Below are 54,478 nucleotides of genomic sequence, written 5' to 3'. Positions count from 1 at the left end.
CGTGCTGCGCGGCGAGCACGTCCACCGCTTCGTCGCGGACCTGCGCAACCGCGAACGCCTCGGCCTGGCCTTCCGCGGCCAGGCCCGCCTGGACGGCAAAAGGGCGACGGTCACCGAGAACTCGCGCCGGATGGTGTTCAACTACGGCCGGTCCCTGCTGCGCGGCGCGCTGGACAGCGGCAGCGCCGAGAGAATCGGCCTGGACCGCGCCTTCATCGCCGCCATGCCTGTCGGCGGCCCGGGCACGCCCCGCAGCCGCAACCCCTTCCCCGACGAAGTCGCCCGGGCACTTGCCGACGAAGCCAACCTGCAGCAGCTCGCCGACGGCTACGACCCGCACGACCGGGGCCTGCGGGACATGTGGGAGACCATCATCGTCACCGGCCGGCGCGCCAGCGAGGTCATCCAGCTCCGCCTGGACTGCGTCGGCCGCTACGGCGGGCTGCCCCTGCTCTGGCACGACCAGACCAAGGTCGGCAATCTGAACGCGGCCGTCCGCATCCCCGACCATCTCCTTCACCGGCTCGACGAACGCCGCCAAAAGACCCTGACCCACCTCGCCGACCGGCACGCCGGCCGCCCGCCCACTGCTGCCGAACGCGCTCACCTGGCCCTGTTCCCCACCCACATCCTCAACCCCGACGGCCGCCGTGCCCTGTCCTACACCTGGTTCCACACCGGCTTCCGCAGCTGGATCGCCGAACCTCGACCTCGGCGGTCACTACGTCGCCCACCAGGCCCGACACACGCTGGCCACCCGGCTGCTGCGGCACGGCGCGAGCCTGACGCACATCCGTCGCTACCTCGGCCAGGTCTCCGACCGCATGGCCGAGCACTACGTCCACCTGACCCAGTCGGACCTGGACAACGTCCTCCAGCACGTCTGGGTCGCCGGACCCGGTACCGCTCACCCCGGCGAAATCCTCACCAGCGACACCACCCCGCTCACCCGAGAACAGGCCCAGGCCCTGGCCATCGACCTGTCGCGCCGCAGCACCCCCGCCGAGGGCGGGTTCTGCACCTTCCAGCCCGTCGTCGACGGCGGCGCCTGCCCCTGGAGCCTCGACTGCCACAACTGCGACAAGTTCGTCCTGTCCGGCGCCGACCTGCTCTACTGGCGGCGCAAACGCGAGCAGTGGCGATTGCTGGCCGAAGGCGCCCCCGATGATGCCACCGCCGACTACCTCCACCGATACTTCGAGCCCACCAACCGCGCCATCGACGGCCTGGAGAAGGCCCTGGCCAGCCTCGGTCTCCTCGACGACGCCCTCGCCCTGGACATGCGCAAACCCCAGGACTACTTCCATCGCGTGTGGTCCACCGCCTTCCGCGCCGCCGATCTCGCCGACGTGGGCGGCGACGAGCCGGATGAGTACAGCGGTACGTGCACAGCCGACAGCGACGACCCTGAACAGGAAGCTGCATGAACAGCGCCGCCGTTCCCGAACCCCGCACTGCGGCGGCCATGGCCGTCCGCCGCCGCAGGACCGAAGCCGCCCTGGAGCGCGTCCACCAGGCCATCGCACGGCTACGACGCGAGAAAGCCCAGGTCAGTGTCGCCTCCGTCGCCCGCCGAGCGGACGTCTCGCGCACCTTCCTCTACGACAACGCCGAGGCCAGAAGCACGGTCGCTGCAGCGATGACCGAGGCTGGCGAACGCCGCACCCAGATACTCTCTGACCAGGACGACAAACGCGAGGCAACCTGGCGCGAACGCGCACTGAACGCTGAGGACGCCCTCAAGGTCGCCCACACCGAGATCTTCGCGCAGCGCACCCGTATTGGCGAGCTCCTCGGCCAGGTACGCGACTTGCAGGCCGAGTGGGCCGAGGAGGACATCCAGCGGATCACCACCGAGAACACGACCCTCAAGCAGCGCATCCGCCAGCTCACCACCGAGAACCGCACCCTCGACGAGCGGCTCAAGGCCGCCCGCTCCAACCTCCGATTCCAAGACCGCCGCGTCGCCGACCTCGAAGCCCGCATCACCGACCCGGGATCAGCTACCTGACTCCTTTCCACCGAAGCCAGTGTGCCGTTGACAGCAGAAGATCCCACAAGGTGCGTCGGCAGGTCCGCTGAGTGTCGATCCTGGGTCGGAAACGGGTGACCCTGGTGGGGACTGGTCCGTGAAGACCAGTCCCCACCAAGAGGCTTCACGTGCCGTCCGGCATGCATGCCCGGCGGCGAGTACGACATCAGCCTGCGCCCGCCATCACGACCTTTCACCGCCCACCGACCGGGCCGCCGTTGACGAACTCCCACCAATGGGACAGGGGGTACGAGGGCGCTCCGTCCGGCATCCACGTGCCGCACAACAAACCCGCAGGCCGTTGAACTACCGCTGTCCAAGCGCAGTTCAACAAGCTCATGGGCGCGATCCGGGTCCTGCCCGAGGAATCCAACACCGACGTCAAGATGCGCTTCTTGCGACATCGTTACCGTCGCCCTCAGCTGGTTTGGTTACGAGAGGGACTCAGCGATAACCCGTCACGCACAGCAGCCAGATGTTGCTGTCAGGTCACTGCTGTCGATCATGGCTGGTTCACTCTCCCGTCCCCTGCGTCGGCAGCAAAACCTGCGGCGCCGAGAGTCGAACTGGCGTACGTTTAATTCCTGTTGGGAGATCTTGGCAGGGACCTGCTCGTCGGCTCCTGTCTCACGGAAGGATCACATGCGCAGTCTCAGACACACGCTCGCAATCTTGCTGACCGCGATGGCCTTAGCGCTGCTGGGGACCTCAGCCGCGCAGGCGGCGCCTCACGCCGACGCGATGACGGTCGACGCCTACGTAACGGACGCTCCGACGCAGTCCCCTGGCACCATCTTCAAACGGCTGAAGGCCGGTGAAACTCCCGAGGCTGCGGGGTTGACGCAGCGGCACAGGGCGATCAAGAGCGACACCGTCCGCAGGATCGGTCCGGCGTCCCTGCGAGGGGATGTGCCCAATGCCAGTGCAGGGACAGCCGGGAAGTCCGGCGCCCGGTTGAGCCCCACCGTGACGGACGCGCCGAAGAGGACGATGACGCTCGCGGAATGCAAGGAACATACCGCCGCTGACGCAAGCATGTGGATCGCGTCCCGCTTCGCGATGTGCGAGTCGAAGTGGTTTTCTGCCAACTGGCACCAAAACGGGAAAGTTGTTGGCTTCTCGCAGATGACGGTCAGCGCCATCGCGACGGTGTCGGCCAACTCGCGGGACATCAAGTTCGACTACTACTTCTCGGACTTCTACGCAACGGGCGTCAACGCGATCGACGAAACGCTCGTGGGCACCTCGGTGAACCACCCCACGGTTCCCGACGGTGTGACGCTGGGGCAGGGGGGCCTCAACCCGACTCCGACGACGGTGGCCGATCTCAAGGCGAACCCGCATTTTATGATATCGACCAACGCCGCGCCCGGGCAGGGCCTCGCCCCCGACGATGGCATATGGGCGGTCTGGAACATGAGGTTCGTACCCGAGTGGCCGCCGGGCTGGGTCGAGACCAACCCGCTGGCTGAGTGGAAATTCTCCTCGTTCGGGCTGCGCTGGGACAATTCCCCCTACCTTCCCAACTACAAGCCCACGGACTTGCTGCACAGCGGGGGCGCCGAATTGAGCTACGACGTCTCCCCGTTGCGCTACAGCACCGCCAGTACTGCCCCGGAACGCGCGGTAGCCTCCCACATCAACACGGCTTTCACGCAGCCGCAGAACACCCTGCCGGCCAATCCCTCGAAGCACGTGGCAGGCCAGAGCGCCAGCGACCCGCTGCACCGACTACAGAAAAGCATCAACCAGACGAACCTGAACAGATACAACGCAAACCGGCGTGAGGCCGTGAAGGTATGCACACTCGCAACCCCCTTCTACGCGTCGAAAGGGCTGGAGTGCGACGAGTACCCGTTCGCCTCAACCTATGAAGGATCGGCCCAGTCCATCTATGAGCCAACCAAGCCCAAAAACAACTTCTCGGCGCTGGCCATCGACGGCACCGAAAACGGCGCAGGCGGCAGCCAGCTTGCGTCCTACTACGCAGACAACCGGATCATCGACGGACCCAACGACGAGTTCTATGTGGTGATCATCCCCTGATAGCTATCGTCTGTTCCCGGCCTGCGACGGCCGGGAACAGACCGGCCTCGCTAGAACTCCCATTCAAGAATTCCGTCAGCGGTGAACACCGCAGCACACCCGTTGCGGGTCATGTGAGGATCATCCTCATATTCGGCGCCTTGAACTGACCCGGTCTCCAGCGCGCTCGCTACATCGGCCCACATTTCGGTCACACTGTGCCAGGTGGGCGCGCCAAAGAAGCCGTCGGCCTTGCTCCAGGTCAGGACACTCCCACGGAGCTCACCGGGCCTGTTGTCCACCACCAGCAGGTCTCCCGTCGTGTCGTCCCCGATAGGTACCAGGAGCGGATGAAATTCCCGACAAGACTCTCCGGCAATATCTACGGCATCCTCTCTGCTGGCCGGGGCTGCTGAGACGGCACGCTTGCGCTGCCACAGCATCTGCATCCGATGGATGCCGACAGGGATGTACAAGGGTGGCAGCAAAACGCCTGTGACTGGATTCGGCTCCGCCCCGTCGAAAAGCAACAGCTGATCCCTGACCGCATCGGGGAACGTCTGCCCCATCACGGACTGAGCCTCAGATATGTCGCCCATGGCCGCCGGTGCCCGGACAGTACGTGCTGTCGAGGGAGCATGCGCGTCCAGAGCCGTTCGCACACGTGCCCAGGCATCGGTGAGTGTCGTCGTCATGGTGTCATCCTGCTACCTGGCGATGATCGTGTACGCCATTCTCAGCACCTGACATGGTGCGAAGTGGCCACGTGTCGTCACTTCGACTGAGTCGTTCAATGCATAACGGGTTCGACGAGCCATGGTGGGGGGCACCCGACCCCAGGCATCCTGCGCTCCTACGAGGATGTATGCAACAAACGCCCCACGACCCCTCCACCGCCGAGCGTAGCTTCGACGTCGGCGATCGGCCCCACCGAATTGGCCATCGGTGGCGCCGACAGATGTTCGATGACGGTCTGCAGTGGCCCCTCCTGGTGGCCGTGCCCGCAGGTGGGTGTCAGTGGGGCCGCTTCGGAACGTCACCCGGTGATCTGCAACTGCCCGGGGCCAAGTGGCCAATATCGCGGGGCCGCTGAACGACGTCACAGCCAGCCGAGCGAACGGACCGAGCCACGAAGCCAGTCGGACGAGCTACAGCAACGGCCCCAACTCATCATCACGGACATGTAGCCTTAGAATCGTTGCAGTTCAGGGCCGGTTCACGAGCTCCCGCGGTCGGTAATATCGAGTACAAGCGCGGTACGGATGCCGGCGTCATCAACCAGGGCCTGTTCTACCTGGCGTGGCTGATGGACCACCGGGCCGAGTTCGAGCACCTGGTCCGCGACCGGCTCGGGGTGACGGCCGCGTCCCAGGTCCTGTGGAGCGGCCCGCGGCTGATCTGCATCGCCGGCGACTTCACCCGTTACGACGTGCATGCCGTGCGCGAGCACCGGAGGTCGATCGACCTGGTCCGCTACCGGCTCTTCGGCGACGACCTGCTCGGGCTTGAGACCGTGGCCTCCGTGAGCGGCGGCATGCCGGTGGCCCGCCGGGCAGGGCGCCAGGCGGTTGCCTGGGCGGCGGCCGATGTGGAGGGCGCGGCGATGGCGGAGTTGGCGGGTGCGGTCGACGAGGTTCTGCTCGGGCTCGGGGACGGCGTGAACCGGGTCGACCACAAGACCTACCGGGCGTACCAGCGGCTGCGGAACTTCGCCTGCCTGTGCCCGCCGCAGCGCAGCAAGCTGCTGGTCTACCTGAAGGTCGACCCGAAGGGCGTCGACCTGGTTCCGGGCTTTACCCGGGATGTGTCGGGTCTCGGGCACCACGGGACAGGTGATCTGGAGGTGCAGCTCCGTACGGTGCGGGACGTGGAGCGGGCGCAGGAGTTGTTCCGGGCGAGCTACGCGGCGGCGTGATCGGCTGCCGCTGTCTGTCTCCTGGCGGGCTGCGCTTCGTGCTGTGTCTGCGGTCGTGGGCGGTGCCTTTCGACGGGCGGGCAGGGCATGGCGGTGGACTGTCTATGGTGCGCGGGATCGCCGGTTTGGCCAACCGGCGATCCCGCGCTATGTTGCCCCGCCCTCGTGCGTCGTCGGTGGTCAGCGTGACCGGCTGGCCGCTGCACCGGCCGTGACGGGCGCAGTGGCTGGCGGGCTGGTGGTGAGGCTGGTCTTTCGTGCGCGGCCTGCGGGCTGGGCGTGGCGGGTGCCGGTGTCGTGGGCGAGCGTCTCGGCGAGGTCGGCCAGCAGTGAGCTGGGGGTGTACGGGGAGGCCGTGACGGTCCAGGTGGGGTGGTCGGTGCTGGGGCCGGACCAGAGGGTCCAGGTGGTGAGGTTGCTGTTCGGCTGGTGGGCGGCGAATGCGTCGAACCGGATGCCTGCGTCTCGGGAGGGGTTTGTCCACCGGATCCAGCGTCCGTCGACGGTGTGCTCCCAGCCGGCGTGGATGAGGAGGTGGCCGTGGCGGATGTCGTCGTGGATCTTCTGCGCCTGGTTGGAGACCTCGCGGATCTCGCTGCGGGTGCACCACGGCATCGGGTAGTCGGCTCAGGTCCATTCCTCGTTCATGGTCTCCTGGTGCCGAGGGGTGATCTCCACCGCGATGCCCTCGGCGCGCAGATGCTCGGCTGCATCCATGGCCCAGTGGGGCTCCTCGTGATCTATGCGGGCCAGGACCAGGACGTTGGTGGCGGCGACGCTCCACTCGGCAGCCTCCAGGGTCACGAGGGCGACGTGAGCCTGGCTGCCGGTCAAGACGGCCTGCACAGCGCTCGGGTGAGTGGGGTGGATATCGAGGCGGACGTGGGCGTCGATGGCGGGAGTCATGTGCGGGCCTCGTCTGTTCTGCCGGTGGCCGGGCCTTCGGGTCCGGCCACCGGAGTATGCGGGGGCTATCGGGCTGCTCGCACGGGGCGGGTGGCGTGCACGGCTGTGGTGGTGGGTGGGCCGGCGCGGGTGGTGGGCGTCGGTCGCGGTCGTGGCGGTGGGGCCGTTGTGGTGGCGTGCTGCCAGCGGGTGCGGACGGCGCTGATGTCGGCGAGGGCGCGTCGGGCGCCGACGACAAGCTGGAAGGGGGTGTTCGCCGGGTCGCCGGCGTACGCCGAGATGCGCCAGCCGGTGTGCTCGGCGGTGGTCAGGAGGGAACGCTGCAGGGCGCGCTCGCCCCAGTGCTCCACGGATGCCGCCGGTTCGGCCAGCATCCGCAGCACCTCACCAGGATCGCTTCCGTCGTCGAGGAGGCCGCGCTGCTGGGCTTCCCACAGGACGGTGACGGGGTCGACGGGCTCCTGTCGGCGGGCCAGGGAGGTCAGGCACTGCCACAGGCCGGCGTGCAGCGGCACGACGAGGTCGCCGGGGAGCAGCCACGGGACGGCGTCGATGCCGGCCGGGTAGGCGGTGGCGGTCGCGAGCAGCAGCCGTTCCTCCTCGATGGCCTCCGTGTAGTCGGGTGCAGCGGGTGGCGGCGGGGCCGCGGTGCGGGGCAGGACTCCTGCGCGTGGTGGGAAGCGGGCTGCGATGTCGTCCACGAGCGTGGCGAGCGCGTCGGTCTCGGTGAGTACCGTCTGGACGGGGTGGGGGAGGGAGGCGTCGTGGACGGTGTGCACGAGGTATTCCGCGGCTGTCTCAAGGCGGCGGCGAGCGTGTTCGGCCTCGACCATCCGGGCATAGGCGGGGGCGTGGCGGGGCCAGGGGCAGACCTGGACGAGGGCGTGCAGGTCGGAGGCGGTCAGCCCGCGCGCCTGCTGGCGTGCCGCGGTGAGTACGAGGTTGAGCCAGGTGGCGTTCTTCGCGTGCTCGGCCGGGTCGGGCGGCGGCAGGGTGCTGATCGCGGCGAACACAGCCGTGTGCGCTGCGGTGGAGAACGAGTCGGCGGTGATGCCGGTCAGGTCACCGAGGAGGCGGGGATCGAGGAGGAGGGCTCCGAGGAGGGCCTGCTCGACGTGGAACACCGGCTGCGGCGGCGCGCTGGCGTAGACGGTGTGGTCGTCTTCGGGTTCGGGGGTGTGGGGCATCAGGCGGTGAGGGTGAAGTCGTCGGGGTCGAGGTGGACGCCGAGGTGCGGGGCGAGGAGATGGCCGGCGAGCAGCGGCGGGACGGCGTTGCCGATCTGCGAGAACTGCTGGCCCTTGTTCCCGGCCCAGGGGTAGTCGGCGGGGAAGGTCTGCAGGAGTCCGGCTTCTTGGGCGGTGATCCGGATCGGCTCGGGAACGGCCGGCGCATCGGCTTCTGTGGTCGGCGGTGAGGCGGGTTCGGCGACCCAGGTGCACTCGTTTGCTCGGTGTCCGAAGAACAGGGTGCCGGCCGGTTCCTGGATGGACCGGACGGTGGCGTTGGTCTGGTTGTTGCTGCGCAGGGACCATGACCAGTGGTGGGCCTCGGTGGTGAACATTGGCGCCTGAGTGTCGGCGGCACCGTTCTTCTGTGTGCTGTGCCTGGCCGCCCGGCCGGTGCCTTCACGACGGGACTGCAGGACCGTCCTGTCCGGCCGGGGTGTCCACGTGCCGCGCTCCCGGGCGTCGGACAGCGTCTTGCGGGAGCCCGAAGGGAAGGGTTCGGGTCCGCCGCCGGGTCCGCCGCCCGCGCACACGGTGGGTACGGGCCGGTCGGTCGCCCCCCACCCCAGGGCCTGGGCCATGCTGACCCAGCGGGCGCGGCCCGGACCGAACAACGAGTCCGGCTCAGCGAGTTGGGCGTGCGTGGGCGTGGGCGGGTGCGCGGTCCGGACCCGGGAGGCCAGGAGGATGGCCCGCTTCCTGGTCTGCGGGACGCCGAAGTCGGCGGCGTTGAGGACCCCGCACCAGACCGAGAACCCCCACCCGCGCAGCACGGCCGCGTACTGCTTCCACAGCGGCAGGACGTCCGGCACCTCCTCCATCGCGACCCAGTCGGGCTCGCCCACCGAGTTCAACGCGTGCAGGTAGCGCATCGGTTCGGCGGCGAGCAGGGAGCGCTCGTCACGGCACGCGGCAAGGAGGCGCTCGCGGGTGTCGCGACCGGAGGCCAGGTCCTCGACCGCCGCGTGCACCAGCGGCTGGTCGAGCAGGCCCAGGCGCTTGCCGGCCATGCTCCACGCCTGGCACGGCGGGGAGGCAATCACACCGTGGGTGCGGCCGACGAACGGCCAGGTCGGATACCGGGCCACGTCGGTCCGGACCGTCAACTGCCCCGCCGCAGAACGGGTCTTGCACGCCCACGGGTCCCATTCCAGCCCGACGTCGCGGACGCCCAGGACGTGCAGTGCTCTGCTCCAGCCGCCCGGCCCCGCGAAGAGGTCGAGTATCACGTGGCCAGCCCGAAGCCGTCCTGCGTCAGTGCGTCGGCCTCGCCCCGGCAGGCCCAGGGCGAGCAGCCGTCCTCGACGCCGTTCTCCAGGAGGTCGGCCTCGTCCATGCTGATCTGCTGGGCGGCTCGCTCGGCTGCGGTGACGTGGTCGATCGGTGCCTGGCTCAGCGGGACGCGGGAGCGGTGAAGGAACGCCTCGCCCAGGAGCCGGCTGCCCGACGCGTTGGCACGGGCATTGCCCTGCCGGATCGCTTCGTCGAATTCGACGACGTCCGCCCACTCGGACGGAGAGGTGTCCCTGCTATGCCGCCACTGGGCATTTCGGTGAAATGGGCAAGTTATTGAGAATTGAGACAGGGCTGTGACCTTTCGATTGGGGGCGATGGACCTTGGTGATGGGCGATGAGAGCAGCAGGAGGGACGCGCCTCAGGTGCAGGCAAGGGACGTCTCCTGCGCCTTCAGTTCAGGCAGCCGGGTCGGTAGCGTGTGGTCGTGACGGAGCACTCATACGACGTGGCTGACATCGAGGTTTTGGAGTTCGACGCCGCAGTGCGCAGGCGGATGGGCATGTACTTCGGGGTCGGGCGGGGAGATTCGAGGCTGTCGGTCCACGTGCTGTGCGCCGTGGCGCGCCACGCGCTTCATCCGGCAACAAGGGTTGCTGCGGAGCACACTCTGCGCGCTGTCGTTGAGATCACTGGTGATCTCAGCTTCACCATCGTCATGGACCAGCCTCATGCTTGGGACGGCTCGGATGCCCCCGCCCTGGGTTACTTCGACTCTCTCCTGGGTTCTGAGTGGTGGCTGTTGGCGGCCGCGGCGGCGCTGTCTGAACGGGTCACGATCGAGATGTGGTCTGCAGGACGTGGCTTTGGCCAGGACCTCGTCGGTATTCGCCCACTCTCTGGTCCCAGGGAATTCGATTCGCCGAAAGGCAGCGGCACGAAGGTGGCCTTCGTCTTCGACCCGACGCATGTCGGTCCGGACTTTGTCCTCCCCACGGATCTCAAGAACCTTGACCTGCATGGCCCGCACTGCTCAGCGCCTACCGGCTCCGGACATGTGCTGATCCGGGATCTCCGCCACGGTTCGGCTGGGCAGGAAGTAATGCACCGCTAGCTGCGCTTTCGGCTGGGCGGCGTTATCCGTTGGATTGCTTTCTCTCCATCGTCCCGCACCTGTCTTTTGGTACTTCTGTGGCCACCACGCCAGAGCTCATGCGTCGGCCGGCAGTGCCCATGAGCTGGGTGAGCGGGATGAAAGCGGCGTCGGTCCCCAGTTCCGTGGGCGTGGGGCCAGCCGGGGTTGGAATGTCGGCGAGCCGTTGCGCGAGGGCCGTGACGGCGTCGGCGAACTGGCGGGCCAGGTGCTCGGGGCCGTGCCGGCTGACGGGCTCCCAGTACGTCATGACGACGGTCGGCCGCAGACGGGCGGCATGCTCGGCCGCGCGGAGGGTGCGGTCGAGGATCTGCCCGCGGCTCAGGGCGTGGCGGTAGGCCGTTTGGATGACGGGTCCGTCGAGGTGGGCGTCGTGGTGGGCAAGCCCGACTTCGAACAGGTCGGCACCCGCGTCGACGATCTGGACGAGGTGGCGCCGCTCGGCGGTGGGCGGGTGCAGGCCGGCGGGAACGAACACGCCCAGCGCGCAACGGGGTTGGGTGAGGAGGGTGCGCAGGGAATCGGAGGCGGTCAGGGAGATGGTGCCTTTCCCGGCGGTGAGACGGTGCCGGGGTCAGCGGTGCCGTCCCACTGGTGGAGTCGGGGTGGTCGCGAGGGCGGCGGTACTGAGGCTGCGACTGCGGTGCGGGACGGGCCGGTTGCTGAAGGCGGGTGCTACGCGGTCCAGGGCCCGGGCGATCTGCCCGGCCTGTTCGTGGGCGTCCTGGAGCTGCGTGGCGATGTCGGCGGGGAGCCGGTCCCATTGGGCTCGGTACTGGTAGCGCTGGATGATCTCGGCGGCGTTGCGCAGCTGTTCGGCGACCTGCCGCAGCACTGCGGTCTCCTGCTCGGGGGCAGTAGTGGTGTGCGTGGCCTGCTGGAGCGCGTCCAAGGCGGCGGGCAGCGGCTCGTCGTCTGCGGGAAGGCCGTAGAGGGTGGCGTGCAGGGCCTGGGCGTAGACCGTCACCGGCCCGCCCCGGCCGCGGTCGCGGTACTCGGCGGGGGCTTGTCGGCGGGCGTTGAAGCTGACGGTCACGTCGCGGGGAGCGGCACCGGGGTGGAGCTGGTCGGCGAGGGCGCGGGCGAGATCATGTGCGGTCGGATTGCTGGGGGACGTGGCAACTCCCATCGGGGTCGCGGCGATCACCGTTGTGAAGGTGGTCAGCGAGTGCGGCGACGGGCCGGCGGCGCGGGCAGTGGGCCGGTGGCGGCAGCGAGTTGGCGGCCCGCTGGAGGGATGTCGGCGGGTGTGGGGATGCCGAGGCCGACGCGGGCGCTGAGACCGTGGGCGTATGCGTGCGTCTCGGCGGCCGTGACAGCGCCGAGCAGTCCGCGCTCGTCCAGGCCGTCCCGCGGGCGGTACGACGAGCCGTCTGCCGTGGGAGTGAAGCCGTGCTGCTCCAGGAGGGAACGGGCGGCGGTGGTCTTGGCGGTCACGGCGACGCTGCCGTCACGGAACTGGAAGTGCAGGTCCGGATCGTCTGCCGGAGGGCCGGGGCTCCAGCGGGTCGTCCAGGAGAGGTCGATGAGGTCGTGGGTGTGGGCCAGGAGCCCGTACATGGCGATTCCGGCGCGCTCGTGCGCGTCCCGCGTGGTGCCAGGCGGCAGGAGGTAGAGCTTGCGACCGTGGTGTTCGTGGGCGAGGAAGCCGGCCTCGGTCAGCAGCCGGTCGGCGTCGCGGATGGGGCGGTTGAGGACGACGAAGGTGTGCCCGTCGTCGGTGGACCCGATGAACACATCGGGGATGTCCAGAAGTGACACGGCGATCCAAGGGGGCGGTGGTCGGCCGGTGCGGGCCGTCTACGGGAGACGGCCTCGGGCACCGCAGGCCGGAGCGGACTGGCGGGACCGCTGGTCGGGCGGCGGCAGAGGTGCGTGACGTGGGGAGGGGTAGGTGGATCAACGGGTTGCTGCGCGTGCCACGGTCGGGCGGCTCGCGGGCCGTGCGACGGTGGGCACGGTGGGCCGGGGAAGGCCGAAGGTGGCAGCCAGGCCGCGGGATCCGTCGGTGGTGAGGTGGACCCGCTCGTCGTGGTGCTGCCGTGGGCATGGCTCGCGGGTCACCAGGCCCCGGGATTCCAGGGAGCGGATGGTGCTGATGGAGACGCGGACGCCGTCGCTGCGGATGATCGGCCTGTCATCGGTGATCGTCACCGCGCCGAGCGCGACGGCACGCAGAGCGACGCCCTGAGCGGTCGACAGGGCAGGCGGCTGGTGCAGCGGGCGGGCGCCCCGGCGGCGCCGTTCGGCGACGAACAGCTCGGCGGTGGCCAGCGCGTCCGTGGTGCCCAGGGCGGTCAGGTCCCGCACGAGGGTGAGGCGGCTGCGGGCCTCATCCAGGGCTTGCCGGGAGGTCAGGAGCAGACCGTCGTCGTGGACGGGGATCCCGGCGCGGGTCACTTCGAGGATGTCCGCGGCATTCAGGAGATGGTCGGCCGCGGTGACGGTCAGCTGGGCGAGCTGCTTGACCCGCGCGTACACGGCGTGGATCGCGGGACTGTGGTACATCGGCTGCTCGTTGAGGACGTCCACGATGTGCAGCGCCGAGTCGCTCAGGTGCTGGGTGAGGGAGGTCTGGTGGTTGAGGGCGGTGGCGGGGCCGCCGGCGGTCAGCCGGATCTCGGCCAAGGCGTCGTTGTGCCGGGTGAAGTCCGCGGCGAGAGCGAGGAGGTGCTCGGCGGGGACGGTCGGGTTGGTCATCGGGGGTGGAGGGTTCCGTTCAGCGACGGGGCACGGCACGGTCGAGCTGGGCGGCGGCATGGTGCACGTGCGGGTTCACGACGGCTCCGCGGACGGGCGTGATGACCGCGGAGTCCAAGTCCTGCACGAGGTGGGGGACATCGCGGAAGGCGCGCTCGACCGGGGCAGTCGTCGAGAGATGGGCGAAGAACTGGGCGACCAGCCGTTCCGGGGTGTCCTGGGTGAAGGAGGCGTCCCAGTGGGTGCCGAAGCCGTCGTACACGTGGTGCCGGAAGCGCCACGGGGTCTCCTGCGCCGGGGCGTGCTGCAGGCGGCAGTGACCGTCGGGCGAGGTGAAGGTGCCGCTGCCTTCATGGCGCCAGTGGTTCAGTTCGGCGATCTCGGCGAGCGTGCTGGTCGTGAGCGGGATCCGGTCGGAGTGGCGGAAGTCGCCGGCCAGCTGGGGCAGCGCCTGGGTTACGGCAGCGATGGCCTCGATCGGGGTCTGCCGCGTGAACCGGGCCTCCCAGAACGGATCATGGTGAGCGACCGACCACCACTGCCCCTGTGTGTGGCGAGAGTTGAAGGTCACGAACAGGCTGCTGTCGGGGGTGTTGACGGTGATACGGCCGGTTGCACGGTCGTGTTCGTTCGGCCAGCCGAAGAGGTGGATCAGCGGGCCGATCGCGTCGGCGAGCCGGTCGATTCCGGCGCCCGCGAGATGGCGCGGTGAGACCAGGACGCGGGCGTGGGGCGCGAAGCGCGTCACCGGCGTGCGCCCTGGATTGTGGGAGGTGCGGCGGCGGCCCGTGCGGGCTGAGCCGTCGTGGCTGCGGGGCGCGGACTGCTCAGAGCCTGGCGTCCTAGCTTGGTGACGGTGATCTTCTGTCCGCGCGACAGGCGGGTGCTCATGTCCCGGCCGACGAGTCCGCGCTTGTTCAGGGCCCCGAAGGTGGCCATCGAGATGCGGGTCCCGTCCCCGGTGGCGACACGGGTCGCGCCCGGCCCCCACTGCGCACTCTCATACAGATGTCCGCCGCCGAGGGCGAGGGCCTTGAGGGCGTCGTACTGGGTGCGGGTCAGTGCGGGGGCGGAAGCTGCCTGCGGGGAGACCGTTTCCTCGCGTGCGGCGTCAAGGTCGCGGGTGATGCCGGTGGCGACGTAGTGGCATCCGGTCGCGCTCAGGTTCAGTTGGTGGGCGGCGTCGGCGAGGTGCTCAGTCATCTTCGGGATGGCCGCGGTTTGGCGAGCGGCGCGCGTGGAGGCATCGTCCGCGGGATAGCCGGGGAACGGCGCACCGTCGTAAGCGTTGACCGACAGCGCGCTGGCGAGGTCGTTGCCGGCCAAGGTGGAGGCGACTGCGACCGAGGACAGGCACTCCAGGCTGGAGCGGCTCCCGCCGACGCTGGTGTAAGCGCTGGATTCGAGCGTGCCCAGGTGGACGAGGACGGTGGCCGTCAGGTCCTGGGCCTTGAGCAGGAGCGGGCTGATCTGGCGCAGTGCGTCGGTGCCGGGGGTATAGGAGAGGTCCCGTACGCGAGCGTGCAGAGCCTCGAACTCACGTGCCAACGTGCGCAGTTGTTGTACCTGTTCTGCCAAGTCGAGCAGAGGCATGGGGTGGTGTGACTCCGGGGGATCGGTCAGCGGGTCCGGGCGGCTGACTCCGCGATGGCGGGAGCGGGCGCGGGTGTCGTGCCGGGGGCCTGGCGCTGTGCGGGCTGCTGATGGCGGCGGCCAGGGCGGTGGTGCCGGCCGCGGTGAGACGTACGCGGTCTTGGAGCGGTCCACCGATGTAGGCGGAGGGCGCGGACTTCGGCACGCGTTCGGCCAGGCCGTCCGCTTCCAGCGACCGCAGCGTGCCGATCAGCACGCGCTCGTCCCGGTAGTGGACGTACTGCCGGCCCAGGGAACTGATGGCCACGACGTTCCCGCAGCCGATCTCCCACAAGGCGGTGCGGTGGGTGGAGGTCAGCCGGTGGTGCGGAACGTTGCCGGTACTGCCGCGTCGGTGCCGTATCTCGTAGGCGAGGGTGCCGGCGCACCCCATGGCGGCCTCGGGTGCCAGGGCGGTCAGCGTGCGGGCCGTGTGGGGCCCGTGGTCCGCGGATGCGCTGCTCAGGAAGGCGAGCTGCTGGAGGCGGACCACCGCGTCCGACAATTCGTGGCTGTGGAAGAGGCGTTCGTCGGCGACCGCTTTGATCGCGATGTGGGTCGCGGCGGCGAGTTGCTCTGCGGAGCCGGCGTGGGCGTCGGGCTCCGACGCTGGCCCGGCCCGCAGAAGCCGGTCGAGCATGTCGTTGTGCTGCACGTACTGGTCCGCGAGCAGCAGCAGCCGCTCGATGGGCGTCGGCGGGGCGGCCACGTCGAACAGGAGGCCCTCGGCCGGTGGTGTCGTCATACGCGGCGCCGGGTGGCGGGGACCGGTGACGTGGCGGGGGCCTGCTGTGGGCTGTGCCGGCGGGCGTCGGCGATGAGCTGCCGGTCCTCGGCGCGCTCCGAGAACGAGGCGAGGCGGCGGGAGAGGTGCCGAGCCACGGCACGGTAGGTGGTGGCCGCTCGCTGCATCTCGTCACCTGCGCGGCGGAGTTGGTCACGGCTGGTCGCGGGGGTGGAGTCGGCGTCCTGGGACAGCAGGATCTCGGTGCGGTGGTGGATGGCGAGGTTGCACAGCGTGGCGGCCAGGGAGATCTGAGCGCAGGCGCCGGCCAGGTGCGCCAGGTTGTCGGCGCCGCCCTCCATCGCGGGGTACTGGCTGACCGACAGGTCGTGGAGCTGGCGTGTGCACTGCATCGCCAGCTCGTGCACCTGCAGGCTCAGAGGCGTGATCTCTCGGACGGGCTTGGCGATCTCGCCCTCCCGGATCCGTGTTGCCTGCGCGGACAACTCCTGCAGGGCGGGGGCCACTTCGCCGAGAAGGCGGGTGTGTTCGGTCAGGTCGACGGTGTACAGGACAACTCCGGGGGCGGGGCGGGGGTAGTACGGGAAGATGGAGGACGGTCGGCCCGTTGCCGTGCGGGAGCGGGCTCGGTCAAGGGGCTTCCCACAGCAGACGGGCGACGTGGTCGTTGCCGTGGCCGGACCGTGGGCGGGAGGGGGTGTGTCATCCGGCCCGGGGCGGGCGGCTGGCGAATGTGCCACCCGGCGTCGCGCAGTGAAGCGCCGCTCTCACCGTCCTGCGTGTAGGTGACCAGGCGCCGGTACCCGAGGGCCTTCGCCGCGCGCCACGATGCCCCGTAGAGCAGCGAGTTGGCGTTGCGGGTGCCGTCGCCGGCGGTCCGGGTGACTTCGAGGGTGGCGCCGTCGTCGAGGTGGCGGGCAACGGGCCGGCCGACGATCGCGACGGCGCGCAGGACGCCGGACTCGTCGGCGGCGCCGACGGCGAAGATCTGTCCTGCGGGCGGCGGGTGGTGGCGGTGCCAGGTCCGCACGAACTCCTTCGCCTGGCGAGAGCGGACCGGCACCAAGTGCAGCAGGGTGCCGCTCACACGGCCTTCTGGAAGTCGGACTGCGTCGGCGTGTGCTTGGCGATAGCGCGGGCAGTGATCGCCTGCGATGCGCGGGCGGACGCCGCGGACAGCGCCTCCGCGCCCGGCTCCCGATACCACGGGCGAAGGTCGAGCATGGCCGCGCGCATGCCGGTGGCGAAACACAAGGCCGTGCCCTTGGGCAGGGCACGGATCGCGTCGGCGGGCAGGATCCGCTCCTGCCGCATCGACACCGACGTGCTCTTGCCGGACTCCGAGTGCGAGGTGGACGTGGTCTCCACATCGTGGTCACCGATCAGGCGGGACAGCTTGTCGGCGAAGTCCGGGTCGTCGATCCCGGAGCCGATCACCTTGACGGTCGAGGCGGACCACATGGCGTCCATACCCGCGTCCCCCCACACCTTCTGGCCCTGACGGTAGGACTGGAGGATGGTGATCGGGATGATCCCGCGGGAACCGAGGTGGGAGTACAAGTCCGGCAAGTCGCTGATCTTGCACACGTTGGCGGCCTCGTCGAGGATCGCCAGCATCGGAGGATCGAGACGCCCGCCGGCGCGTTCGGCTTGCGCAGTCGCGGCCCGCATCACCGAGTCCGCGCACGCGGCGATCAGCGCCGAGGCGCCGCCTCCGCCGTCCTTGCTGAGCAGGAACAGCGTGTCGGTGGACGTGACGAACTGCTCCGGCCTGAATTCCGGGACGTCCTTCTGCGGGGTCACCCACGCGGCGATTTCCGTGTTCAGGAGCGCGGAGGCGTACTGCCGGGCGGTCTCGTAGATGCCGTCCCGGGTCTCGGGCGGCCCCTCCACCGTGCCCTTGAGCTGCGCGGCGACGGCGGTGAACTTGTGGTCGCGCAGGATGTCGAGGGGCGTGCGGTCGGCGGGGAAGGCGAGCCACTGCATGATGTCGGTGATCGGGCGCTCGTCGAGCGCTGCAGCCAGCAGCAGTTGGGACAGGATGTTGCTGCCGGCCTTCGACCAGAAGTCGCCCTGCTGGGACGCATCGACACTTGCGGCCAGAAAGTGTCCGGCCAACCGGTTCGCCCCGTCCAGGGTTCTCGCGCCGGCCAACGGGTTCCACCACATCGAGCGTTCGGCGTGCGCGATCTGCTGCGGGTCCATGGTCCACACCGCCCCCGCCCGGGCCCTCGCCTCGTAGGCGGTGGTGAAGGCGTCGCCGGCGGCCTTGTTCGACGTCAGCAGGACCGGGCCGGGTGCGCCGAGCATGGACGGAATGGCGAGCGAGGTGGTCTTCCCGGAACGCGGGGCCATGATCGCGACGGCGACGTCCTCGAACCCCATCCTCACATCGTGGCGGCTGCCCTGGAGGTTGCCGAGGAGGATGCCGGTGTCCTTCGCGTCGATGTGCTTGGCGTCCTTCAGGCTGGGGCGCAGGGAGCGGGCTTTGTCGGTGATCGCCTTGGCCATCAGCGGCTCGATGTCCCGGGCCTTGGCCATGTCGGTGATCTTCTTCCGTCCTCCGCTTCGGTTCTTGTGCCGGGCCCACAGGACGCCTGCCCCCGCTCCGAGGGCGAGGAGCAGGAGGACGGGGACGATGCGGGCACCGATCAGCAGGGACGTCTCGCCTGCGGTGGGCCAGACCTGCTCGGGGTGGAGCAGGGCGCTGGTCGGCTGGTAGGGGGCCCAGCTGGTGCCGGTGAGATAGGCGGTGATGTTCCCGCACAGCCAGGCCAGATGGGCGAGGGGGACGACGATGGCGAGCCCGCCGAGCAGGAAGCGCAGGACGAGGTCGTATCCGTTGGTGTTGCTGCTGGAGGAGGAAGGGGGCAAGAGCTAGATGCTTCCGGTCGCGGGAGTCGGGGGCATGGTCACTTCCGGGCCAGGGCTCGCCGGACGGGTGCGAGGACCGATGCGGGGACCAGAGGAGAAGGGGCCTTGCGGGCTGCGGTGTTGATCTCCCGGAGCGCTGTGCCGTGGGTGGCCCAGTCGTCGAGGTAGCTCCAAGATTCGGCGTGGTGTTCGGCGAGGGCGTCGTCGAAGTCCGGGGTGCCGGGCGTGGCGGTGGCGGGGAGGGCGTCGCGGGTGAGCAGCCATTGCTGGTGCAGTTCGTCGAGCCGGTCGAACGCTGTGTGCAGGAGGCCCAGCTGGTAGACCCAGCGGCTCTGGACCGTCTTCTGCGGTAGTTGGGTCAGCTGTGTCTCGGCGGTGGCCAGCAGGTGCCGGGCGCCGTAGCGGAGGGGCTCGAACGCTTCGGCGGTGTCCGCGTCGCGCTGGCTCGCGCGCAGGCCGTAGGCGTATTCGTCGTAGGGCCAGCCGTCGAGGTCGGTGTGCTCGTCGGAGTAGGTGTCCCAGGCGTCGAGGATCTTCTTGCTGTCCCGCACGTAGTGGTCGAGGTGGCGCAGCAGGACGCGGTGTGCGTGGTGGTCGAAGAGGGGGATGGGCGGGGTGTCCTTCCAGGTCAGCGGCGTGCCGGTGTCCGGGTGGCGTCTGGGGCAGGATGCGTGGAGGGTCGGCTGTGCTGGCGCCTGGCGGCGCGCGCCCTCGCCCGGATCGTGTCGAGCCGGGCGGTGTGTGCTGCGACTACCTGCTTGGGGGTGAGCGGGCTGGGCTTCTGGACGACGCTGTAGTGGGCGGTGCGATCGTGCATGCCGCGCTGCAGGGGGTTGGGGTCGGCGAGCGTGGTGACGAAGGCGTTGACGAGTGGCCGGGGTGTGCGGGCGGCGAACCGTGCCTCCCACAGGCGGGGTCCGTAGCGGCCTCGGTCGGGATCGCGCACCTGGATGTGCCAGGACACCTCGGAGTCGTCGCGTTCTTCGGCATGCCGTTCAATGCGGCACGTTCCGTCCGGCGAACTGGCCGCGCCCTGGGCGTCGATGAGCCAGCCCGCGGCGTCGAGCACGTCCAGAGGGGTGGTGTCTGCTGGGGGCGTGGGGGTGACGAGGGCGTCGGTGAGGCCGCAGATGATCTCGGCGGGGGCGAGTTCGCCGAAGTGGGCGTACCAGCCGTGTTCGTTGTCCGTGCGTTCTGCCCACAGCCGCCACCAGGCGGACATGCCGGCTCCCGGATCGAAGCCGAGGCTGTAGCGGTGGTCGGGGCTGGTGAGCACCATCTCGGGGCTGAGCGGGTCGGAGGTGCGCTGCCATCCGGCGACGGCCAGCCCGTGGGTGATGTGCCGTGCGTCGCCGGGACCGGCGAGATGGCGGGGGCTGGTGTCGAAGGGGATCTGCCAGGCGTGCTTGTCGGCGAAGGAGGCGAGCTGTCGTTCGCTCAGCGGCACAGGCAGGACTCCTGCTCGCTGGTCGGTGAACTGCCGTACAGGTAGCGGAGATCGTCCAGCACGTCGTGGAGGGTGTGCTGGTCGGCCAGTTCCCACGCGGCCGTGCGCAGCTCGGTGATCAGCAAGTCGCCCCCCGGTGTGCACAGGGTGTCCGGGTTCTCCAGTACCGCGCGGGCGAGGGCTTGTGCAGGGTCGGGACTCTCGCGCCGGTAGTCGGCGAGGTCCGCGAGCGTTTCGGGCAGGGTACGGATCGTGTCCGGGGCCAGTGCGGGCATCGGGCTCCTTAGGGTGGGACGGTCGCGGTCAGCGGCGGATGCGTGCGCCACCGGCCAGGGTGTAGGGGCGGGCGGCGGCGCTCGGCCTGGTGCCGTGGGCGCTGTTGCTGGCCCAAGCGGCGGCGCGGGCCGCCGTGATGCGGGCCTGCTGCCAGGCACTGAGCTCGGAGGGCTTCACGGACACCGACCAGGTACGGATCTGCGCGCTCATCGGCACGCGTCCGCGCGGGCGCAACACGGGGTCCGGGCTGGCGAGTTCGCTGGAGAAGGCTTGCACCAGGTGCATCGGGGTGTTCGGCGTGAAGGTGGCCGTCCAGCCGTTGCCCTGCGTGTCCTGCGCTCCGGACCACCACGTCGCCGCCCCGTCGGGGCTCTGCCGGTACTGCATCCACGCGGTGCCCTCGGGGCTCGTCGCCGTGAAGTCCTGGCCCTCGAACCGCGTCTGCCAGTCCTGCTCCAGCAACGGGGCCCAGATGTTGGGGGCGTGGGCGGCACGGGGACGGGTGAGGGCGTCGGTCATGCCCGCGAGGATCTCCACCGGGGTCTGACTGCCCAGCTGGGCGGACCACTCGCCGTTCGCCCTCTCCGCCCGGCCGTGGATGGTCCATCCGCCGGGCAGGCTGTAGGGGTCGTAGGCGACACGGACGGTGCGGCCCGGGCTCTCCATGCACAGGGGGCCGCCTGCCTTGGACTTGTCCCGCCAGCCGGAGGCGCGCAGGAACTCCGAGACGTGCCGGACATCACCGCCACCGGCCAGGGCACGGGGCTGGACGAGGTAGTGCTGCTCAGCCTGCTCGCCGGGTCCCCAGCCGTGCCACTGCTTCTTCTTCACCGGTGGCGCCGCACGACGAGCGGTGCGGGCGCCGGAGGCTTCGCCGCCGTAGTGGCGGGCTGGGCGCCGACGCGCCGGAGGGTGTCTGTGTGTTCGTCCAGGTCGAGGGTGATGTCGCTCAGTTCGTTCGAGGCACGGCCCAGGGCGAGCCACACCTCCGCGGGGAGCGCGCCGCGCTCTGCCTGGTCCTTGGCGAACACGCTGCCGGTGGCGACGAGATGGGTGACGCCGCCGAGGACTCCGTTGTCCGGGTCGAGCACGCGGGCGATGACCTGCGCGGCCTGGGGCGGGGGAAGCTGCGAGAGGTGGTCGGCGAGCTGGCCGAGCTGGCGGGCGATAGCGTCGGCCAGTTGCACCGGGTAGGGGACGGGGTGGGTCATGCTCCTCCGGGTCGGTGGGCGGTCAGGGGTGGCGCTGCCCGACGCGCTGTGTCTCGGCGAGGACGGCCTCCGGACGCCCGCCGGCCACCGGGGAGGTGCGGTCGGGGCCGGTCGGAATGCAGGCGCGCAGATAGCGGCGGAAGAGGGCCGTGGCGAGTCGGGGCTTGAGCCGGGCGCTGATCGGTGGGGGTGTGCGGGTTGCTACGGGTTTCTCCGGGTCGGGGGTGGTGAGGGGGCGGTCCCGGCGCGGTGCCGGGACCGCCCAGGCGCCACACGGGGTGCGGCGGCCGACGCCGCAGACAAAGGGGGGAACCGATTGGTCGTCAGGGCCTTGATGTAGGTCTCGACGTCCTTGCCGCATCCGCCGGCCAGGCTGGCCGTGAGGTACTCCGCGGTCAGCGGCGGCGCGATTCCGCAGGCCGGACGCGGCCCGCCGGCGGTGGTGAGGCAGTGGCCGGCCGCTGTCCAGGGCGTGCGGCGTGGTTGCGGGCGTGGAGGATGGCGCGCGCGGCCTCGCTCATGGAGTCGGCGGTGCTTCCGAGCCGCGCGAGGGGATCGGTCTTCCTGACGGGCGCGGCCTCCTGGAAGTCGTCTGCGGCGATCCAGACGCGGACGACGACTTCTCTGACGAGGGGCAGCAGTCCCTGGACGGGGGCGGCGATCTCGGTGAGGACCTCGGCCACCTCGCTGCCGGTGGTGGCAGTAGCGGCTCGCTCGGCGAGTCCCGCCAGGTAGCGCAGGGCGGCCTCGCGTTCACCGTCCGGTGCGACCAGCATGTTCAGCGCGGGGTCGAGGTGGACGCTGTGCGCGGCGGCGAGCAGAGCGTGCGAGGCGGCGGTCGCCTTCAGTCGCTGCTGCTCGAGGGGCAGGCCGTGCGGCAGTCGGTGATAGTCCCCGCGCGGTCCGGGGACGGAGAGGAAGCCGCCGGTTCGCTGGAGAATGTCCGCGGCCTGCTCGGTGCCGCCGACGGCCACGACCAGGCCGGTGCGGGGGTCCCTGGTGATGGTGACGTACTCCAGCACCCAGAAGTCGGGCTCTGCCTGCGTCACCGAGACCGGGCGGTCGTCGTGCGCGAGTTGGCGGGGACGGGCGGCGCGGTGGCGGGCGCGGCGGTGGGCGTGGTCCGGCCCGCGGGATGCTGCAGAGCGGTGCCGATGCCGAGCGCGTCCAGACGCGGGCCGATCTCGCGCAGGGTCCGGGCCTGGGCCTGGGTGTCGTCACCGCTCAGGCGGTAGATGCCGCTCTGTGGGTCATGGACGAAGCCGTGGGCTATCAGGACAGCGCTGGAGCGGTCGTCGGCGGGGGCGGTGGCGATGCTGCCGTCCGGCTGCCAGGTCAGGACGACCCGGTCCGGCTGAGAGGGCTGGATGTGGCCCAGGGCGTTTTGGCGGGCCTGGGCGAGGGCGCGGTCGTAGCGGGCGAGCAGGTCACCGGCGACCTGCTCGGCGCCCAGGAACGGGTCGTCGGCCAGGGCGATGCCGTTGGGCTCGGGGACAGCGCGGTACGCCTCGTCGGGCAGATCGGCCGGGGCGACGGCGGCGACGAGGAATCCGTCGCGCTCGTCGTGCCGGTCCAGGATGACGAGCTGCGCGCCGTCCGGCCGGCTCAGGACGGCGGCCTGCTGCAGGGGGTGCTCGGCGAGGGAGGCGGCGACCAGGTCCAGGTCCCATATGCGGTCGGCGAGTTCGGCGAGGTCGTCCTTGGCATCCGGCGCCAGGTAGGAGCTGGTCCAGGTGTCGGGGAGTTCACCGGCAAGAACGTCGGCGTAGGAGGCGAGGCGCTCGGAGGTGTCGTGGTCGTGCATGGTGTCCTTGGGCAGTTGCAGAGGGGTCAGCGGCGCAGGCGGGTGGCACTGACGGGCGGTGGCGCCGGGGCCGGCAGCGCACGCGGAGGTGGTGGGCAGGCGCACACCGCGGAGCGTTCGCTCTCGTGGTCGGGAACCTGTTCGGTACAGGCCCGGCGGCCGGGGTGAGGGGCGTACCGGTCGGCCAGCCGTGCGCGGGTGTGCGCGAGGTCGGAGCGGATGACGCGTACGTATTCGTCGGCGAGGTAGCGCAAGCGCCGGGCGGTGTAGGGATCGGAGGGGGCGCCGAGGCCGTCGAAGAACTCCGCCAGGGCGCCGAGAGCGTCCTCCAGCCCGGCCAGGACGCCGTCGTGAGGCGCGGTCAGTTCGGTGAGGATGGCGGCTGCCTCGTCAGTGTCGGTGGCTTCACGCAGACGCTCGGCGAGGCGGGAGACCGAGGCACCGAGGGCGGGATAGCGCACGGGCCGGGCATCGGAGTCGAAGATCGGGTCGCAGTCGACGTGGTATCCGGCTGCCCGCAGGCGTGCGACGGCCTTGGTGGCGAGGCGCAACTCGTCGTCCCTGGCACGCGCCGCGGGGGCCCGGTGGTAGGACTCGTGGAGGCGGTGGACGGCGACGAAGCCCGCGCGTTCAAGGATGCTGTGTGCCTCGGAGTCGCCGCCGCGGGCGAGGAGTTCGTCGGAGTGCGGGTCGCGGCGGACGTCCACGAAGCGGTCGGTACGGGGCAAAGAGACGTTTCTCCTACACAGATCGTTGGGCGTTGTGCCCGACGGCGGTCACTGGCTGCTCCGGACGTCGGCGATGTGCACGAGCTGGCCGAGGGCGGTGGTGGTGTACCAGCCGCAGTCGATCAGCTCGTCGCGGCCGGCGAACCGGGCCAGGAGCGTCTCCTCCATGGCCCGCAGGTGGATCAGGCAGTCCGGGCAGCGGCGCGCGAGGTGCACGAGGTAGCGGGGGTGGGCGGTGACGTAGGACTGGGCACCGCCGGTCGCATCCCGAAGCCGCCACCCGTCCTCGTCGGTCGGGGTGTGCCAGGACGGGGCCACCACGCGCATCGCGGCGCCCCATAGTTCCCCGCCGGCCACCCCCTTGAGGACGACGACGGTGTCACCGGCCTGGAAGTGGGCGTGGGTGACGTCCCGGTCGGGCGTGAGCGGGTCAGGCGTCGGCGCGAAAGCCGACGTGGGTGGGGGCTGGGACATGCAGTTCCTTCCACGTGAACGGTGGCGGGGTGGGAGGAACAATGGTCCGGAGGAACGCCGGTTTGGCTAACCGGCGGTCTGCGGCTATGTTGCCCGCCGTCAGCGGAACGGGTTCTCCGTCCCGCGGTCCGTCTCACCGGCTGCGTCGAGGAGTTCGAGCAGGTCACGACCTTCGGCGTCGCGCTGATCGATCCACCAGCCGGCCCGGGTGACGGCACGGGCCTTCTCTTCCAGCTCCGCCCAGTCCGCCTCGTCCCACGTGCCCTCGGCGACGAGCGCGGTGTACGCGGCCGTCATCAGCTGGTGGCGGGACCGCTCGCCCCAGGCCAGGGCCTTTTCCGGGCCCTCCAGCTGCGGCATGCCGAACTGCTGCGCCCAGGCGACGGCCGCTTCCTGCTCCTCGGCCCGCTTGGCCGCGAGCCACTCCTGCTTGGACTCGGAGTCGGCGTCGCGCGCCGCCGTCCAGCAGTCGGTGCAGTCCTTCGACGAGAGCCAGCGGGCATAGCCCGCCCGCTGGTCGGCAGGACGATGGGACAGGTCGTGATCCATGCTGTGGGAGCAGGCGTGCTCCACGGTCCAGGTCGTACGTATTGCCACGTGGTTGTTCCTGCTTTCTGTCTGTCTTCTGTGTTGTCTCAGCGTGTCCTGCGGATGGCGTCTGTGGCCGCCGTGGCGATGGCGGCGGGAGCGCTGGAGGGCTGGGGCAGGTGCAGCAAGGTGGTCCCCGGCAAGTGGTGGGACTTCGCGGTGAGGGTGAGCTGGAGTACGGCGCAGCCGGCGGTCGTGAGCTGCTTGACGCGGGTGACGGCTTGAGCGGTCTCGTCGGGGGTGTAGATGGCGTCGGTGACGATCACGAGGAGGCGGCCGGCGCCGGGGCGGCTGAGTTCGAGGCCGTGGTCGAGCGCGTCCAGGGCGTTGGCGAGGTTGTGACTACTGCCGTTGGCACCGAACGTCGTCACGCGCTCCGGTGCCCGGTGGGTGGGTCGGGTCAATGCGGTCAGATGCGTGTCGTAGGCGATGGTGGCGGTAAGGGAGTCGGGGTCGGTCAGGGCTGCTGCGCGTGCCACGATCCAGGCAGCGGACGCGACGGGCGCGCAGGCGGCACGCATGGAGCCGGAGACGTCGACGGCGATACCCACACGCAGTGGTGGGGTGGGGGAGTTCCGGCGGCGGGTGTGGGTGAACGGTTCCGCGGTGGGGACCGACCCGGCCGCGCGCTGAGCGTCGCGGGCGAGGGCCGCGCGCATGTTGAGGCGGCCGGGCGGGGTGGGGCTGGTGGTCCGCTCCTCGGTCCGCTCGCGGTAGGCGGCGGCGCGCAGGGCGCGGCTCAGGCGCGCGGCGGCACTCTGCTCGGCGGCGGTGGGCTTGCGGGTGCCGGTGACCGGGTTGCCGTGGGGTGCCGGTGTGCCGTCGGGGGTGACGGTGGTGCCACGGGCGTTGAAGACCGACTTGGCGGTGGCGGCGGCTTTGCGTCGCTGGCCGGCCCGCTGGGCGCGGTCCTGAGCCTGCGCCTTGGACTGCGCGGCGATGGCGTTGGTCGCTGCGGCCTGTGCCGCGAGGTCGGCGGCGTCGGTGGCTGCCGTGCTGTCCATGACGACCCCCACGGCGCCGGACAGCAGATCGGTGAGGTTCTCCGGCACGGGCAGGGCGGGGGCCGCAGTGTCCAGAGCGTCGCACCATTTCTGAGCGTGCGCGAGCATGGTCGTGGCGTCGTGGTCGGCGCACTGGTGGGCTGCGGTCCAGATGCGGGTGAGTGTGGCCAGCAGGTTTGCGCCCAGCACCTTTTCGCACAGATCGGCGACGGCCCGGGTCTCGCCGGCGTCCAGGATGCCGACGTCACGGCGGCCGAGGACCAGGGCCGCCGCGGCGGCGGCGTGCTCGATGCCCTGGAGGGTGGGGTGGGCGATGTCGGGCATGATCAGGGTTCGGGTACTGGTGCGCAGGTAGGTGCGGTCCGTGGGCCGCGTGATCAGGTGTGCGCCTTCGGCACGGCTCTCCTCCAGCAGGAGCGCGGCCTCGACGACACGGGGGTTCGCTCCGGCTGGCGCCGTCCAGATGGAGTGGGCCGCGTGCGCGGCCTCGTGGACGAACACTCCCCAGGCGGCGGGATACCGCTCCTCGTCGCCCACGATCCGCGGATGGATCTCGTGGGGCTTAAGCGGGGCGAACAGGCCGGCGTCGAACTCGACCTCGCCCAGAGTGGGGAAGAACGCGGCCGGTGCGCCGCTGCGCGTGCCGGGGCGGCAGGTGACGAGGAGGTCCTGGCGGCCGGAGAGGGCGACCAGTCGGTCGCCGAGTTCGGCTCCCACGCGCAGCCACGCGGCTGGGGAGGAACGGAGTTGGGCGGGCGGGGCGCCGTCGTCGTCCCATCGCGCGAGGTCGGCGTCGTCGTCCGGTGTGGTGGCGGGGGACTGGACGTGGTGGTGGGCGCTCATCGCGAGCGGCCCCGGTGCGCGGCCCCGGTGCTGCCCGGGGGCTGCCGGACGGCCGGGGCGGAAAGCTGCTTGCCGAGGGTGAGGGGGGCTACCTCCTTGACGCCGGCAGCCTTGATGACGGCAGCGGCGACGGCGTCGCGATCCTCCAGAGGAGCGATGCCGACCAGGTTCGCGAGCGCGGCTTTGGTGCCGAGGACGGCCTCGGTTTTCTGGTAGCTGAGCAGCTCTCGCAGTTGGGGGGCCCAGCCCAGCTCGCCGAGTTCGACTTGGCGGGAGAGGTGTCGGGCGACCCGGACCACCCGGGCGTCGATCCTCAGGGCCAGGGCGAGGTCATAGTCCGTGCCGATCTGGATTTGCACGCTGAACCGGCTCGCGAGCGCCTCCGTCAAAACCGCCCCGTGGACGCCGGGATTGTGGCCCGCCACTACGTAGAAGCCCGGCTCGGCTTTGATGGTCTCGCCCTTGTGGGCCTTGACCTGGATCTGCCTGCGCCCGTCCATCGCGGGATACAACGCCGCCAGGACCTTCGGTGAGATCAAGGTGGCATCGTCGATCAGCAGGGCGCGGCCCTCGGTCATCGCGGTGCCCAGCGGCCCGTACTGGAAGACGTAGGCTCCCGCGTCGTCCTGTGTGTACTCGCCGATCAAGTCGCCGACCGTGGTGTCGCCGTCACCGGCGACGGTGAGCAGGTCCGGGAACGCCGCCTCGACCAGACTCGTCTTGCCGGTGCCCGGAGGGCCGTAGAGCAGCACCGGCACGTCGGCGTCGCGCAGGCGATTCAACGCCTCGACGTCGGGCAGATCGGCCAGTTCCCGGGGGTGGTAGACCTGGCCTCCCGCGCGGCGGATCGGGCCGGTCTGCCTGGGCGTGGCTGCTGCGGGAATGGTCGTGCGGGCCGTGGCCGCCTGGGCGCGGGGAGAGTGGGTTCCCGGTGGGCTGATCACAGCGGTCTGCGCGGCTGCGGTGGTTTTCGCGTTCGCGCGGAACTCCGGTTGTCCGGTTCCGCCTTGGTCGGCCTCGCCGCGTCGCACCAGGGTGAGGGCGGCGTTGCGGACGGCGCCGTGGGAGTGGCCCAGCTGCCTGGCCATGTCCCCGATGGTGAGCGTGTCCGCCGGCCGGTCGGCCAGCAGTCGGGCCACCTTGGCCCGTAGTTCGCCGCCCTTGGTGCGCGCTGGACTGGTAGGCGTTCCGGGTGTGGTCAAAAACGAGGCCCTTTCAACAGGTACGGGTGCGGGCGGGGTTGGCGATGCGCTGGTGAGGCTGGCTGCTCTCGGAGCGGATCACGGAGTGTGCCAGCATCGGCGACCGGGCCAACCGGGGCGTACCGTCGGCGCTCACCGGCCGACCGAGGGCTCGGTCCTGGTGCACGGGATGGCTGGCGACGAGCAGCTCGCTGGTTGCCGAGCAGGCCCGTGCGTCCGCTCCGTACCGGGTTCCGTCGCTCGGCAGGCGCAGCCTGGCGTCTCTTCGAAGCCGGACTGGAGCAGGATCCGCCGGGCGGCGGCGTTGTAGCCGGTGGTGGTGATCTCGCCGGTGATGGTGTGCCGGATCGTCATGAACGGCTCTGCTGGTGCTTCGGGCAAGGCGGGTCTCCTATCGGTGGTGGCGGGCGGCCGTGCTGGTGCGGGGCGGAGGCGTGGGCGGTGTGGTGTCCACGGCCGGGCGCGGGCGGGCGCGCAGCACGGGGGTGCGGTGCGGGGGAAGGACGGCGACGGTCGCGCCCAGGTCCTCGGCGGCCTCTTCGACTTCGCGGGTGAGGAACTCGATCTGCCGGCCAAGCGCCGCGAGGCGGGCAGCGACCTGACGGCCCTGCGCGTTCTCCAGCGCGCCGGCGAACTGGGCGCTCGTCTCCAGGAGTTCCTGCAGGCGGACCATCGGGCCGGCGGTGTAGCCGCGCTGGACGGCACCGAGGAGGGCGTTGGAGGCGTCGCCCGCCGTGTGGCCTTCGACGACGTCGCGGATGAGGTCCTGCAGGGACAGCTCCGGAGGTGACGGCGGACGGTTGAACCGGGAGACGTCCGGGCGCAGCACGCCGGGCGGGACCGGGGCGGGCAGCGCCTTGCCCGCCGCGTACTCGTTAGGGAAGTGCCCGATCACCAGCCAGCCCGGTACACCCGGGTCACCGCGCAGCGCGACGACCGTCGAGTCGTCGTCCTCGACCAGATAGGCGAGGGTGATCGGTTGTCCGTCGGCGGCGTACCACGACTCGACCAGATCCAGCTCACCGCGCCGCTGCGCGGCCTGGGCCCGCTCGGTCCACATCTGCTGTTCCTTGCCGGTCAGCGGACTGGTGTGGTGCCAGCCGTCGCGCTGGTCGGCAAGGGCGCTGGCGATCGAGCCGTGGTCCGCCCACGCAGCGAGGTGCGGCCACAGCGAAGCGTGCTGAGTACGTTCGTCCGGGGAGCCGGGGTCGGCCGGGTGGTCGAGAGCGTGGCGGATCACGGTGGCCGAGGCGGCCAGGCCGTCCAGGACGGCCCGCCACCCGGCCAGGTGCCAGGCGGGAGGCAGCCTGTCGAGCGCACGGCGGGCAGCGTGGAGGAGAGCGTCGGCGTGCGGGGCGAGGTGGGTGGCGTACGCCTTGACCGCTGCCGTGTCGCGGCGGGCTCGTGCTGCTGCCGCGGCACTGGCGTGGACGGTACGGCCGTAGCGGTCGCGTGTCATCGCGAGCGCTGCCTCGGTCTCACAGTCGATGACCGCCATCCGCAAGCGGAAGTCGCGTGCTGTGGTGGTCAGTTCGGCAGCTGTGGGCGCGGTGCCGTAGTGGAAGTGGTCAGGCAGAAGCGGTTCCTTGGTCGGCAGGAGGGTCTCCGGGGAGAACAGAGGGGGAAACATCGGGCGGACGACAGGGTCGTTCCGCGGCAGGGAGTGGCGTCCTTGGCCGCGACTCGACTAGCGACGGGCGGCGGTGCGCGGGGTACCGGCCTTCGCCGGCGTCGCGGCTGGAGCGCTGTGGGGCTGATTGCCGCGCGGGGGGGTCCGGATGGAGGGCGGGGCGTCGAGGGAGGACCAGGCAGCCGGGTGGTTGTTGAAGGCGGTGCGCGGGTCTGTGGACCAGCTGACGAGCGGGCCGATGTCCTCGTGCAGGAGGCTGATCACCTCGACGCCCTCTTTGTGCAGGACGTATCCCCACTACATGTCCTGCTGGTCGGCGGTCGTGTCGGTGACCGACATGCGGACCGGCGGGGAGCCGTCCGGGGTGAGCAGGTGGTCGAGGGTTCGGCTGGGCCAGTGCTCGCCGCCGGTCAGCGCGTTCACGAGTGCGGGCGGAGCGTCGTCGAGGAGATCGGTGCCGAGTTCGTCCCAGCCGACGGTCACGTCGTCGATGAGGTGCCGGGTCATGGCCTCGACGTCCTGACCGAACCGGTATCGGTGGGCGGCGAGCAGGAGGGGGAGCTTCTGGCTCGGATCACCGTCGAGGTGGACATAGATGCCGTCGTAACCGGATTCGGTGGGCCGGGCGATGAAACAGCGGGTGGACAGAGGTACTCCAAAACTGCCAGGACGCTTCAGACTTGGCGGAACAGGTCTAGGGCCGGCGGCGTGGAGACTGGGGGCCTGAGGCATCGGTGGCCCGCTGGTGTTGCTCGGCGACGCCCGGCGCCGGGGCGGGCCTGGGCGGGGGAGCGGTGACGGATTGCAGCGCCCGTTTCAGACTGCGCAGCGCCGCCGCGTGCCCGAGCGTCAGGGCCAGTTGGCTATCGGCCGTGGCGGCGGGGGCATGCCGGTAGGCGAGGCGGTGGGTGTCGGCGAGGCCGGTGAGGGCCGTGCTCAGATGCATGGCGGCCCGGTTGGTGTGCACGAGCGCGGTCGCCAGCTGCGCCAGGTACTCGCGTCCCACGGTCGTGGAGGCGAGGGGGCTGTCGGCGGATTGGCGAAGATCCGCGAGGAGACCGGTCGCGAGGTTGTGCACGGCGACCAGTTCGTCGGTGGTGGGTGTGATGGCGGCCCGCGCGTTGTCGGCCTCGGGAGGCACGAGGGCGGCGGCGGTCTCGGTGATGCGCCGCTGCCAGGTGGTCAGGCGGGCGTGAACGAAGGCGTCGTTGCTCAGGCTCATCGGCGCTGCCTCCGGTACGAGGCCGCTCCTGGCAGGGGCGGGTGCGTACGTGGTCCGTCGTTGGTGTGCAGGGTGATGTGGAAGTTGTGGTGCCGCAGGCGCTGCAGGCTGGTGATCAGGTGGCGCCTCACCTCCTGGGGGCTGAGGGCGTCGGGAAGGTGGCACTCGCCGGTCGCGGGGTCGAGGAGGAACCCGCCGTGCGCGAGGAGTTCGGCGTTGGCACCGAGGTAGCCGGAGCGGATCCGGGGGCGCTGCTGGTCGTCGAAGGCGACGTGGACCTGCAGGTGGCCCGGACTGCTGCGCCGGATCACGATCGGGGCGGCGAGCCGGTAGGCGAGCAGCAGTCGGCGGTGCAGGGCGGCTGCGGCCCGGACCGGGTCGTCGGGAACGGCGATGCCGCGCGGGGCCCGGATGCCGCGGACATGCCGGTAGCTGGTGTTCGCGGGCAGCATCGGCAGCACCAGGTACTGCCGGGGGCGGTGGGGGCGGGGCAGGACGTAGAGCTGGAGGCCCCAGCGGTGGGTGAGCACGGTGCGCCGGGCGTCGGCTTCGTAGGCCGTGTACGGCATGGGGCCGCTGTCCCACATCCGTGCGCCCGCCGGGTCGTCGGCGATGAGCACGGTGTGGGGGGAGGGCTGCCAGCCGGGCAGCCGCTCGGCGAGAGCATGGGTGAACTCGGTGAGGTGCACGGGAGGTTCCTCGTGGGGGTGGTCGTCGGAGCCGCTGGTCACGAGGAGGCGGTCATGCCGTGGGCGTCGGTGCGGCGGCAGGTGTAGCCGAGCAGCGTCGACTTGCCCGGCGTGGTGGGGACGGCGGCGACGTCGGAGCAGGTGAACTCGTAGGTGAAGTAGGGGCTGTTGGTGGTGCCGAGCCAGGCGCGGTCGTTCTTCTCCGGGATGATCTCGAAGCCGGAGAAGACTGTGTCGCGCTGGGTGTGGTTGTGGGCGAATACGACGAGGGCCTGGCCGTCGGCGGCCTTCAGCGCGTAGCTGCCGGTGAACTCGGGGGCGGCGGCCGAGAACGTGGTGACGCCGTGGCTGCCGAACTTGTGCACCGTCTTGTCGTGTGCCTTGATCTGCCGGGCGGTCGCCTTCGAAGAGGTGAAGACCTTCCTTGCGCTCAGGTTGCCGCCCGTGGCGAAGTTGTCGCCGACGGCGGTACGCAGGGTGGTGACCGGTGTGGCGGCGTCCTTGCTGGAGGTGGCGTCCAGGGCGGTGGCGTAGCCGTCGGTGTCGAGGGAGATCTTTGGGAGCTTCTTCGGGTCGTCGAGGTCGACCGCGGCGACCATCTCCCACCGCTTCGTTGTGGCCTGCTGGGCGAGGACCATCACCCGGACGTGCTGCTTCTTCTGGCCGCTGCGGGTGACGGCGGCGAACCACCGCTGCTGGTCGGCGCGGAAGCGGGGGATGTAGACGTCGGTGGCGGCGAGGTCGTAGGACCACGGCTTGTACGGCTCGCGGTCGGCCTGGGGCAGGCCCTCGTTTTCCTTGTAGTCGGCCATCGACATCGCGTACAGCGGCCCGTCCTCGACCGTGTCCAGGAGCGCCCGGTTGCGGTGCTTGTTCGCCTCGTTGTTGATCTTCGAGTAATGGGCGATCTGGGCCAGGGCCTCCTTCTTCGTCAAAGCCGGCAGGGCGGCAGGGGAGGGCGAAGCGCTGGCGGCGGTCTTGACCGTGGTGCTGGCGTTGTTGCTGGTGGTGCAGGCGGTGGCGGTGAGAGCGGCCGTGATGGTGGTGGCGAGCAGAGCCGCGGTGCGGCGGGCGAGGGCGTGCCGTGGGATGTGGTGCTCCGGGTGCGTACGGTCAGTGGGTTCGGGTGGGGACCGCGGATGCCGCAGGCGCGGGTGGCGCGGCAGGGGGTGGGGGCCGGGTGTCGGCGGCGGTCCGCAGGTGCTTCGCGGCGTCGGCGAGATGCGTTCGGGTCTGTGCGATGCGGTCGGCGAGATGCCGGTGGCCGGTGGTCGTCGCGCGGGCCCGGCCGGGGCTCGGCGCTTGGTGGCCGAAGTCGACGAGACTGCCGAGCACGTGGATGGCGGCGCCGAGCGAGGCGAGCGCGGCACCGGCAGGCTCGGCCGCGCGGGCGAGTCCGCCGGCGAGGCGGCGCTGGGCGGCCGTGACCTGGGAGGGGTAGCGGTCGGCAGCCCGGTGGCGCACTGCGTGCTGGCCGGCCAGGTAGCCCAGCAGACGGGCCAGGTGGCGGACTTCGTCGTCCAGGAGGTCACTGAGCACCGGGTCTGCGCGGATTTGGTCGGGCAGCGGGAGCTGGTCGGCGATGGAGTTGAGCCGGTCGGCCACGTCGTGCAGCAGCATCCGCTCGTCGAGGTCGCTGGCAGCTTCAGCAGGCATCAGAGGTCTACCGCCGGGCCGCGGACGGTGTGCCCGCTGCCTGCCCGGAGCCGAGGGCCGGCGCGGGGGCGCGGCATGGCGGGCGCCGGGTGGTGGGGGTGGCGTGGCGGACGCTGACGCCGATGGCCTGAGCGGTCAGCTGCCGGACGGCGGTCTCGGTCAGCAAGGTCGTGCGGGTCGGTGGCACGGGCTTCGCGAAGGTCATCGGCTGGGGCCGGCCGGCGTAGCCGGGGGCGGGGGTGGCGCCGGCAGCGTTCCGCGGACTGTGCGGGCGCGTTGCGTGAGCGGGTCGGGATCCGGTGGCGGGTCGTAGTGTGCCCGGAGGATCTTCAGGTCGGCTTCGGCTGCCATCGCGAGGGCGGAGGAAATGCGGCTGGCCGCGTCGCGCAGGAGCTTCGGCGGCGACCCGGTCTCCGCGCCGCGGTTCTGGTTCTTCCAGCGGGCGGCCAGGGCCAGGTGGTCGATGACCTCTGCGAGGAACGGCTCGACCGTGTCCAGCAGTGCGTTGAGGACGGTGCTGAACTCGGCCGGCGTGTCGGCGGCGTCCAACGCTTGCCGGTACGGGCTCAGGTCCGGGACGGGGAGCGGCGCGGCTGTCAGCGCATGCCGGGCGCGGAAGTCTTCTGCGTCGAGCTTGGCCCATCGGTGCAGGTCGTCTGTGGTGGCCGAGCCGGTCTGGTGGGCGCGGATCTGCTCCGCGGTGCGCCCGACGTTGTCGTACAGCTCGTAATCGGGGTGCTGCAGGGGTAACTCCGCAGAATCGGAAGGGGCGTTGTGGTCGCTTCGGGCGAGGTTGTCGTCACGAGCGGTGGTGCCTACGGGGCGATGCCAGGGAGGGAGGCGCGAGTGCTTTCACGGCGCAGCTCACCGGCTGGGGAGCTCCGTGTGCGGTGCGTGGGGGTGGGGGTCTCGGCGTTCTGTCCGGCGGTGGGGTTTCGGGGACAGCGCCGAGGAGGGAGGGGCGGTTGCCGAGGTCGCGGATCCAGTTCAGGAGCTTGGGGAGGTTCTTGTCGGGCCCGTAGGCGAGGTAGGTTCCGTCGGCGGTGTCGCAGCCGAACCACTCGGCGATCCCGAGTCGGATCCGGGAGTTGACGCGGCCCATGTGCACGCTCTTGCCGAGTCCCTTCGCCTCCCGTGCCAACTGCTCGGCGACCGGGCCGAGTTTCCACTCGGTCGATCCGGCCAGGAAGAGGACGTCGAAGGCATCCCAGGGCAGCAGACCGGGTGCATCGCATCCGTCCTGTGCCGCGTAGGCCGCGGGAACGCCCAGTTCGCGGATGCGGGCCAGCCAGGGCAGGGACTCGCTCAGGGTGCCGGCTGCGTCGAACGGCTCATCCGGGGCGAGCGCCCACAGACACCGGTCAGGCCCGTACCGGTCGACGGTGCGGCTCAGCCATGCGAACCATGCCTCGGTGCCCGGCCAGTAGCGGCCTTTGCCGTCGCTGCCGAACTTCGAGTTGTCACACGCGTACAGGGCGCCCTCGGGGATGCGGCTGCCTTGCGCGGGAGTGGTCATACAGCCGATGCGTCCGGCTCTCATCGCAGCCCGGATGTCAGGCCCCGAGGGAGTGCCGAGATACAGCACCGCGCACCTCCCGAGCGGACGGAGCGCGGGTCCGCCGGTCTGTGGGAACCCGTGGGTGAGGGGGAGGGATGGTGCTCTGCGGACGTGTCCGGGTTCGGGTCACCGGCTCTTCGGGCGGCCCGGCCGGGTGCGAGCTGTGACCGGTTCGGGGAGGTGGCTGGACTCCGAGGCGTTGGTGGGCGAGACGGGGTGGGGCAGCAGCCCGAGCTGGCCGAGGCGGTGGTCGATAGCCTCGACCAAAGGCTGGGCGCTCCCGCCGTGGCGGGCCTCGGGCAGCTGCGAGGCACCGGGGTCATCGGAGGCGGCCGAGTCGTAGAGGACCTCGAAGACGCTCGGGTCGTCAGGGTGCTCGCGGGTCACGATCCAGCCCTCGGGGTCGCCGGGCGGGCGCTCGGAGGGCGGCTCCTGCGGCGGGCTGATGATCAGGTAGCTGTCGTCGGGGAGAGCCACGCGCACGATGTAGGCGCTGAGGCCGAACTCGATGTCGCACGCCAGCCCGCGCTCTCGCAGCGGCGTGGTGATGTGCGCGTGGCGGCGCCACAACTCCTGCCACCACGGGGTGTCCACGTTGCGATGGTCGGGAAGCGGCGCGAGCGGAGCCGCGCGGCGGGCGTCTGGAGTTCTCTGCTGGTCAGCGGCCACGGTTCCGCCTGCGGGTGGCCGGCGGGCGGTGGGGCGGAGGTATCCGGCGAGTGGGGTCGGCTTGCGGCTTCGGCACCGGACTGAAATCGAGTGCGTACTCGTCGCAGACGGCGATCAGGCCGTGCTCCATCTGAGCTTCGCGTTCGGCGATCTGTGCCATGAGGTCGTCGTGCTCGGCCTGGCAGTGCTGGTGGTCGTCCCAGTCGGCGTCGCTGAAGTGGGCGGGGCGGTTCAGAGGACTCCTTGAAGGGGCGGGTGTCGGCCCGGGTCAGCGGTGGCGACCGCCCGGTTTGGGCGGCACCGGGCTCTGGCGGGGGGAGGGCGTGGGGAAGAAGCGGTGGAGGTCGAGGTGGTCGGTGAGTTCCTGGACTGCGTCACCGAGCGACTCCGACGCGCGCCGCAGACAGGAACGCGCCGTCGCGTGTTCGATGACCATGCGGTTGTCCCGGAAGTATCTGTCGTTCTCGCTGTGCGACCGGGGCAGCGAGCACGCGCTCTGCGCAGTCTCGGCGAAGTGCGGTACGGCCTGGCTCGACAGGGTGACCGCCGACGCCAGATGGGCGAGGATGGCGCTGCCGGCACGGTTCTCACTGGAGGTGGTCCGGGCGAAGTCGGCAGTCAGTTGGACGACATCACGGGCGAGAGCCTGTGCGTCGGTGACGTGCCGGAGCAGCGCGGTGAAGGACGGCGAGGCCGGGACATGACCGGTGTCGTCCAGCAACTCCCACTGCTCGAACGCGCCGGAGAGTTTGCCCCTGACGGCGTTGAGCGCGTCGATGAGGTGGAGGGTGGTGGCGCGCGGGATCAGTTCACGCTGGATATCAGGTTGCATGAGCTTTTATGGTCTTTATGTTCATTCGAGCGTCGGTGTCGAAGAGCGCCAGCTCGTGACGGTGTAGAAGGTGCTGCACGATGAAAGATCGTCCGGCGACTTTCCACAGGCCGCGCCCTCGGTTGAGGTGGGCGATGGCGTCCATCTCGACGGAGGTCAGGCCGAGCAGGGAGGCCGCGGCGTGGAGTTGGTCGGTCTCCTGGCGGTAGATGATGCGGGTGGAGCAGTCGGCGAGGAGTCCCTCGGCCAGTGCGCGGCCCTGTGATCCGGCGTCGCCGGCGGTGAGCAGGTCGGACAACCGGTGGATGACCATGAGGTTGGCGATGCCGAGGCCGCGGCTGAGTTTCCACTGGGCCTGCATGCGCTGGAGCAGGCCGACGTGCCGCATCAGCCGCCATGCCTCGTCGTACACGATCCAGCGCCGGCCGCCAGCCGGGTCGGAGAGGGCGGACTCCATCCAGGCGCTCGCGCAGGTCATCGCGAGGACGAGGGCGGTGTCGTCGCCGGACCCGCCGAGGCGGGACAGGTCGATGGTGAGCATCGGCGCGCTCGGGTCGAAGGCGACGGTGGAGGGGGCGTCGAACATGCCGGCCAGGTCGCCGTGGACCAGACGCCGCATGGCGTGGGCCAGGTCGCGGGCTGCGTCGCCGAGTTGCCCCGACATCATCCCGGCGGCCTCGTCGAGCGCCCGCGGGTTGTTGAGGGTGGCGGCGACGTCGCCGAGGAGCGGGGTGCGGTGCATCTCGGCGGCGCGGGTGACGATGGCGTCGAGGGCGACGTCCAGGGCGGTGTGCTCCATGGGCATCAGATCCCGGCCCAGGACGGTGCGGGCCAGGGAGCCGAGCAGGAGCAGGCGCCGTTTGCGGATCTCGCCGACCCAGTCCGCCTCCGGCACGCTCGCCGGGCGTGGGGCCGCGTCCAGGGGGTTCAGGCGTCCGGGCAGTCCGGGACCGAGGGCGACGGACCGGCCGCCGAGGGCCTGTGCGACTGGCGTCCACTCGCTCTTCGGGTCGCACGGCACGTAGACGCGGTACCCGAAGGCCACCGAGCGCAGCGCGAAGGACTTGGCCAGCGCGCTCTTGCCTTGGCCGATGACCCCGGCGAGCAAGAGGTTCGGATTGGTGAACCCCTCGACGCGGCCGTACAGAGCGAACGGGTCGAAGACAAAGGACGCTTCGGCGTGGACGTCGCGGCCGATGTAGATGCCCTCGGCGCCGAGGCCGCCCTCGGCGAGGAAGGGATAGGCGCCGGCCGCGATCGCGGTGGTCATACGGTGGGCGGGGAGCCTCAGCCGGTTCCCGCGAGCGGAGGCGGGCCCGGGGCGTCCGCTCGGCGGGTGGAGCGGGGCGGGCATCCGGCGCTCGGCGACCATCCCCTCGTCCTGGTGGGTGCTGGCTTCGGCGCGGGCCCTGACGGTGGCCTCGGCGAGCTGGCGACGGGCGGCCTTGCGGCTGGCGCGGTCGGCGCCGTGGGGAGTGAAGAGCGGGCTGGCGGAGGCGCGGCGGGCACGTCGGGCGGGCCGGTGGCTCAACGGAGGCTCTCGATTCGGCGGATGGTGCTCATCGCGCGCAGGCCGTGGTGTGCGGGCGGAGGTCGGTGGGGGTGGTCTTGCGGCGCAGGACGTGCCCGGCGGTGAGGTGGCGCTGGCAGATCGTCAGCACGGGTGGTCCCTCGGGCAGCCGTTCTGGATGGCACGCGCTGGCCTCGGCTTCTTCTGCTGCGGTGTCGGCGGGCAGCAGGTGGAAGGCGGAGTGGACTTCGCTGGTGGCCTGCCAGAGGCGGGTGTGCGCGGTGGCCAGGTGACGGCCGGCGGTGGGGTATGGCGGCCGGGTGGTTTCGGCGAGGTGGTCCAGGAGGTGGAGCAGGGCGGTGAGGTGGGCGTGGAGCACGTCCAGGTGCAGACGGTCCGCGCGCCGGGGCGGGGCCGCGTCCGGCGGGGAAAGGGACCGGGTGTGGTGGCGGATTCCGGCGCTTGCGGCGCGGAGGTAGGGGTGCGCGTCGTCTGGGGGTGTGCGGGGGGGCAAGGGCGGTGATCCTTCCTGCCGGGAGGCAGGGGGCGGCGATGGGTGGTCCGCCGGGGATGAGTAAGGGGCCGGAGGCCGGGGACGGCCCTGACTCACAGGGCGGTGCGGGCGAGTGGGAGCGCGGCGAGCGCGAAGGCGTCCGGCTGCTGGTAGTTGAGGCGACGCAGGTCGACGCCGGAGGTGACGGCGTGGGTCTCGATCTGTGCGCAGGCAGCGTCCAGGAGGGCGTCGGTCTCGGCGGTCACGGTGACCAGGCCGGTCAGCGCCACGTCCGCGTGCCCGGCGATGAGCTGGCGTTCGCGGGTTTTGACGTCGGCGTACTCGACGGAGTCTTCCTCGCTGTCGACCTGCCCCCGGCGGGCCCGCTCGTTGGCATCGGCGATGATCGCCGCCTTCTTCCGCTGGACGTCCCGCAACGCGGATTCGAGGCCCTGCGGCACGTATATGAGGGAGAGGCTGCGGCGCACGCCGGCCGTGAACATGATCCCGTGGAGGAACCCAGCTCCCATCTCGGTGCGGGGCCAGTTCTCCACCCAGTAGGTGGCGTGCCGTGCGCTGTCGGTGGCGAGTCGGTCGTATTCCTCGAACTGGACGACGGGCCCGGCAGCGGCGGGGTCGGCCTCGGCGCGGCCGGTCTCGGACCAGTGCTGGAGGGCTGCGAGGGCTTTGGGATCGTAGGCGGTACGGATGACGGCGGCGATCTCCCGCGCGCTCAGCCACCCGGTGACCTGGAGCCCGGCGTTGCGGGCGGCCTGGGCGATGGAGGCGGTGGTCTGCTCCAGGACGGTGAACGCCCCCGGAAGCCCTCCGCCGGCCTGCGAGATCAGGCGCCGGGCGGCCTTGAGGTCGAGGGAGATGGCGAGGTAGGTCTCGTGCGGGGCGGCGGCGGGGCCGGCCGAGGCGACCAGCTCGGAGTAGATCTGTCCCGCGACCGGGGCTTGCGGCTGCCCGTTCTGTGTCCAGTGCCGGGTGAGGGTGTCGCCGCTGTCGGGGACGGTGCGCTCCAGCACCTGCACGGTGGCGATGTGCCCGGTACGGGCGATCCCGGCGAGCGCCCGTCCCCAGCTGCTCACGTTGTGGTTCTGGGTCGCGGGGTCCAGGAGAGCGAAGGCACGGCCGGTGACCCAGGCGATGGCCGTCAGGGTCTGGCGGTGGGGGTCGTGGACGGCCGCGGCGCCGTTGGCGGAGTCGCCGGGGGTGACCACCTTCAGGGACGCGGCGGTACCGGGCAGGTGGAGGACGCCGTCGTGGCGGGGCCGGGTGACGGGTCGGGCGAGCCAGAGGGTCTGGCCGGTGCGGCGGCGGTGCGCGTAGCGGGCGACGATCGGCGCCCAGTCGATCAGCGAGCGGCCGTGTCGGCGGATCGCGACGAGCGCACCGGCTGTGGCCCACAGCGGTGCCAGGGCGACGGCGCCGAGCAGTCCGGTGGAGATCACCGTCATCAGCAGCAGCGCCAGCGTGCAGGAGACGAGGGCGAGTTGGGGCCAGGAGAGGCCGAGGAGGATGCCGCGGCGGGACCGGTGCGGGAACTTCACCGTGACCGGGGCGGGGAGATCAGTCAAGGAGCGGATCCTGGAAGCGCGGGTGGAACCCGGGGGCGGGCGCGAACTGCACATCCCGCCCCCGGGAGTCGGTCAGGGAATCAGAGGCTGGTCGGAGGCGGCAGCGGGGGGCCGCTCGCCCCGCTCGACGAGGCGCTCTGCGTACCGGAGGACGGCGGTGCGCCCTGCGGCGGCGGGGTCGTGGTCGGCGGAGCGGACCGCCATCCGCCGCTCGGCCTGGACGCGGCACCCGTGGCGAATCCACCGGGTCCCGGGCTGCCTCCCACCTGGCTGCTGGTGTCGCCGGACACGCTGGCCGGCGCGGGCTGGACGGCCTTGTCCAGGCCGGACTTGACCGCGCCGCCGCCAGTTGAGATATCGGTTCCGCCGCTCTGCGATCCCTCCTTGCCCTTGCCGCCTCCGCCGGTCGGGTTGGCGGCGATGTCGCCGGGGAATCCGCCGCCGGCGTCTGGGCCCTGCGGTGCGGCACCCGCGCCGGCGGCAGCGCCACCGGTCCCGGCGGTTGCCACCGTGGCGGCGGCCTTGCGGGCGGCCTTCTCCGCATGCGCCCTGGCGATCTGGGCTCCGGCACCACCTGCACGGTGGATGGACTCCCCGTCGGTGCCGTCGGCCGCCCAGTGCACGAACTTGAAGACCGCGTACGGGCACAGCAGCACCAGGACCATGATTACGATGCCGGACATGACGTCGGCCAGGGCGGCGATGCCGTCCTTGGCCTCGGTCTTGCCCATGGCGGCGATACCGAGCACGAAGATCACGGTCATCAGCAGCTTCGAGACGACCAGGGTGGCGGTGGCTTCGATCCAGCCCTTGCGCCAGCGCCGGGCGACTTCCCAGCCGCCGCCGGCGGACGCGAACACGGCGAGGGTGACCATGACGAGGATGCCGACCTTGCGGACCATCATCACGCACCAGTAGAGGATGGCGCCGATGGCGGCGCCGAGCCCGGCGACGACCGGGACGAGCCAGCCCAGGCTGGACAGCGATGCGATCTGGTTGACCTCCACGATGCGGCGCACGGCCGACTTGATGTCCAGGTGCGCGGTCTTGAACAGGCCGTCGCTGACGGCGTCGACGACTTCGACGGCGACCGTGGTCAAGGAGATGGCGCAGAAGGCGAACAGGACCCCGCTCGCCGTGCCGGTGAACGCCTGGGTGAGGGCTTGTCCGTCACGTCGGACTGCGGCCCGCACGAGCTGTGCGCAGAAGGTCGCGACCAGCAGGACCAGGCCCAGCGGCAGCAGCGTCTCGTAGTTGTCGACGAACCACGTCGCGTTGAGGTCCACCTTCGTGGTGGTGTCGACCGCTTCGGCTGCCAGGTCGGCTGCGGCGGCGGCCAGTTCGCCGGCGGACTTCGCCATCCAGTCGCCGATGGCCTTGCCGGGATCCGAGGCGAAATCCACCGCGTCGCCGACGTCGCACAGCTTGTCGGCCAGGGGGTAGTCACAGAAACCCACGGGGAGTTACTCCTCCTTATCGTTTCTCATTCGCGGGTCACTGGGTGACGCTCGGTGCGAGGGCGGCCAGGGTGCAGTCGTGGTTCGGGCGGCATTGGACGGCGAGGGTCACGGCCCGTTCCTCGGCCCCGCTGCCGCCCTTCTTCCAGGCGATTTGCTGTGTGCCGTTGACGGTGACGACGTAGATGTACGCCTCGGTGATCGCGGACGAGTCGTCGGCCAGGGCCTGCTTGAACGCGGAGGGGTAGTGGCCCTCCGCGATGTGGGCGGTGGCGTGCTGGTCCTGGTCGGCCATCCGCGACCACAGCACCGGATCGGGAACCTGGTCGGCAACGGAGGCCCAGTCGGCGTACTTGGTCTCCGTGGTCATCCAGGCGCGCATGCCGGCGAGCTGCTGGTCGCGGCTGGTTGCGCGGGTGTCGTAGGACCACAGCATCTGCGCCGCCGCCTTGGCGTAGGCGACCGGATCGGCGATCTGCGGGGGCTTGGGCACCGACCCGGACCCGGACGACGGCTTCGGGACGGCCTCCTCGGCGGAGGACGGACTACTGCCGGCCGGGGCCGGCGCGGCGGTGCCCGCAGGTTGGCGGCCATTCCCGCTGCCGATCACCACGGCGACGATCCCGGCGAGGGCGAGCAGGACGGCGACGGCGCCGGTCACGATCGCGATGCGCCGGTTGACCGACCAGCTCGCACCGTACGAGGACAGCGAAAGGGAGGGGAGCCGGTTTCGCATCAGTGGACCTGCGACCCCAGTCCGGAGAAGAAGGCGATGATCCCGTTCGCGGCACCCAGACCGAGGGCGGCGCCGGCGGCCACGACCGCGCCCTTCTTGCCGTTGGCCTCGGCCTGGTGACCACCGGTGTGGTGTCCCCAGGCCCACACGCCGAGGGAGACCGCGAGAGCGCCGACCACGGCGACGATCGCGAACAGGTTGATGGAGTTGACCACGTTCTTCAGCACGGAGAGGCCGGGGAGACCGCCGTCCGAGGGCGTGATGCCTGGGTCGTAGGCGAGCTGGATGACGCGGTCTGCGAGAGGGACGGACATAGGTGTGGCAGGGGCTCCTTGCGTACGAAGGCCAGGCGGGGGCAGACGGGAGACAGGGGAGGCGCGAGGCGACTGCCTCGCGAAGGAAGGCCGGCAACGGTGCGGGAAACGGTCGGCCCGGTGGACATCGGCAGCACGGCAGCTTGACGTGCACGAGGATCCACAGATGGCGTGCAGAGGCCGGGGCGAGAACCCCGTCCGGGCCGGGTATGGCCCTGCCGGCGGCAGGGCCATACCTCACACTCCGGGGCGCTGTCCCGGAGCGCTCTACTTCGGGATTGACGGCTTCGGCGCGGGGTTGGTCTGGTAGGGGTTCGCGCAGTTGTAGATCATGTAGCCGCGGATCTTCTTGCCGTCGGACTTCCGGGTGACCGTGCCGCGGGTGTACCAGGTCTTCTCGGCCTTCTTGTATGCCCACTGGTCGTAAACGACCTTGTCGTGCCGGTAGCCGATGCCCACCACCGTGGACGTCTTCGACGGTGCCTTGCGGATCTTGACCGCGCTGCAGCTGATGGTGGTCCTACCGGTGTCGTACGCCTGTGCCGTGGTGGCGGTGACCAGGCCGCCGACGGCGACGGCCAGGCCCAGAGAGACTGCTGCGAGGGCGCGGTGGCGGGTTGTCAAGGATGCTCCGTACTGTCGGGGAATCTCGCTCAGAGATGGTGTGTTCGTGGCGGTCTCGCCCGGCCGGCATCACAGGACGCGGCGGGCGGCGAGGATCGTCCAGTCCTTGATCGGAGTGATCCGGACCGGTTTGGTGGTGCGCGGTGCCTCGATCACGAGGCCCTCGCCCATGTACATGCCGACGTGCTCGGGCCGGCTGGCGGTGCCGCGGCTGAAGATCAGGTCACCGGGCTCAAGGTGGGCGGGGGAGACCGCCTTGCCCTCGTTGACCTGCGTGTACGTGGTGCGGGTGAGGGTGACGCCGGCGTGGGAGTACGCCTGTTGCATCAGGCTGGAGCAGTCGCAGCGGCCCATGGGGTCGGGACCGTGCGCGTTGGTGCAGGATCCGCCCCACTGGTAGAGCGTGCCGAGCTGCTGCATCGCCCAGATGATGGCCTTGCGCGCCTTGGGATCTGCGGCTGCGGGGATCTTGTAGCTCTTGGGGACGCTTCCCTCGGGGATACGGCCGAATCCGGAACCGTCCTCGCTCGCAGTGCAGCCGTTCGTGCCGGTCGCTGATTGCTGGGCTTGGTCCGCATCCTTGCCGTCCGTGGCGTTGTCGCCGCCGGGGAAGGTCTTGGCGATGGCAGCCTGCAGTGCGGTGGCCAGGTTTTCCCACTGCGCGTACGCGTCCGGCAGGCCGGACTTCTGCACGGCTTGGGCGGCCTGGGTGACGGTCATCTGCTGCCAGCCGTCCACCTTGAGCAAGCGCTTGTAGAACTGCTCGGAGGCGTCGACCGGATCGCGGATCTGCTCGGCGGTGCCCCAGCCCTGGGATGGGCGCTGCTGGAAGAGGCCGAGGGAGTCGCGGTCCCCGTAGTTGAGGTTGCGCAGTCGGCTCTCCTGCATCGCCGTGGCGAGCGCGATGATCTGCCCCTTCGTGGGGACGTCGAGCGAGAGACCGGTGGCCACGATGGTCGCCGCGTTGGGGACCTGCTCGGCGGGCAGGTCCAGGCCCTCGACGTGCACGTCCTTGTCGGAGGCACCGTCGAGGATCTTGGCGACCTGCTCGGCGACCTTGGCGGTGTCGATGTCGCTCAGGCAGTTGCTGAAGGCGCTGCTGTTCTGCACGGCGTTGGCCGAGGAGGCCAGCATCATGCCGGTGCCGGCGATGAGGATCGGGGAGAGGAAGACGACGCCGATGCCGGCGGCGAGCCCCTTCAACCCGAGCGGGCCGCTCGCCGGTCAGCGGGTTCGGGTATGGGCGGGCAGCGGGACGTCATGAACGTGTCCTTGGGGTTGCGGTGTCCGGCGTGTCGCGTGCGCGAGGCGTCTTGGAAGGGCGCGGCAGCCGGGGTGGGCGATCGAGGGCGGGCCGGTGCGCGGTGAGTTGCCGCTCGCTGCGCGTGGCCGGGCCGTGAGCTAGGTGTGCCAGGGCAGGGGGTACCTCCGCGAGGTGTGGCAGGGGAGTAGCCAGCGGCGGTGTGCGCCGGGCGGTTCAAAAACAGTAGGCGCGGATCGGCGGTTGACCAAAAAGTCGGCGCGGGGTGCCGGAATCCGGCACCTCAGGAACGCACTTCTTGGTCGTCGGCAAATTCGCCTCTACAGTTTTTGGACTTCCCCTCGCTCTCCTCGGTCCGTGGCCCTGGGCTTCTGCATGCCCACTTCCGGCCCGCGAGGACTCCCGTGCGAGACGGGTAGTTGTCTCTGCGATTCCGTACCCGAAATTGGGGTTCCTCTTTGCCTTTTTCCCTGCACCAGGGCGATGCCCTGAGCGTTCTCTCCGGCCTCCCGGACGGCTGCGTCGACTCCGTCATCACCGACCCGCCGTACAACTCCGGCGGCCGGACCGCGAAGGAGCGCACCACGCGCTCCGCGAAGCAGAAGTACACCTCCACCGACTCGAAGAACGACCTCGCCGACTTCACCGGCGAGAACATGGACCAGAGGTCCTACGCGTTCTGGCTGACGCAGATCATGACCGAAGCCCACCGTCTGACCAAGACCGGCGGGACGGCGCTGCTGTTCACCGACTGGCGCCAGCTCCCGACGACGACGGACGCGATCCAGGCGGCCGGATGGCTGTGGCGCGGGGTGCTGGCCTGGCACAAGCCGCAGGCCAGGCCCCAGAAGGGCCGGTTCACCCAGAACTGCGAGTTCGTCGTCTGGGCCAGCAAGGGGCCGATCGACGGCTCCCGCAACCCGGTCTATCTGCCGGGAATGTACTCGGCATCGCAGCCCTCGGGCGCGCAGCGCCAGCACATCACGCAGAAGCCCGTCGAGGTGATGCGCGAGCTGGTCAAGATCAGCCCTGAGGGCGGCACAATCCTCGACTTCTGCGCCGGCTCCGGCTCCACGGGCGTGGCAGCCCTGCTGGAGGGCCGGGACTTCATCGGGGTGGAGAAGACCGAGCACTACGCGTCGATCGCGGCCGAGCGGCTCACCGAGACGATCCGCTCAACCCTCACCCAGGACGACATGGTGCTCACCGCCTGAGCCGCGTCCTTGCCCGCCGCCCAGGCGGCCCGTCCCCACGCGCAGCCGCCGGCGCACCGCGCAATCCGCTGGCGGCGCCGCGTGAGGGGCCCCGCATTTCCCTCGTTCCGCGTCTTGTAGGAGGCCGAACTTCTCGATGCCCGAATCCGTAAATCCCGCCGATGGTGGAGAGTTGGAGCCGATTCGTGTTCCGGATCCGCAGCTGGAGGGGATCGAGGCGAGCGTGCGGCGGCTCATGGAGCAGTCGGCGCAACAGGCCCAGCAACTCGACCATCTCGCGTCCGACCCGTCACCGAGCGGGTCACCGTTCGCTGCGTTCGGCATGCCGGGACTCGGCGGCCCGCCGGCCGCCGCTCCACCGGAGCCCCGCCCGATCCTGGAAATGGACGGCGAGGAACGCGAGGACGAACTCGACGCCCTGTCCGACTGGGTCGACGACTTCTTCCTCCCGGTCTACGGGGCGGAGGTCACCACCGCGGCGCCCTGGTGCCTGCAGTGGCAGGAGCACGACGACGTCGTGGCCTGGCTGCATGCTCTGTGGCTCGCCTACCAGCAGCACAAGGACCCCGAAGCCGGGCTGGCCGGCATGTTCGTGTGGCACCGGGACTTCCTCACCCACGCCATCGCGGCGATCCGCGCGCCGGGCGGCCCGCTGTCGGCCTGCATGACCTCACCCGACCGGCCCGCGCACCGGCTCCTGCCTGGCCCGCAGCCGTCCGTGCGCACGGAGAGGGCCACCGCTGAGGAGGCCGCCGGGACGCCCGAGTCGTACGAGCTGGCGACATGACCGCGGGAGCGGGACAGCCCGCCTTCGGATTGAGCCTCGATCCCCGGGTGCTGACCGATCTCCTCCAGGCCCCCAGCGACATCCGCGACCTCACCCTCGCGTACCTGCAGGAAGTCGTGAACGCGCAGCGCTTCGGGCTGCGTCTCGACGGTGACCTGGAGGGCTTCAGGAAGCTGTTCGTGGACTCGCGCAAGGACTGGCGCGTCGTCTACAACGTCCGCCCGGCGCCCGCGGGATCCCCCCTCCACAAGGAGATCCACGTCGTCGCGATCCGGCCGCGCGCGGGCAACGACGTCTACGACGAGGTCGGCCGCCGCCTGGGGATGACCCGCCGGCCTCTGAGCGCCCGCACCCACGCGGCCCGCTCCCGCTCCCCGCAGCTGGCCACCCGCACTCCTGCGCCCCGGCCCGCGCCTCCGCCCATCGCGCCGCCGCGTCCGCCCCGTCCCGTACCCAACCCCGCGCACCATCTCACCCGCTGAACGCAACGGAGCGTCGCCTATGCCCCCTGAACCCCCACTACCCGCAGTTCGGCGAACAGTCTCCCTGCTCGACCACCACATCGAAGCAGTCACCGGCCACGACATCGACACGCTGCGGGACTTCCGCGACCGTGGCGTCTTCGACGAGCTCCACGCCCATCTGGTCGACCGGCACCGCGAGTTGGCCACGGCCCAGACCGGTGTCACCTTCTACCTGCGCCTCCTCAACCGCCTCTCCAGCGGCGAGTTCGACGTCGATGACGCCCTGTTCACACGCATCGACCGCACCGCGGAACAACTGGAAGAGGCCGCCGCCGCGCGGGACGCCGCCGCCCACGCGGTGCTCGCCGCCCTGGAACCCATCGAAGCCGCAGCAGCGCCCGACGCGAAGCAGCTCTCGACGGACGACCAGGCGGCGCTGCTCGCCATCGCCGGCGGAGCCAAGCTCTACGAACACCTGCTCACCGGCCGGATGAGCGTCACGGCAGCCTCCGGCACCCGCATCCCGCACGCCAAGCTGCTGCGGCTGGAGGAGACCGGTCTGGTCGTCCGGGACACGGGCCACCCCGTGCACGCCGGCCAGCCGGTCACCCTCACCGACACGGGACGAGCCGCGCTGTTCGCTGCCCGCCGGACATCCACGACACAGGCGCCGAAGGCGCCGGCTCGACCCGGCACGTCGCCGTCGGCTCTGGCGCAGCGGCGTTGATGTTCTCCGAAAGGCCCTTGTTGTATTACGCCGAAACGGCGCCGTTCGGGAAGCCCATTCCCCAGGTCGACTTCGGTCTGGACGACCTCGACGCCGACGAGGAGAAGTACCTCGACTTCTACCGCAACGTCGGCGTCCACGAGGACATGCTCGTCCCCATGGCCGAACACCACGACGGGCCGCACAGCTACTACGTCCTGTTCGACCGCACCGCGACCTGGGGACACCCCGGCCTGCCCCAGATGCTCGCCGTCTATCTGCAACGGGACCACGAGAAGAAGACGTTCGCCTTCGAGCAGAGACCGCTGCCGCTGCCCGCGATGGCGCAGTCCTGGCTCATCCACCGGGGCTGCCCGCCCGATGCCATCGGCCTCGACCCGGAGTTGAGCGGACCGCCGCCGGCGGATGAGGCCACGCGAGCACTGGAGCGACGCCTCGTCGGCGACGGCGACCACTACGCCATGGGTTACTCCTACACCAGGGACGACCTGGACGACATGGTCGTCGTGGTGGCTCTGCGAGCGCTGGACGAGCGTGCCCTGTCGCCGTTCCGTGTCGTGGTCGAAGAGGTCGATACCGAAACGTGGACGCACACCCTGCGCGAGGGCGGTTTCGACACGGTCGGTGAGGCCCTGCAGTGGTGCGAGGACCGCCTCATGGGCGAGGCCGGTCCTCTCCCGCCGGTCCGCCCGACGTCCGCCGCCAGCCGCCCGGCCGGTGTGGCGAGGTCCCCCGCCCCGCGACCGCCCGGCCGTTCGCGCTGAGTGCCCGGCCCGACGCGGGCGGCGCAACATAGCCGACGATCGCCGGTTAGCCAAACCGGCGATTCTCCGGACTCTTATAGCCGCCGGGACAACCTCCCCGCAGCACCAATCCACGCAATCCCTATGTCTCTTCGGAGACTTCTTCCGCATGCCCTCCACCCCCATTCCCAGAACAGGAGTCCTCTCTTTGTCCGACGGCATATCCGATGACGTCAAGGATGTCCTGGGCGTCCTCACCGAACGGATCGAAGCGCGCTTCGGCATGGACATTGGTCAGTTGAAGGCCGCGGTCGCCGCCGCACCCTGGGCGAATCCTGCCGCCACCGATGTCGTCAAGTGGCACGGCCTCCTCGCAGAGGCCCAGTCGGTACTCGACCGCGCGGAGGACGACCTTCTTGCCGCGCTGGAGACACAGCCCAGTGAGGTCGACGACCCGACGATGGGCCTCGCCCACCGCGTGAACGCAGCCGTCACCACCCGCGACGGCCGGGCCATGGTCGTACGGTGGCTCCTCGACCCGGACGCTCCGGGGAAGAAAGACCCCGCCGCCGAACGCCTCGCCCGCCTGCGCCCCCGAACCGGGCCGTCGGTGCCAACCAGCGCCCCCCACCGGCCCGCGGGCACACCCGCACCGGCGTCGGCGAAGCCGGGAAGGCCCGTCCGTTGAGCCGGGACAGGGCCAGCACCATGGACGGCGACGTGCAGCAGGTCTTCGGGGCCCCGGTCTCGGAACTGCATGAGGCGGCTGCCGGCCCGGATGCCTCACCCGCCCTCGGCCGGGCCCTGGAGCTGCGCTCCTTCCTGGCGCTGACGGAGGAGCAGGTCGCACGCGTCCGTGATCGCGTCCACGTGGACATGGACCCGGACCGCGACATGGGCGAGCTGTCGGCGGACCAGCTCCGCTTCGACGCGCAATGGCTGGAGGCAGCGCTGGAGGCCCGCGACAGCTACCGCGCCGCCCTCGGTGAACTGCTGCGCACCATGCCCCCGCCCGCCCAGCAGCCCCGGCCAGTCCGCACCGCGCAGCTCAGAGCCACCGCAGCCCTGCCCCCGTCTGCCGCCCCGGCACCTGAGCGTGCCGGGGCGGGTCGGGGCCGCCGACCGTGAAAGCCCCCGATTGCCCCGCCCCACGTCCACCGATATAGCCGGACGGATCGAGGACCTGTACGGCGCACCGCTCGCCGACCTCGCAGCCCACGCGCGCGACCAGCCGCCCGGCATGCTCTCCGCCCTGCTCGGCATGCACGACGACCTCGCCCTCGCCGAGCGCAGCATCGACGTCCACCGCGACCACCTCGCCCGCCTCATCCATCCCGAGCGGCAGATCGGCCCGCACGAGGTGTCCCACCTCCTCGACGGCACCCGCCGGCTTGCCGAAGCCGTCGCCGTCCGCGACGTCCAAGCCACCTCGGTCGCCGCTGTCCTGAAGAGCCTGGCCCGCGCCCCGGCCCCGACGCCTGTCCCGCCCGCTCCCTCACCGCCTGCCCCGGTCCCTCCTCTTGGGGCGTCGAGTCCGGTGCACAGCCGCTGACCCGCAGGCGATTTCCCTTTCCATCACCCAGGAGTTCCTCCCTTGGCCACCACCGCTCTGCCCCCTGACACCGACGCCGACATCGCCAGGGTCACCGAGGCCCTCGCCATGATCACCCCGCGCTGGAACGTGAGGATCCTCCTGGCCCTCTCGGGATCGCCGCTGCGCTACAGCGAGCTGGCGGCCAAGATGTCCTGGCTCCGGGATGGTCACCTCCACTCCAAGCTCACGTCGCTGTGCGACGCCGGTCTGGTCGAGCGCACCGAACTTGATGCGCGGCACGTGACCTACGGCCATACCGAGCGTGGCGCTGCCCTGCTGCCGGTGCTGCCGGTGATCGTCACCTGGGCCGAGGAGTATCTGGATACGCCGGACGGCCCGCTGCCCGCGATCGAGCAGATCGAGGACAGCCTCACCCTCCTCACCCGGCGGCACGCCGCCGCCATCCTGTGGGTGCTGAAGTCCCGCAGGGAGGTCAGCGGGCGGGCCCTGGCCCGGATCGTGATGCCCAGCAGCGACTGGACCAACATCTACCCGCCGCTGCGGCAACTCGTCGCCGACGGCCTGGCCGACACCGACGGCATCGGCCGGCCCTACCGGCTGTCCGCAGCAGGTGATGGCCTGGGACCGGTGCTCGGCTCCCTGTCCGCCTGGTCCGCCGGGCAGCCCCTCACCCACGCCGCCCAGCACCCGGTCTGGGGGCACCCGCAGGCGAGGCCAGCGCCGAGGCCGTGGATCAGCAGCCAGCCGAGGCCGGCCCCCACGGCACTACCGCCCGCTCGGACACCCCAGACCTCTCCGGCCTGGCACAACCGGGTTCTGTTCTCGCATGCCGCGACCGCCCACCCGAAGGCAGCCATCCCGGCGGGAGGCCCGCGCCGATGAGCACCGCCATGACCTCTGCCGAAGCGTTGCGCGCTGTCGAACTGCTCTCCTCGCGGCCGTTGGTCCGCCTGGTCACCGAGATCGACGACAACGGCGCCATACCGCCGCGACGGCTAGCCGGCACCCTGTCTGACCTCTCCAAGCATCAGGTGCGCAGCGCGTCCGACACGGCCCGCGCCCACGGTCTCATCCGGATCACGCCCGGCGCCGGACTGGAACTTACCCAGGCCGGGACGGAGTTGGCAGATCTGTACGATGCGATGGCCCGCTGGGCGCGGCGTCGCGCCGTCCCGGCCCCCGTCTGTGAGTTCAGCGGCCGCATCCGGCACGTCCTCGGTCTGCTGGCACCTTTGCTCACCGGTGAGTCCGTCGGCACCCCCTTCCCGCTGGGCGGTAGCGAAGGCGAGGCGGGCCTGGCCCGTCCCTGCATGCTCTTGACCCAGTGGCTGGCCGACAACCCCCAGGTGAGGGTGTCCGAACCGGAGCCGGTCGCGTGAGCCAAGCAGTCGCACCTCGGCGCGCACGTCACACCGGCGGGCTGGTGCGCAGTATCTACCTGCCGCGCACGGCGGACGCGTTGGCGTTCACGATGTCCACCTACGGCATCCCGCTGCTCGTCCTGGCCACCACGCGCTCTGCGGCACTGACAGGCGTGGCGTTCACCTTGGAGTGGATCCCGCGGCTGGCTGCGTTCGGGTGGGCCGGATCGGTTGTCGACCGGCGCGGTGCCGCGGTGGTCTTTCACCTGGCTGCCCTGGGGCGGGCGTTGGCGCTGGCCGCCGGCGCGGTCCTGCTCCACTTCCACCCGCCGGGCACCGCGGCGAGCGTGACCGTGATGGTGCTGGCGGCAACGACCGGCTTACTCACCGAGTTCAGCTATATCGCGGTCGAAACGGCGGGAGCCGCCGCCGGACGCCGGGCAGGGCGACGGGCGCACCGTGTCCAGGCCGTCCTGCTCGGCATCGACCAGACGGCGACCCTGGCCGGTCCGGCGCTCGCCGGCGTGCTGTTGCTTGCCGGTCCGCCGTCGATGCTCGCGGTGATCACCGTGCTCTCGCTGATCGCCGCGCTGCTCGCCCTGCACACCCCACCCTCGCCGGTGGCACCAGCCCGTGTGGCGAAGGGGAAGTCCGATGCCGGACTGCTCACCGGGTGGCGCACCATCCGCTCTCTGCCCGCGCTCGGCTGGCTCGTGACCGGGCTGATCCTGTCCAACCTGGCCACCGGCCTCCTCCAGGCGGCCGGCCCGGTGATCGTCGTCCAGCACTTCGGACAGCCCACCACCGCCGTCGGCCTGGTCTGGTCCGCTGCTGCCGCAGCGACGCTCCTCAGCGTCACGCTCTGCCGGTTCGCCCTGGACCGCTTCGGCCTGTGGCCCGTTGGCGCCACCTGCGCTGCCCTTGCCTCGCTCGGCTGTCTCGCCGCTGCCCAGACCCCCGACTACCCGTCCTACCTCGTCCTGGTCGCCGTCCTCATGGCGGCCGACGGCGGCCTGGCGGTCGTCCTGCGCACCCTGCGCTCCCGCCTGATCCCGCCGGACAAGTTCGCCAGCACCCTGTCGGCGACGATCCTCATCCTCCTGCTGCCCTTCCCCGCCGCCGGCGTGCTCACCGCGCTCACCCCGCCCGACGCACTGGGCCACGTCATCACCGTCTGCGCGGTCCTGCAGGCCCTCGGTCTGTTCTGCGCCTTCGCCCGCCTGCGCACTGATCCCGCCCTGCGCACCTGAACCCGCTGCGCCCCAGCCGGTGGAGAACGTCATGTCCATCGCCGCCCTTGGGTCGCACCGCGCGACCGGCCGCACCATCAGCGAGCAGTTCCACGCCTTCGACGCCCGCAACCTGCACGTCTACCGCGCTCTGGAACGCATGGCCGCCCGCCGACTGGCCGCCGACGCCACCCGCGTCAGCTTGAAGGACCTGTTCGAGGACCTGCGCCGCCAACTTCCCCACGGCGCCTGCGGGCTGAACAACAACTTCACCGCCCTCTACGCCCGCCGCCTGGTTGACAACCACCCTCACTGGGCCTGTGTGTTCGAACTGCGCCGCCGCCGCGTTGCCTGACACCCCTCCCTCTATACCGCCCTCGTGCCCTCTGCCGGCCGAAGACGGCCTGGCAGACCGCCTCGCCCACGCGGCCCCTGCCGTGCGCGGGCTGCGTGAGCGGCCTCGGCCCGCGGCCCGCACCTCCGGGCCGACCGTGCATTGTCCCGGTGCCACCGGGATCCGCTCGCTTCCCCTGCGCCTTTCCATCCTCCGCACCCAAGGAGCTTGCCCTTGTCCGACCGCCCCGTCGTCCTCGTCGTTGCCGCAGCCGACATGGAGGCCGAGGCGTACCGCGCGTACTGCCTTCAGTCCGTGGCCGCCGTCTATGACGTGGTCCTGATCACCAGCGAAGAGCCCACGTGGGAGGTGCCGTACCTGCGCGACTGCGTTGTTGTCTCCGACCCAGCCGACCAGGCCGCGCTATCCGCCGCCGGCCGGATGCTGGCCGAACGTTACGACCTGGCGGGGGTGTTCACTTGGACCGAGTGGTACCTCGTGCCCGTGGCCCGCCTCGCGCGCCAGCTCGGCCTGCCCACCACCGCCCCGGAGGCCATGCAGGCGTGCCGCAACAAGGCCACGTCCCGGGCGCTGTTCGCACGGCACGGCGTTCCGTCGGCGGCTTCGGTGAGCGTGCGGACCCTGGCCGAGGCGAAGGCGGCGGCCCAGCGCATCGGCTACCCGCTCGTACTGAAGCCCGCCGCACACGCGGCCAGTATCGGCGTGATCCGCGCCGACACCCCCGACCAGCTCACCGCTGCCTTCGCGTTCGCCGACCAGGCGGCCAGGCTTGGGCGGGAATCCACCAGTGTGCTCGTGGAGGAGTACCTCGACGGGCCCGAGGTGTCGGTGGAGTGCGTCTCCTACCGCGGCGAGACCACCGTGGTCGCGGTCACCCGCAAGACGGTCAGCGCTCCGCCGTTCTTCGAGGAACTGGCCCACTGCGTGGACGCCGCGGACCCGCTGCTCGACGTGGTGACCCCCGTGGCGCGGGCCGCGGTCCGCGTCCTGGGGATCACCGATGGCGTCAGCCATGTCGAGATGCGCCTGGTCGACGGCCGGCCGCGGCTCGTCGAGGTCAACGGCCGGATCGGCGGCGACATGATCGGCCACCTGGTGAGCCTCGCGACCGGCATTGACCTGCCGCGTGCCGCTGCCGACATCGCCTGCGACCGGGCCCCCGACCTCACCCCGACCAGGTCCTCGGCTGCCGCCATCCGGCTCCTGTACCCGGGCACCTCCGGCACCCTCGCCCGCCTGGCGTACGAGGGAGACCGGCCACCGTGGCTGGAGCGGATCCACTTCCAGCACCACGTCGGCGACGATCTGCTGCTGCCCGCTGACGGGGGTGACATGTTCACCGCCCGCATCGGCTACCTGATCACCACGGGGCCTGCCGCCGACGTGGTGCAGGCCTGCGCCGAACAGGCCCTGGGCAGCCTCGGCATTCACATCGCACCCCGTACGGCCGGCGGGTCCACCCGGGATCGGGCGGTATGAGCCGGCCGACTGCCTCCGCCCGCCGCGAGCGGGTCGTGCTGACGGGTTACTTCCTGGGACTCGGCGTGATGATGGCTGTCTGGGGTGCACGGATGCCCGCCGTCCAGCTCGCCGCCCAACTGAGCACCGCACGGCTGTCCTTGGTACTGCTGGCCGCTGCTCTGGGGATGGTCGCCGGCCTCAGAAGCCGTATTCCTATCGATCATGAGGACGGTTCTGATCGAACAGGATCCCTTGACGGGTGATCTTGGCCGGTGGGTGCATGAAGGCAGGGCCTCCGGTGCAGCACGAGGGTTGCGACACCGACT

Annotated in this window: 68 protein-coding genes (1 of these 68 cut by a window edge); 19 read left to right on the top strand and 49 right to left on the bottom strand. The window is 70.8% G+C overall.

Going from position 1 to position 54,478, the window contains the following annotated elements; all coding sequences use genetic code 11:
• On the bottom strand, nt 1–607 hold the 5' portion of the coding sequence (locus tag ACIRR9_RS48075; RefSeq protein ID WP_403765909.1) for a hypothetical protein. The gene continues 389 nt to the left of window position 1, outside the view; 607 of the gene's 996 nt are visible here — the first part of the coding sequence; its start codon is at nt 605–607; its stop codon lies beyond the left edge, outside the window.
• A 43-nt stretch (nt 608–650) separates the two neighbouring features.
• On the opposite strand from ACIRR9_RS48075, the gene ACIRR9_RS48070 reads away from it, so the two are divergent.
• The 3 genes from ACIRR9_RS48070 (at nt 651) to ACIRR9_RS48060 (ending at nt 4,078) form a co-directional block, all read left to right on the top strand.
• A complete protein-coding gene (locus tag ACIRR9_RS48070; protein WP_403765906.1) occupies nt 651–1,427 on the top strand; it encodes a tyrosine-type recombinase/integrase in 777 nt (258 codons plus the stop codon).
• Nucleotides 1,424–2,011: a DUF6262 family protein gene (locus tag ACIRR9_RS48065; protein WP_403765904.1), complete on the top strand. Its 588-nt coding sequence runs from the start codon at nt 1,424–1,426 to the stop codon at nt 2,009–2,011. Before ACIRR9_RS48070 ends, ACIRR9_RS48065 begins: the two co-directional genes overlap by 4 nt.
• A 693-nt stretch (nt 2,012–2,704) precedes the next feature.
• Entirely contained in the window at nt 2,705–4,078 is a 1,374-nt protein-coding gene (locus ACIRR9_RS48060) for a NucA/NucB deoxyribonuclease domain-containing protein (RefSeq protein WP_403765901.1), read from the top strand.
• Nucleotides 4,079–4,128: 50 nt separating this feature from the next.
• Here ACIRR9_RS48060 and ACIRR9_RS48055 read toward each other — a convergent pair whose 3' ends face one another.
• A complete protein-coding gene (locus ACIRR9_RS48055) occupies nt 4,129–4,752 on the bottom strand; it encodes an SMI1/KNR4 family protein (protein ID WP_403765898.1) in 624 nt (207 codons plus the stop codon).
• Between the two features lie 503 nt (nt 4,753–5,255).
• Here ACIRR9_RS48055 and ACIRR9_RS48050 point away from each other — a divergent pair.
• Nucleotides 5,256–5,972, top strand: a complete 717-nt coding sequence (locus ACIRR9_RS48050; protein WP_403765895.1) for a hypothetical protein — start codon at nt 5,256–5,258, stop codon at nt 5,970–5,972.
• 180 nt (nt 5,973–6,152) lie between these two features.
• On the opposite strand, the gene ACIRR9_RS48045 is transcribed toward ACIRR9_RS48050, so the two are convergent.
• From ACIRR9_RS48045 to ACIRR9_RS48030, 4 genes are all read right to left on the bottom strand, one after another.
• Complete coding sequence (locus ACIRR9_RS48045; RefSeq protein WP_403765892.1) at nt 6,153–6,587, bottom strand: DUF317 domain-containing protein; 435 nt, start codon at nt 6,585–6,587, stop codon at nt 6,153–6,155.
• Between the two features lie 12 nt (nt 6,588–6,599).
• Complete coding sequence (locus ACIRR9_RS48040; protein ID WP_403765889.1) at nt 6,600–6,878, bottom strand: hypothetical protein; 279 nt, start codon at nt 6,876–6,878, stop codon at nt 6,600–6,602.
• Between the two features lie 65 nt (nt 6,879–6,943).
• Nucleotides 6,944–8,065, bottom strand: coding sequence for a DnaB-like helicase N-terminal domain-containing protein (locus ACIRR9_RS48035; RefSeq protein WP_403765886.1), 1,122 nt, complete (start codon nt 8,063–8,065; stop codon nt 6,944–6,946).
• The gene (locus tag ACIRR9_RS48030) at nt 8,065–9,336 is read right to left on the bottom strand and encodes a DNA cytosine methyltransferase (protein WP_403765883.1); all 1,272 of its coding nucleotides are present in this window, start codon (nt 9,334–9,336) and stop codon (nt 8,065–8,067) included. Before ACIRR9_RS48030 ends, ACIRR9_RS48035 begins: the two co-directional genes overlap by 1 nt.
• 492 nt (nt 9,337–9,828) lie before the next feature.
• Here ACIRR9_RS48030 and ACIRR9_RS48025 point away from each other — a divergent pair, with 492 nt between their 5' ends.
• Nucleotides 9,829–10,455, top strand: coding sequence for a hypothetical protein (locus ACIRR9_RS48025; RefSeq protein WP_403765880.1), 627 nt, complete (start codon nt 9,829–9,831; stop codon nt 10,453–10,455).
• 22 nt (nt 10,456–10,477) lie between these two features.
• Here ACIRR9_RS48025 and ACIRR9_RS48020 read toward each other — a convergent pair whose 3' ends face one another.
• The 43 genes from ACIRR9_RS48020 to ACIRR9_RS47810 all read right to left on the bottom strand — a co-directional run bounded on the left by ACIRR9_RS48020 (nt 10,478) and on the right by ACIRR9_RS47810 (nt 44,198).
• Entirely contained in the window at nt 10,478–11,011 is a 534-nt protein-coding gene (locus tag ACIRR9_RS48020) for a tryptophan synthase subunit alpha (RefSeq protein WP_403766020.1), read from the bottom strand.
• A gap of 57 nt (nt 11,012–11,068) precedes the next feature.
• Entirely contained in the window at nt 11,069–11,641 is a 573-nt protein-coding gene (locus ACIRR9_RS48015) for a hypothetical protein (RefSeq protein WP_403765877.1), read from the bottom strand.
• A gap of 14 nt (nt 11,642–11,655) precedes the next feature.
• Nucleotides 11,656–12,255 carry a hypothetical protein gene (locus ACIRR9_RS48010; RefSeq protein WP_403765874.1) on the bottom strand — a complete coding sequence of 200 codons (600 nt, stop codon included), beginning with the start codon at nt 12,253–12,255 and terminating at the stop codon, nt 11,656–11,658.
• 138 nt (nt 12,256–12,393) lie between these two features.
• Nucleotides 12,394–13,194 (bottom strand): hypothetical protein, encoded by an 801-nt coding sequence (locus tag ACIRR9_RS48005; RefSeq protein ID WP_403765872.1) that lies wholly within the window; start codon nt 13,192–13,194, stop codon nt 12,394–12,396.
• Between the two features lie 19 nt (nt 13,195–13,213).
• On the bottom strand, nt 13,214–13,942 hold the full coding sequence (locus tag ACIRR9_RS48000; RefSeq protein WP_403765869.1) for a DUF317 domain-containing protein: 729 nt from the start codon (nt 13,940–13,942) through the stop codon (nt 13,214–13,216).
• On the bottom strand, nt 13,939–14,787 hold the full coding sequence (locus ACIRR9_RS47995; protein WP_403765866.1) for a hypothetical protein: 849 nt from the start codon (nt 14,785–14,787) through the stop codon (nt 13,939–13,941). Before ACIRR9_RS47995 ends, ACIRR9_RS48000 begins: the two co-directional genes overlap by 4 nt.
• Complete coding sequence (locus ACIRR9_RS47990) at nt 14,732–15,571, bottom strand: hypothetical protein (RefSeq protein WP_403765863.1); 840 nt, start codon at nt 15,569–15,571, stop codon at nt 14,732–14,734. The genes ACIRR9_RS47995 and ACIRR9_RS47990 overlap by 56 nt, the downstream gene beginning before the upstream one ends.
• Nucleotides 15,568–16,077: a hypothetical protein gene (locus ACIRR9_RS47985; protein WP_403765860.1), complete on the bottom strand. Its 510-nt coding sequence runs from the start codon at nt 16,075–16,077 to the stop codon at nt 15,568–15,570. The genes ACIRR9_RS47990 and ACIRR9_RS47985 overlap by 4 nt, the downstream gene beginning before the upstream one ends.
• Before the next feature lie 26 nt (nt 16,078–16,103).
• Nucleotides 16,104–16,658 (bottom strand): XF1762 family protein, encoded by a 555-nt coding sequence (locus ACIRR9_RS47980; protein WP_403765857.1) that lies wholly within the window; start codon nt 16,656–16,658, stop codon nt 16,104–16,106.
• Nucleotides 16,655–18,445 (bottom strand): type IV secretory system conjugative DNA transfer family protein, encoded by a 1,791-nt coding sequence (locus tag ACIRR9_RS47975; protein ID WP_403765854.1) that lies wholly within the window; start codon nt 18,443–18,445, stop codon nt 16,655–16,657. Before ACIRR9_RS47975 ends, ACIRR9_RS47980 begins: the two co-directional genes overlap by 4 nt.
• 38 nt (nt 18,446–18,483) lie before the next feature.
• Nucleotides 18,484–18,996 (bottom strand): hypothetical protein, encoded by a 513-nt coding sequence (locus ACIRR9_RS47970; protein ID WP_403765852.1) that lies wholly within the window; start codon nt 18,994–18,996, stop codon nt 18,484–18,486.
• 77 nt (nt 18,997–19,073) lie between these two features.
• Nucleotides 19,074–19,892 (bottom strand): DUF317 domain-containing protein, encoded by an 819-nt coding sequence (locus ACIRR9_RS47965; RefSeq protein WP_403765849.1) that lies wholly within the window; start codon nt 19,890–19,892, stop codon nt 19,074–19,076.
• The gene (locus ACIRR9_RS47960) at nt 19,883–20,167 is read right to left on the bottom strand and encodes a hypothetical protein (RefSeq protein WP_403765846.1); all 285 of its coding nucleotides are present in this window, start codon (nt 20,165–20,167) and stop codon (nt 19,883–19,885) included. Before ACIRR9_RS47960 ends, ACIRR9_RS47965 begins: the two co-directional genes overlap by 10 nt.
• A gap of 28 nt (nt 20,168–20,195) precedes the next feature.
• Nucleotides 20,196–20,999 carry a DUF317 domain-containing protein gene (locus ACIRR9_RS47955; protein WP_403765843.1) on the bottom strand — a complete coding sequence of 268 codons (804 nt, stop codon included), beginning with the start codon at nt 20,997–20,999 and terminating at the stop codon, nt 20,196–20,198.
• Nucleotides 20,996–21,379: a hypothetical protein gene (locus ACIRR9_RS47950; RefSeq protein ID WP_403765839.1), complete on the bottom strand. Its 384-nt coding sequence runs from the start codon at nt 21,377–21,379 to the stop codon at nt 20,996–20,998. Before ACIRR9_RS47950 ends, ACIRR9_RS47955 begins: the two co-directional genes overlap by 4 nt.
• A 395-nt stretch (nt 21,380–21,774) precedes the next feature.
• Nucleotides 21,775–22,428: a hypothetical protein gene (locus ACIRR9_RS47945; protein WP_403765836.1), complete on the bottom strand. Its 654-nt coding sequence runs from the start codon at nt 22,426–22,428 to the stop codon at nt 21,775–21,777.
• Nucleotides 22,425–23,183: a hypothetical protein gene (locus ACIRR9_RS47940; RefSeq protein WP_403765833.1), complete on the bottom strand. Its 759-nt coding sequence runs from the start codon at nt 23,181–23,183 to the stop codon at nt 22,425–22,427. The genes ACIRR9_RS47945 and ACIRR9_RS47940 overlap by 4 nt, the downstream gene beginning before the upstream one ends.
• A gap of 26 nt (nt 23,184–23,209) precedes the next feature.
• Nucleotides 23,210–23,911 carry a hypothetical protein gene (locus ACIRR9_RS47935; protein WP_403765830.1) on the bottom strand — a complete coding sequence of 234 codons (702 nt, stop codon included), beginning with the start codon at nt 23,909–23,911 and terminating at the stop codon, nt 23,210–23,212.
• A 48-nt stretch (nt 23,912–23,959) separates the two neighbouring features.
• Nucleotides 23,960–24,385, bottom strand: a complete 426-nt coding sequence (locus tag ACIRR9_RS47930) for a hypothetical protein (protein ID WP_403765827.1) — start codon at nt 24,383–24,385, stop codon at nt 23,960–23,962.
• Between the two features lie 99 nt (nt 24,386–24,484).
• On the bottom strand, nt 24,485–24,934 hold the full coding sequence (locus ACIRR9_RS47925) for a hypothetical protein (RefSeq protein WP_403766017.1): 450 nt from the start codon (nt 24,932–24,934) through the stop codon (nt 24,485–24,487).
• An 86-nt stretch (nt 24,935–25,020) separates the two neighbouring features.
• Nucleotides 25,021–26,820 (bottom strand): hypothetical protein, encoded by a 1,800-nt coding sequence (locus tag ACIRR9_RS47920; RefSeq protein WP_403765824.1) that lies wholly within the window; start codon nt 26,818–26,820, stop codon nt 25,021–25,023.
• Complete coding sequence (locus ACIRR9_RS47915) at nt 26,817–27,959, bottom strand: AAA family ATPase (RefSeq protein WP_403766014.1); 1,143 nt, start codon at nt 27,957–27,959, stop codon at nt 26,817–26,819. Before ACIRR9_RS47915 ends, ACIRR9_RS47920 begins: the two co-directional genes overlap by 4 nt.
• A gap of 195 nt (nt 27,960–28,154) precedes the next feature.
• Nucleotides 28,155–28,376 (bottom strand): hypothetical protein, encoded by a 222-nt coding sequence (locus ACIRR9_RS47910; protein ID WP_403766011.1) that lies wholly within the window; start codon nt 28,374–28,376, stop codon nt 28,155–28,157.
• Nucleotides 28,377–28,413: 37 nt separating this feature from the next.
• Nucleotides 28,414–29,520 carry a hypothetical protein gene (locus ACIRR9_RS47905; RefSeq protein ID WP_403766008.1) on the bottom strand — a complete coding sequence of 369 codons (1,107 nt, stop codon included), beginning with the start codon at nt 29,518–29,520 and terminating at the stop codon, nt 28,414–28,416.
• Between the two features lie 189 nt (nt 29,521–29,709).
• On the bottom strand, nt 29,710–29,916 hold the full coding sequence (locus ACIRR9_RS47900) for a hypothetical protein (RefSeq protein ID WP_403765821.1): 207 nt from the start codon (nt 29,914–29,916) through the stop codon (nt 29,710–29,712).
• A 33-nt stretch (nt 29,917–29,949) separates the two neighbouring features.
• Complete coding sequence (locus tag ACIRR9_RS47895; protein WP_403765818.1) at nt 29,950–30,159, bottom strand: hypothetical protein; 210 nt, start codon at nt 30,157–30,159, stop codon at nt 29,950–29,952.
• 187 nt (nt 30,160–30,346) lie between these two features.
• The gene (locus tag ACIRR9_RS47890; RefSeq protein ID WP_403765815.1) at nt 30,347–30,874 is read right to left on the bottom strand and encodes a hypothetical protein; all 528 of its coding nucleotides are present in this window, start codon (nt 30,872–30,874) and stop codon (nt 30,347–30,349) included.
• A complete protein-coding gene (locus ACIRR9_RS47885; RefSeq protein WP_403765812.1) occupies nt 30,871–31,605 on the bottom strand; it encodes a hypothetical protein in 735 nt (244 codons plus the stop codon). Before ACIRR9_RS47885 ends, ACIRR9_RS47890 begins: the two co-directional genes overlap by 4 nt.
• Entirely contained in the window at nt 31,602–32,498 is an 897-nt protein-coding gene (locus tag ACIRR9_RS47880; protein ID WP_403765809.1) for a hypothetical protein, read from the bottom strand. The genes ACIRR9_RS47885 and ACIRR9_RS47880 overlap by 4 nt, the downstream gene beginning before the upstream one ends.
• Before the next feature lie 178 nt (nt 32,499–32,676).
• Nucleotides 32,677–33,219: a hypothetical protein gene (locus tag ACIRR9_RS47875; RefSeq protein WP_403765806.1), complete on the bottom strand. Its 543-nt coding sequence runs from the start codon at nt 33,217–33,219 to the stop codon at nt 32,677–32,679.
• A gap of 7 nt (nt 33,220–33,226) precedes the next feature.
• Complete coding sequence (locus tag ACIRR9_RS47870; protein ID WP_403765803.1) at nt 33,227–33,424, bottom strand: hypothetical protein; 198 nt, start codon at nt 33,422–33,424, stop codon at nt 33,227–33,229.
• Nucleotides 33,421–33,768, bottom strand: a complete 348-nt coding sequence (locus ACIRR9_RS47865; protein WP_403765801.1) for a hypothetical protein — start codon at nt 33,766–33,768, stop codon at nt 33,421–33,423. Before ACIRR9_RS47865 ends, ACIRR9_RS47870 begins: the two co-directional genes overlap by 4 nt.
• Nucleotides 33,769–34,018: 250 nt before the next feature.
• Entirely contained in the window at nt 34,019–34,735 is a 717-nt protein-coding gene (locus ACIRR9_RS47860; RefSeq protein WP_403765798.1) for a hypothetical protein, read from the bottom strand.
• A gap of 168 nt (nt 34,736–34,903) precedes the next feature.
• The gene (locus ACIRR9_RS47855) at nt 34,904–35,371 is read right to left on the bottom strand and encodes a hypothetical protein (RefSeq protein ID WP_403765794.1); all 468 of its coding nucleotides are present in this window, start codon (nt 35,369–35,371) and stop codon (nt 34,904–34,906) included.
• Between the two features lie 343 nt (nt 35,372–35,714).
• Entirely contained in the window at nt 35,715–36,278 is a 564-nt protein-coding gene (locus tag ACIRR9_RS47850) for a hypothetical protein (RefSeq protein WP_403765791.1), read from the bottom strand.
• On the bottom strand, nt 36,268–37,809 hold the full coding sequence (locus tag ACIRR9_RS47845) for an ATP-binding protein (RefSeq protein ID WP_403765789.1): 1,542 nt from the start codon (nt 37,807–37,809) through the stop codon (nt 36,268–36,270). The genes ACIRR9_RS47850 and ACIRR9_RS47845 overlap by 11 nt, the downstream gene beginning before the upstream one ends.
• Before the next feature lie 28 nt (nt 37,810–37,837).
• On the bottom strand, nt 37,838–38,302 hold the full coding sequence (locus tag ACIRR9_RS47840; protein WP_403765786.1) for a DUF6238 family protein: 465 nt from the start codon (nt 38,300–38,302) through the stop codon (nt 37,838–37,840).
• A 92-nt stretch (nt 38,303–38,394) separates the two neighbouring features.
• Entirely contained in the window at nt 38,395–39,864 is a 1,470-nt protein-coding gene (locus ACIRR9_RS47835) for an SCO6880 family protein (protein WP_403765783.1), read from the bottom strand.
• A gap of 80 nt (nt 39,865–39,944) precedes the next feature.
• Nucleotides 39,945–41,321, bottom strand: coding sequence for an ATP-binding protein (locus ACIRR9_RS47830; protein ID WP_403765779.1), 1,377 nt, complete (start codon nt 41,319–41,321; stop codon nt 39,945–39,947).
• A gap of 37 nt (nt 41,322–41,358) precedes the next feature.
• The gene (locus ACIRR9_RS47825) at nt 41,359–42,057 is read right to left on the bottom strand and encodes a hypothetical protein (RefSeq protein ID WP_403765776.1); all 699 of its coding nucleotides are present in this window, start codon (nt 42,055–42,057) and stop codon (nt 41,359–41,361) included.
• A complete protein-coding gene (locus tag ACIRR9_RS47820; protein WP_403765773.1) occupies nt 42,057–42,371 on the bottom strand; it encodes a DUF6112 family protein in 315 nt (104 codons plus the stop codon). The genes ACIRR9_RS47825 and ACIRR9_RS47820 overlap by 1 nt, the downstream gene beginning before the upstream one ends.
• 267 nt (nt 42,372–42,638) lie before the next feature.
• Nucleotides 42,639–42,995: a hypothetical protein gene (locus ACIRR9_RS47815; RefSeq protein WP_403765770.1), complete on the bottom strand. Its 357-nt coding sequence runs from the start codon at nt 42,993–42,995 to the stop codon at nt 42,639–42,641.
• Between the two features lie 69 nt (nt 42,996–43,064).
• On the bottom strand, nt 43,065–44,198 hold the full coding sequence (locus ACIRR9_RS47810) for a C40 family peptidase (RefSeq protein WP_403765767.1): 1,134 nt from the start codon (nt 44,196–44,198) through the stop codon (nt 43,065–43,067).
• Nucleotides 44,199–44,714: 516 nt separating this feature from the next.
• Here ACIRR9_RS47810 and ACIRR9_RS47805 point away from each other — a divergent pair.
• The 14 genes from ACIRR9_RS47805 to ACIRR9_RS47740 all read left to right on the top strand — a co-directional run bounded on the left by ACIRR9_RS47805 (nt 44,715) and on the right by ACIRR9_RS47740 (nt 54,415).
• Entirely contained in the window at nt 44,715–45,470 is a 756-nt protein-coding gene (locus ACIRR9_RS47805) for a DNA-methyltransferase (RefSeq protein ID WP_403765764.1), read from the top strand.
• 235 nt (nt 45,471–45,705) lie between these two features.
• Nucleotides 45,706–46,257 (top strand): DUF4913 domain-containing protein, encoded by a 552-nt coding sequence (locus tag ACIRR9_RS47800; RefSeq protein ID WP_403766005.1) that lies wholly within the window; start codon nt 45,706–45,708, stop codon nt 46,255–46,257.
• Nucleotides 46,254–46,739, top strand: a complete 486-nt coding sequence (locus ACIRR9_RS47795) for a hypothetical protein (RefSeq protein ID WP_403765761.1) — start codon at nt 46,254–46,256, stop codon at nt 46,737–46,739. Before ACIRR9_RS47800 ends, ACIRR9_RS47795 begins: the two co-directional genes overlap by 4 nt.
• Before the next feature lie 19 nt (nt 46,740–46,758).
• Nucleotides 46,759–47,448 (top strand): hypothetical protein, encoded by a 690-nt coding sequence (locus tag ACIRR9_RS47790; protein ID WP_403765758.1) that lies wholly within the window; start codon nt 46,759–46,761, stop codon nt 47,446–47,448.
• The gene (locus tag ACIRR9_RS47785; protein ID WP_403765755.1) at nt 47,448–48,212 is read left to right on the top strand and encodes a hypothetical protein; all 765 of its coding nucleotides are present in this window, start codon (nt 47,448–47,450) and stop codon (nt 48,210–48,212) included. Before ACIRR9_RS47790 ends, ACIRR9_RS47785 begins: the two co-directional genes overlap by 1 nt.
• Nucleotides 48,213–48,399: 187 nt before the next feature.
• The gene (locus ACIRR9_RS47780; RefSeq protein WP_403765752.1) at nt 48,400–48,879 is read left to right on the top strand and encodes a hypothetical protein; all 480 of its coding nucleotides are present in this window, start codon (nt 48,400–48,402) and stop codon (nt 48,877–48,879) included.
• Nucleotides 48,876–49,319, top strand: a complete 444-nt coding sequence (locus ACIRR9_RS47775) for a hypothetical protein (RefSeq protein ID WP_403765749.1) — start codon at nt 48,876–48,878, stop codon at nt 49,317–49,319. Before ACIRR9_RS47780 ends, ACIRR9_RS47775 begins: the two co-directional genes overlap by 4 nt.
• 10 nt (nt 49,320–49,329) lie before the next feature.
• Complete coding sequence (locus ACIRR9_RS47770; RefSeq protein WP_403765746.1) at nt 49,330–49,743, top strand: hypothetical protein; 414 nt, start codon at nt 49,330–49,332, stop codon at nt 49,741–49,743.
• 42 nt (nt 49,744–49,785) lie between these two features.
• Nucleotides 49,786–50,628: a winged helix-turn-helix transcriptional regulator gene (locus tag ACIRR9_RS47765; RefSeq protein WP_403765743.1), complete on the top strand. Its 843-nt coding sequence runs from the start codon at nt 49,786–49,788 to the stop codon at nt 50,626–50,628.
• Nucleotides 50,625–51,125 carry a regulator gene (locus ACIRR9_RS47760; RefSeq protein ID WP_403765740.1) on the top strand — a complete coding sequence of 167 codons (501 nt, stop codon included), beginning with the start codon at nt 50,625–50,627 and terminating at the stop codon, nt 51,123–51,125. Before ACIRR9_RS47765 ends, ACIRR9_RS47760 begins: the two co-directional genes overlap by 4 nt.
• Complete coding sequence (locus ACIRR9_RS47755; protein ID WP_403765737.1) at nt 51,122–52,357, top strand: MFS transporter; 1,236 nt, start codon at nt 51,122–51,124, stop codon at nt 52,355–52,357. Before ACIRR9_RS47760 ends, ACIRR9_RS47755 begins: the two co-directional genes overlap by 4 nt.
• A gap of 31 nt (nt 52,358–52,388) precedes the next feature.
• Nucleotides 52,389–52,691, top strand: coding sequence for a hypothetical protein (locus ACIRR9_RS47750; RefSeq protein ID WP_403765734.1), 303 nt, complete (start codon nt 52,389–52,391; stop codon nt 52,689–52,691).
• Between the two features lie 255 nt (nt 52,692–52,946).
• Nucleotides 52,947–54,170 (top strand): ATP-grasp domain-containing protein, encoded by a 1,224-nt coding sequence (locus ACIRR9_RS47745; protein ID WP_403766002.1) that lies wholly within the window; start codon nt 52,947–52,949, stop codon nt 54,168–54,170.
• Nucleotides 54,167–54,415: a hypothetical protein gene (locus ACIRR9_RS47740; RefSeq protein WP_403765731.1), complete on the top strand. Its 249-nt coding sequence runs from the start codon at nt 54,167–54,169 to the stop codon at nt 54,413–54,415. Before ACIRR9_RS47745 ends, ACIRR9_RS47740 begins: the two co-directional genes overlap by 4 nt.
• Nucleotides 54,416–54,478 lie beyond the last annotated feature (63 nt).

Source organism: Streptomyces sp. NPDC101234 (assembly GCF_044767525.1).
Lineage (GTDB): Bacteria > Actinomycetota > Actinomycetes > Streptomycetales > Streptomycetaceae > Streptomyces > Streptomyces sasae.
This window is presented reverse-complemented; position numbering and strand designations above follow the sequence as displayed.

What these genes read in the sequence shown, in the direction of transcription:
- ACIRR9_RS48035 (WP_403765886.1), bottom strand. Translation starts at nt 8,065, where the DNA reads ATGCCCCACACCCCCGAACCCGAAGACGACCACACCGTCTACGCCAGC.
- ACIRR9_RS47930 (WP_403765827.1), bottom strand. Translation starts at nt 24,385, where the DNA reads ATGTCCCAGCCCCCACCCACGTCGGCTTTCGCGCCGACGCCTGACCCG.
- ACIRR9_RS47800 (WP_403766005.1), top strand. Translation starts at nt 45,706, where the DNA reads ATGGAGCAGTCGGCGCAACAGGCCCAGCAACTCGACCATCTCGCGTCC.
- ACIRR9_RS48055 (WP_403765898.1), bottom strand. Translation starts at nt 4,752, where the DNA reads ATGACGACGACACTCACCGATGCCTGGGCACGTGTGCGAACGGCTCTG.
- ACIRR9_RS47850 (WP_403765791.1), bottom strand. Translation starts at nt 36,278, where the DNA reads ATGCAACCTGATATCCAGCGTGAACTGATCCCGCGCGCCACCACCCTC.
- ACIRR9_RS48040 (WP_403765889.1), bottom strand. Translation starts at nt 6,878, where the DNA reads ATGACTCCCGCCATCGACGCCCACGTCCGCCTCGATATCCACCCCACT.
- ACIRR9_RS47995 (WP_403765866.1), bottom strand. Translation starts at nt 14,787, where the DNA reads ATGCCTCTGCTCGACTTGGCAGAACAGGTACAACAACTGCGCACGTTG.
- ACIRR9_RS47860 (WP_403765798.1), bottom strand. Translation starts at nt 34,735, where the DNA reads ATGACCACTCCCGCGCAAGGCAGCCGCATCCCCGAGGGCGCCCTGTAC.
- ACIRR9_RS47760 (WP_403765740.1), top strand. Translation starts at nt 50,625, where the DNA reads ATGAGCACCGCCATGACCTCTGCCGAAGCGTTGCGCGCTGTCGAACTG.
- ACIRR9_RS47790 (WP_403765758.1), top strand. Translation starts at nt 46,759, where the DNA reads ATGCCCCCTGAACCCCCACTACCCGCAGTTCGGCGAACAGTCTCCCTG.
- ACIRR9_RS48045 (WP_403765892.1), bottom strand. Translation starts at nt 6,587, where the DNA reads ATGCCGTGGTGCACCCGCAGCGAGATCCGCGAGGTCTCCAACCAGGCG.
- ACIRR9_RS47990 (WP_403765863.1), bottom strand. Translation starts at nt 15,571, where the DNA reads ATGACGACACCACCGGCCGAGGGCCTCCTGTTCGACGTGGCCGCCCCG.
- ACIRR9_RS47750 (WP_403765734.1), top strand. Translation starts at nt 52,389, where the DNA reads ATGTCCATCGCCGCCCTTGGGTCGCACCGCGCGACCGGCCGCACCATC.
- ACIRR9_RS47890 (WP_403765815.1), bottom strand. Translation starts at nt 30,874, where the DNA reads ATGAGCCTGAGCAACGACGCCTTCGTTCACGCCCGCCTGACCACCTGG.
- ACIRR9_RS47910 (WP_403766011.1), bottom strand. Translation starts at nt 28,376, where the DNA reads ATGACGATCCGGCACACCATCACCGGCGAGATCACCACCACCGGCTAC.
- ACIRR9_RS47825 (WP_403765776.1), bottom strand. Translation starts at nt 42,057, where the DNA reads ATGCGAAACCGGCTCCCCTCCCTTTCGCTGTCCTCGTACGGTGCGAGC.
- ACIRR9_RS47925 (WP_403766017.1), bottom strand. Translation starts at nt 24,934, where the DNA reads ATGGATCACGACCTGTCCCATCGTCCTGCCGACCAGCGGGCGGGCTAT.
- ACIRR9_RS47940 (WP_403765833.1), bottom strand. Translation starts at nt 23,183, where the DNA reads ATGCACGACCACGACACCTCCGAGCGCCTCGCCTCCTACGCCGACGTT.
- ACIRR9_RS47905 (WP_403766008.1), bottom strand. Translation starts at nt 29,520, where the DNA reads ATGGCGGTCATCGACTGTGAGACCGAGGCAGCGCTCGCGATGACACGC.
- ACIRR9_RS47895 (WP_403765818.1), bottom strand. Translation starts at nt 30,159, where the DNA reads ATGACCCGGCACCTCATCGACGACGTGACCGTCGGCTGGGACGAACTC.
- ACIRR9_RS47870 (WP_403765803.1), bottom strand. Translation starts at nt 33,424, where the DNA reads ATGACCTTCGCGAAGCCCGTGCCACCGACCCGCACGACCTTGCTGACC.
- ACIRR9_RS47745 (WP_403766002.1), top strand. Translation starts at nt 52,947, where the DNA reads ATGGAGGCCGAGGCGTACCGCGCGTACTGCCTTCAGTCCGTGGCCGCC.
- ACIRR9_RS47875 (WP_403765806.1), bottom strand. Translation starts at nt 33,219, where the DNA reads ATGCCTGCTGAAGCTGCCAGCGACCTCGACGAGCGGATGCTGCTGCAC.
- ACIRR9_RS47950 (WP_403765839.1), bottom strand. Translation starts at nt 21,379, where the DNA reads ATGACCCACCCCGTCCCCTACCCGGTGCAACTGGCCGACGCTATCGCC.
- ACIRR9_RS48005 (WP_403765872.1), bottom strand. Translation starts at nt 13,194, where the DNA reads ATGACCAACCCGACCGTCCCCGCCGAGCACCTCCTCGCTCTCGCCGCG.
- ACIRR9_RS47820 (WP_403765773.1), bottom strand. Translation starts at nt 42,371, where the DNA reads ATGTCCGTCCCTCTCGCAGACCGCGTCATCCAGCTCGCCTACGACCCA.
- ACIRR9_RS48065 (WP_403765904.1), top strand. Translation starts at nt 1,424, where the DNA reads ATGAACAGCGCCGCCGTTCCCGAACCCCGCACTGCGGCGGCCATGGCC.
- ACIRR9_RS47740 (WP_403765731.1), top strand. Translation starts at nt 54,167, where the DNA reads ATGAGCCGGCCGACTGCCTCCGCCCGCCGCGAGCGGGTCGTGCTGACG.
- ACIRR9_RS47785 (WP_403765755.1), top strand. Translation starts at nt 47,448, where the DNA reads ATGTTCTCCGAAAGGCCCTTGTTGTATTACGCCGAAACGGCGCCGTTC.
- ACIRR9_RS47795 (WP_403765761.1), top strand. Translation starts at nt 46,254, where the DNA reads ATGACCGCGGGAGCGGGACAGCCCGCCTTCGGATTGAGCCTCGATCCC.
- ACIRR9_RS47960 (WP_403765846.1), bottom strand. Translation starts at nt 20,167, where the DNA reads ATGCCCGCACTGGCCCCGGACACGATCCGTACCCTGCCCGAAACGCTC.
- ACIRR9_RS47920 (WP_403765824.1), bottom strand. Translation starts at nt 26,820, where the DNA reads ATGAGCGCCCACCACCACGTCCAGTCCCCCGCCACCACACCGGACGAC.